At 41.5% G+C, this 57671-nt stretch carries 47 protein-coding genes, 1 tRNA gene and 1 pseudogene (1 of these 49 running past the window's edge); 20 read left to right on the top strand and 29 right to left on the bottom strand.

Features of this window, described 5'->3' with window-relative positions:
• On the top strand, nucleotides 1–651 hold the 3' portion of the coding sequence (polA, locus tag G3R48_RS11615; RefSeq protein ID WP_153665966.1) for a DNA polymerase I. 2100 nt of this gene lie to the left of the window's left edge; the window shows 651 of its 2751 coding nt (coding positions 2101–2751); the start codon falls outside the window, past its left edge; its stop codon occupies nucleotides 649–651.
• Between the two features lie 886 nt (nucleotides 652–1537).
• On the opposite strand, the gene yihA is transcribed toward polA, so the two are convergent.
• Nucleotides 1538–2185: a ribosome biogenesis GTP-binding protein YihA/YsxC gene (gene yihA, locus G3R48_RS11610; protein ID WP_212593327.1), complete on the bottom strand. Its 648-nt coding sequence runs from the start codon at nucleotides 2183–2185 to the stop codon at nucleotides 1538–1540.
• Between the two features lie 258 nt (nucleotides 2186–2443).
• Between yihA and G3R48_RS11605 the strand changes: the two genes are divergently transcribed.
• The 5 genes from G3R48_RS11605 to G3R48_RS11585 all read left to right on the top strand — a co-directional run bounded on the left by G3R48_RS11605 (nucleotide 2444) and on the right by G3R48_RS11585 (nucleotide 6704).
• Entirely contained in the window at nucleotides 2444–3067 is a 624-nt protein-coding gene (locus G3R48_RS11605; protein ID WP_153665970.1) for a c-type cytochrome, read from the top strand.
• 851 nt (nucleotides 3068–3918) lie between these two features.
• Nucleotides 3919–4584 (top strand): class I SAM-dependent methyltransferase, encoded by a 666-nt coding sequence (locus G3R48_RS11600; RefSeq protein ID WP_153665972.1) that lies wholly within the window; start codon nucleotides 3919–3921, stop codon nucleotides 4582–4584.
• 56 nt (nucleotides 4585–4640) lie between these two features.
• Complete coding sequence (gene yihI / locus G3R48_RS11595; protein WP_153666039.1) at nucleotides 4641–5189, top strand: Der GTPase-activating protein YihI; 549 nt, start codon at nucleotides 4641–4643, stop codon at nucleotides 5187–5189.
• Nucleotides 5190–5299: 110 nt separating this feature from the next.
• On the top strand, nucleotides 5300–5767 hold the full coding sequence (locus G3R48_RS11590) for a DUF2489 domain-containing protein (RefSeq protein ID WP_212593326.1): 468 nt from the start codon (nucleotides 5300–5302) through the stop codon (nucleotides 5765–5767).
• A 367-nt stretch (nucleotides 5768–6134) separates the two neighbouring features.
• Nucleotides 6135–6704: a lysophospholipid acyltransferase family protein gene (locus G3R48_RS11585; RefSeq protein WP_153665974.1), complete on the top strand. Its 570-nt coding sequence runs from the start codon at nucleotides 6135–6137 to the stop codon at nucleotides 6702–6704.
• 59 nt (nucleotides 6705–6763) lie between these two features.
• Here the strand turns inward: G3R48_RS11585 and G3R48_RS11580 are convergent, their stop codons facing one another.
• Nucleotides 6764–8029 (bottom strand): mechanosensitive ion channel family protein, encoded by a 1266-nt coding sequence (locus G3R48_RS11580; protein ID WP_212593325.1) that lies wholly within the window; start codon nucleotides 8027–8029, stop codon nucleotides 6764–6766.
• A 192-nt stretch (nucleotides 8030–8221) separates the two neighbouring features.
• Between G3R48_RS11580 and G3R48_RS11575 the strand changes: the two genes are divergently transcribed.
• The gene (locus tag G3R48_RS11575; protein WP_153665977.1) at nucleotides 8222–8758 is read left to right on the top strand and encodes a TonB-dependent receptor; all 537 of its coding nucleotides are present in this window, start codon (nucleotides 8222–8224) and stop codon (nucleotides 8756–8758) included.
• 178 nt (nucleotides 8759–8936) lie between these two features.
• Here the strand turns inward: G3R48_RS11575 and hutH are convergent, their stop codons facing one another.
• From hutH to hutC, 3 genes are all read right to left on the bottom strand, one after another.
• On the bottom strand, nucleotides 8937–10478 hold the full coding sequence (gene hutH, locus G3R48_RS11570) for a histidine ammonia-lyase (RefSeq protein WP_380714309.1): 1542 nt from the start codon (nucleotides 10476–10478) through the stop codon (nucleotides 8937–8939).
• Nucleotides 10478–12148 (bottom strand): urocanate hydratase, encoded by a 1671-nt coding sequence (hutU, locus tag G3R48_RS11565; protein WP_153665979.1) that lies wholly within the window; start codon nucleotides 12146–12148, stop codon nucleotides 10478–10480. The genes hutH and hutU overlap by 1 nt, the downstream gene beginning before the upstream one ends.
• A gap of 91 nt (nucleotides 12149–12239) precedes the next feature.
• On the bottom strand, nucleotides 12240–12944 hold the full coding sequence (hutC, locus tag G3R48_RS11560; RefSeq protein ID WP_212593324.1) for a histidine utilization transcriptional repressor HutC: 705 nt from the start codon (nucleotides 12942–12944) through the stop codon (nucleotides 12240–12242).
• 214 nt (nucleotides 12945–13158) lie between these two features.
• Between hutC and hutI the strand changes: the two genes are divergently transcribed.
• Nucleotides 13159–14385 carry an imidazolonepropionase gene (gene hutI, locus G3R48_RS11555; RefSeq protein WP_153665981.1) on the top strand — a complete coding sequence of 409 codons (1227 nt, stop codon included), beginning with the start codon at nucleotides 13159–13161 and terminating at the stop codon, nucleotides 14383–14385.
• Nucleotides 14386–14526: 141 nt separating this feature from the next.
• On the opposite strand, the gene G3R48_RS11550 is transcribed toward hutI, so the two are convergent.
• Nucleotides 14527–14970: a dCMP deaminase family protein gene (locus G3R48_RS11550; protein WP_153665983.1), complete on the bottom strand. Its 444-nt coding sequence runs from the start codon at nucleotides 14968–14970 to the stop codon at nucleotides 14527–14529.
• A gap of 412 nt (nucleotides 14971–15382) precedes the next feature.
• Between G3R48_RS11550 and mtnC the strand changes: the two genes are divergently transcribed.
• Both mtnC and G3R48_RS11540 read left to right on the top strand, forming a co-directional pair.
• A complete protein-coding gene (gene mtnC, locus G3R48_RS11545; protein WP_153665986.1) occupies nucleotides 15383–16063 on the top strand; it encodes an acireductone synthase in 681 nt (226 codons plus the stop codon).
• 268 nt (nucleotides 16064–16331) lie between these two features.
• Complete coding sequence (locus tag G3R48_RS11540) at nucleotides 16332–16763, top strand: acyl-CoA thioesterase (protein ID WP_153665988.1); 432 nt, start codon at nucleotides 16332–16334, stop codon at nucleotides 16761–16763.
• Between the two features lie 71 nt (nucleotides 16764–16834).
• On the opposite strand, the gene G3R48_RS11535 is transcribed toward G3R48_RS11540, so the two are convergent.
• From G3R48_RS11535 to G3R48_RS11525, 3 genes are all read right to left on the bottom strand, one after another.
• Nucleotides 16835–17236 carry an acyl-CoA thioesterase gene (locus G3R48_RS11535; protein WP_212593323.1) on the bottom strand — a complete coding sequence of 134 codons (402 nt, stop codon included), beginning with the start codon at nucleotides 17234–17236 and terminating at the stop codon, nucleotides 16835–16837.
• A gap of 26 nt (nucleotides 17237–17262) precedes the next feature.
• Nucleotides 17263–17457 (bottom strand): hypothetical protein, encoded by a 195-nt coding sequence (locus tag G3R48_RS11530; protein WP_212593322.1) that lies wholly within the window; start codon nucleotides 17455–17457, stop codon nucleotides 17263–17265.
• A 163-nt stretch (nucleotides 17458–17620) separates the two neighbouring features.
• Nucleotides 17621–19420: an AMP-dependent synthetase/ligase gene (locus G3R48_RS11525; RefSeq protein ID WP_153665990.1), complete on the bottom strand. Its 1800-nt coding sequence runs from the start codon at nucleotides 19418–19420 to the stop codon at nucleotides 17621–17623.
• Between the two features lie 702 nt (nucleotides 19421–20122).
• Between G3R48_RS11525 and G3R48_RS11520 the strand changes: the two genes are divergently transcribed.
• The 3 genes from G3R48_RS11520 to G3R48_RS11510 are packed head-to-tail and all read left to right on the top strand — an operon-like array spanning nucleotide 20123 to nucleotide 23585.
• Complete coding sequence (locus tag G3R48_RS11520; RefSeq protein ID WP_228497500.1) at nucleotides 20123–21715, top strand: alpha/beta hydrolase; 1593 nt, start codon at nucleotides 20123–20125, stop codon at nucleotides 21713–21715.
• A gap of 2 nt (nucleotides 21716–21717) precedes the next feature.
• Nucleotides 21718–22452: an ABC transporter ATP-binding protein gene (locus G3R48_RS11515; RefSeq protein WP_153665992.1), complete on the top strand. Its 735-nt coding sequence runs from the start codon at nucleotides 21718–21720 to the stop codon at nucleotides 22450–22452.
• Nucleotides 22452–23585, top strand: coding sequence for an ABC transporter permease (locus tag G3R48_RS11510; protein ID WP_153665994.1), 1134 nt, complete (start codon nucleotides 22452–22454; stop codon nucleotides 23583–23585). The genes G3R48_RS11515 and G3R48_RS11510 overlap by 1 nt, the downstream gene beginning before the upstream one ends.
• A 204-nt stretch (nucleotides 23586–23789) precedes the next feature.
• Here the strand turns inward: G3R48_RS11510 and mog are convergent, their stop codons facing one another.
• The 5 genes from mog to G3R48_RS11485 all read right to left on the bottom strand — a co-directional run bounded on the left by mog (nucleotide 23790) and on the right by G3R48_RS11485 (nucleotide 29146).
• Nucleotides 23790–24323 carry a molybdopterin adenylyltransferase gene (mog, locus tag G3R48_RS11505; RefSeq protein ID WP_153665996.1) on the bottom strand — a complete coding sequence of 178 codons (534 nt, stop codon included), beginning with the start codon at nucleotides 24321–24323 and terminating at the stop codon, nucleotides 23790–23792.
• 253 nt (nucleotides 24324–24576) lie between these two features.
• Nucleotides 24577–25161 carry a TetR/AcrR family transcriptional regulator gene (locus G3R48_RS11500; RefSeq protein ID WP_153665998.1) on the bottom strand — a complete coding sequence of 195 codons (585 nt, stop codon included), beginning with the start codon at nucleotides 25159–25161 and terminating at the stop codon, nucleotides 24577–24579.
• A 286-nt stretch (nucleotides 25162–25447) separates the two neighbouring features.
• The gene (locus G3R48_RS11495; RefSeq protein WP_153666000.1) at nucleotides 25448–25849 is read right to left on the bottom strand and encodes a cytochrome c3 family protein; all 402 of its coding nucleotides are present in this window, start codon (nucleotides 25847–25849) and stop codon (nucleotides 25448–25450) included.
• A gap of 72 nt (nucleotides 25850–25921) precedes the next feature.
• Nucleotides 25922–27568 carry an HAL/PAL/TAL family ammonia-lyase gene (locus tag G3R48_RS11490; RefSeq protein WP_153666002.1) on the bottom strand — a complete coding sequence of 549 codons (1647 nt, stop codon included), beginning with the start codon at nucleotides 27566–27568 and terminating at the stop codon, nucleotides 25922–25924.
• Nucleotides 27569–27583: 15 nt separating this feature from the next.
• The gene (locus G3R48_RS11485) at nucleotides 27584–29146 is read right to left on the bottom strand and encodes a flavocytochrome c (RefSeq protein WP_153666004.1); all 1563 of its coding nucleotides are present in this window, start codon (nucleotides 29144–29146) and stop codon (nucleotides 27584–27586) included.
• A 159-nt stretch (nucleotides 29147–29305) separates the two neighbouring features.
• Between G3R48_RS11485 and G3R48_RS11480 the strand changes: the two genes are divergently transcribed.
• Nucleotides 29306–30829 (top strand): sigma-54-dependent transcriptional regulator, encoded by a 1524-nt coding sequence (locus G3R48_RS11480; RefSeq protein WP_153666006.1) that lies wholly within the window; start codon nucleotides 29306–29308, stop codon nucleotides 30827–30829.
• Between the two features lie 105 nt (nucleotides 30830–30934).
• On the opposite strand, the gene G3R48_RS11475 is transcribed toward G3R48_RS11480, so the two are convergent.
• The 6 genes from G3R48_RS11475 to G3R48_RS11450 form a co-directional block, all read right to left on the bottom strand.
• Nucleotides 30935–32098, bottom strand: coding sequence for a porin (locus G3R48_RS11475; RefSeq protein ID WP_153666008.1), 1164 nt, complete (start codon nucleotides 32096–32098; stop codon nucleotides 30935–30937).
• A gap of 1194 nt (nucleotides 32099–33292) precedes the next feature.
• Complete coding sequence (locus G3R48_RS11470; protein ID WP_153666010.1) at nucleotides 33293–33508, bottom strand: hypothetical protein; 216 nt, start codon at nucleotides 33506–33508, stop codon at nucleotides 33293–33295.
• Nucleotides 33509–33701: 193 nt separating this feature from the next.
• Nucleotides 33702–34328, bottom strand: a complete 627-nt coding sequence (locus tag G3R48_RS17430; RefSeq protein WP_153666012.1) for a TniQ family protein — start codon at nucleotides 34326–34328, stop codon at nucleotides 33702–33704.
• 23 nt (nucleotides 34329–34351) lie between these two features.
• Nucleotides 34352–37564 carry a type I restriction endonuclease subunit R gene (locus G3R48_RS11460; RefSeq protein ID WP_153666014.1) on the bottom strand — a complete coding sequence of 1071 codons (3213 nt, stop codon included), beginning with the start codon at nucleotides 37562–37564 and terminating at the stop codon, nucleotides 34352–34354.
• The gene (locus tag G3R48_RS11455) at nucleotides 37561–38982 is read right to left on the bottom strand and encodes a hypothetical protein (RefSeq protein ID WP_153666016.1); all 1422 of its coding nucleotides are present in this window, start codon (nucleotides 38980–38982) and stop codon (nucleotides 37561–37563) included. The genes G3R48_RS11460 and G3R48_RS11455 overlap by 4 nt, the downstream gene beginning before the upstream one ends.
• Nucleotides 38982–43940 carry an AAA domain-containing protein gene (locus G3R48_RS11450; RefSeq protein ID WP_153666018.1) on the bottom strand — a complete coding sequence of 1653 codons (4959 nt, stop codon included), beginning with the start codon at nucleotides 43938–43940 and terminating at the stop codon, nucleotides 38982–38984. Before G3R48_RS11450 ends, G3R48_RS11455 begins: the two co-directional genes overlap by 1 nt.
• 163 nt (nucleotides 43941–44103) lie before the next feature.
• Here G3R48_RS11450 and G3R48_RS11445 point away from each other — a divergent pair.
• Nucleotides 44104–45281, top strand: a protein-coding gene (locus G3R48_RS11445) for an IS3 family transposase (protein ID WP_153666020.1) whose coding sequence is annotated in 2 segments (ribosomal slippage) — nucleotides 44104–44371 and nucleotides 44371–45281 — 1179 coding nt in all. Because the reading frame shifts where the segments join, the coding sequence is not laid out codon by codon here.
• Here the strand turns inward: G3R48_RS11445 and G3R48_RS11440 are convergent.
• From G3R48_RS11440 to G3R48_RS11415, 6 genes are all read right to left on the bottom strand, one after another.
• Complete coding sequence (locus tag G3R48_RS11440; protein ID WP_153666022.1) at nucleotides 45254–46264, bottom strand: hypothetical protein; 1011 nt, start codon at nucleotides 46262–46264, stop codon at nucleotides 45254–45256. The genes G3R48_RS11445 and G3R48_RS11440 overlap by 28 nt on opposite strands.
• Nucleotides 46251–47078: a TnsA endonuclease N-terminal domain-containing protein gene (locus tag G3R48_RS11435; protein ID WP_153666024.1), complete on the bottom strand. Its 828-nt coding sequence runs from the start codon at nucleotides 47076–47078 to the stop codon at nucleotides 46251–46253. Before G3R48_RS11435 ends, G3R48_RS11440 begins: the two co-directional genes overlap by 14 nt.
• Nucleotides 47079–47179: 101 nt before the next feature.
• Nucleotides 47180–48364 (bottom strand): BaiN/RdsA family NAD(P)/FAD-dependent oxidoreductase, encoded by a 1185-nt coding sequence (locus G3R48_RS11430; protein WP_212593321.1) that lies wholly within the window; start codon nucleotides 48362–48364, stop codon nucleotides 47180–47182.
• Between the two features lie 174 nt (nucleotides 48365–48538).
• Nucleotides 48539–49555, bottom strand: a complete 1017-nt coding sequence (gene gpsA, locus G3R48_RS11425) for an NAD(P)H-dependent glycerol-3-phosphate dehydrogenase (RefSeq protein WP_153666026.1) — start codon at nucleotides 49553–49555, stop codon at nucleotides 48539–48541.
• 3 nt (nucleotides 49556–49558) lie between these two features.
• Nucleotides 49559–50035: a protein-export chaperone SecB gene (gene secB / locus G3R48_RS11420; RefSeq protein ID WP_153666028.1), complete on the bottom strand. Its 477-nt coding sequence runs from the start codon at nucleotides 50033–50035 to the stop codon at nucleotides 49559–49561.
• A gap of 206 nt (nucleotides 50036–50241) precedes the next feature.
• Nucleotides 50242–50676, bottom strand: a complete 435-nt coding sequence (locus tag G3R48_RS11415; protein WP_153666029.1) for a rhodanese-like domain-containing protein — start codon at nucleotides 50674–50676, stop codon at nucleotides 50242–50244.
• Between the two features lie 265 nt (nucleotides 50677–50941).
• Here G3R48_RS11415 and gpmM point away from each other — a divergent pair, with 265 nt between their 5' ends.
• From gpmM to G3R48_RS11395, 4 genes are all read left to right on the top strand, one after another.
• Nucleotides 50942–52486, top strand: a complete 1545-nt coding sequence (gene gpmM, locus G3R48_RS11410; RefSeq protein WP_153666030.1) for a 2,3-bisphosphoglycerate-independent phosphoglycerate mutase — start codon at nucleotides 50942–50944, stop codon at nucleotides 52484–52486.
• 10 nt (nucleotides 52487–52496) lie between these two features.
• Nucleotides 52497–53630, top strand: a complete 1134-nt coding sequence (locus G3R48_RS11405) for a murein hydrolase activator EnvC family protein (RefSeq protein WP_212593320.1) — start codon at nucleotides 52497–52499, stop codon at nucleotides 53628–53630.
• 77 nt (nucleotides 53631–53707) lie between these two features.
• Nucleotides 53708–54928 carry a S41 family peptidase gene (locus G3R48_RS11400; protein ID WP_153666031.1) on the top strand — a complete coding sequence of 407 codons (1221 nt, stop codon included), beginning with the start codon at nucleotides 53708–53710 and terminating at the stop codon, nucleotides 54926–54928.
• A gap of 19 nt (nucleotides 54929–54947) precedes the next feature.
• Nucleotides 54948–55712 (top strand): divergent polysaccharide deacetylase family protein, encoded by a 765-nt coding sequence (locus G3R48_RS11395; protein ID WP_380714326.1) that lies wholly within the window; start codon nucleotides 54948–54950, stop codon nucleotides 55710–55712.
• On the opposite strand, the gene G3R48_RS11390 is transcribed toward G3R48_RS11395, so the two are convergent.
• Together G3R48_RS11390 and G3R48_RS11385 are read right to left on the bottom strand one after the other, a co-directional pair.
• Entirely contained in the window at nucleotides 55687–56142 is a 456-nt protein-coding gene (locus G3R48_RS11390) for an Rrf2 family transcriptional regulator (protein WP_153666033.1), read from the bottom strand. The two genes, G3R48_RS11395 and G3R48_RS11390, sit on opposite strands and share 26 nt — an antisense overlap.
• 20 nt (nucleotides 56143–56162) lie before the next feature.
• Entirely contained in the window at nucleotides 56163–56414 is a 252-nt protein-coding gene (locus tag G3R48_RS11385; RefSeq protein ID WP_153666034.1) for a YkgJ family cysteine cluster protein, read from the bottom strand.
• Nucleotides 56415–56629: 215 nt separating this feature from the next.
• Here G3R48_RS11385 and G3R48_RS11380 point away from each other — a divergent pair.
• Nucleotides 56630–57304 (top strand): annotated as a pseudogene (locus tag G3R48_RS11380) (IS3 family transposase); the annotation flags it as partial.
• A gap of 124 nt (nucleotides 57305–57428) precedes the next feature.
• Here the strand turns inward: G3R48_RS11380 and G3R48_RS11375 are convergent.
• Nucleotides 57429–57505, bottom strand: a tRNA-Asp gene (locus tag G3R48_RS11375).
• Nucleotides 57506–57671 lie beyond the last annotated feature (166 nt).

Raw genomic sequence — 57671 nt, 5'->3', positions numbered from 1 at the left:
ATGGCGCACCTGTCTCAAGATAAAGGCTTACTTACCGCCTTTGCTCAAGGTAAAGATATTCACCGCGCCACTGCCGCAGAAGTATTTGGGGTTCATTTTGAAGAAGTGACCACCGAGCAACGCCGCCGAGCTAAAGCGGTCAACTTTGGCTTAATTTATGGCATGTCGGCATTTGGCTTAGCCAAGCAGTTAGATATACCACGTGCAGAAGCACAAAAGTACATAGATACTTACTTTGCTCGCTACCCTGGCGTATTAAAATACATGGAAGACACCCGCGCAGAAGCTGCTGAACTCGGTTACGTGTCAACCCTATTTGGTCGTCGATTGTATTTACCAGAAATACGAGACCGCAACGCGATGCGTCGTCAAGCAGCTGAACGCGCCGCCATTAATGCCCCAATGCAAGGCACTGCTGCAGATATCATCAAAAAAGCCATGATCAACGTTGCCTCATGGATTGCTAATGACACCCAAGGTGAAATTATCATGCTCATGCAAGTGCACGATGAATTAGTATTTGAAGTAGATGAAGCTAAAGCTGAGCAATTGCAACAAAAGGTGTGTCAATTAATGGCTGATGCCGCCAACTTAGATGTCACCCTACTTGCCGAAGGTGGTACTGGTGATAACTGGGAACAAGCCCACTAAGTCAACGAGACGGCATGAGAGCATGAATATTTTCACGCTCCGCTCTCATGCCAATGCGTTACGCCTTCGATTAAGACCCTATCGCAGATTCTGTGTCGCGCCTTCGTTTATAGGTGGTCTGCTATTCAATCTTCAAACTCAATCATAAAACCACTTAGTTTTATTCACTCTGTGCTGCTTTGCATGTTAACTTTATTAGCCCGCTATCAAGCCATATTCAACAAAAGGCGCGTTCACCCACAACCGACTCCCGTTTTTATCACTCGACCTTTCATCACCCAACGTTCCAACACTAAAGAATACCTATCGACATCGTGACATCGTGACATCGTGACATCGTGACATCGTGACATCGTGACATCGTGACATCGTGACATCGTGACATCGTGACATCGTGACATCGTGACATCGTCTGCAGACATTTTTTCAAGAAACTGTTAATAAGTTTAAAAAACGCTCAAAATCGGGCGCAAAATCACATTATTAACCACAATATCGAAATACTGTTTTCTATTTAGCGATAAATAGACTATGATTTGTGGCGTAGGGTACAGAGGTTAAGATGTTCAATCTATTAAACCTTTTATTTCACTATTTATAGTGCGCCAAATTAGGCACCTCAGCGATGTAGATTGCTGGGGTTTTTTTATGCCCAAAACTAATTTAGAGCAAATACTTTAAACCTTATCATGAATGAAGTATGATAAACCGGTTGAGGGTCATCAGTAGATGGCACTTGAGTCTTGTTGAATTTTAGCTTCTCCCCAAAAGAGCTACTATTTTTACCGATAGCCACTAGCTGTCGGTTTTTTTTGCCTAAAACTTGCAAAAAAAATGGCCAACTTATTGTTAGCCATTACTCTATATTGGCGGCTTTAGGTCATCATTATTCAGGCTTATCAGCCTCAGTTAACCATTGGGGATGACACCAACCATTTAGAATATTAAGTACTTTTGGCTTACCCGTACCTTTGGTTGAAGAAAACGGTTCAACGCTCACCCAGTCACCAAATTCAGCCAAGTCTTTACGCACTTTATTTACCGTCTTCATTTTTGCACTTTGGGCTAATTTATCTGCTTTAGTTAAAAGTGCTAAAACGGGAATTTCACTTGCGACAGCCCATTCAATCATTTGTAAGTCTAAGTCTTTGAGTGGATGACGAATATCCATTAATACCACCACACCACTTAAACAGGCCCGTTTTTGTAAATATTCACCCAGTGCTGCTTGCCACTTAATTTTCATCGCAAGCGGAACTTTCGCAAATCCATAACCAGGTAAATCCACTAAGCGACGGTCAGCATCTAACGAAAAAACGTTAATTAGCTGAGTACGCCCAGGGGTTTTACTGGTCCTAGCTAAGCCTTTTTGTTCTGTTAACGCATTCAATGCACTCGATTTACCGGCATTTGAACGACCAGCAAAGGCTATTTCAACTCCAACATCGCCCGGTAGATACTCATCTAAATGAGCAATATCCGGTGCACTAATTAAAAATTTTGCTTGGCGAAAGTCGATACGAGATTCTGACACTGTTTGCTCCAGTTAATTACAAAAAACAACATAAACGTATAAATGTTTAACAAATGCTGTCTTTTCCACATTTTCGTGTAAAATATTAGCCCGATCACATTATATACCCAAGCCACAATAATGTGTGCGACGCTGTAAGGCTCATCTGCCATAAAAAAGCAGACTTTTAAGGTTAAAAGCTTGGGACAACTATTTTATCACGCTTACAGGTTAACCATGTAAGCTCAGGACAATAAATTAACAAGAAGTTGGAACGCCATGAAAAAGTTAGCTCTTGCACTCTCTATAGTCGCAACCATGTCAACACCAGCTATGGCAGCAGGTAATGCCGAAGCGGGTCAAGCTAAATCAGCAATGTGCGCAGCCTGTCACGGTGTTGACGGCAACAGCATGATTGACATGTATCCTAAGCTTGCAGGTCAACACAGCAATTATTTAGAAAAACAATTAACTGATTTTCGTGCTGCCGCTAAGACTGGTGGCAAAGAAGGCCGTATGGATCCAATTATGGGCGGTATGAGCATGGCCTTAAGCGATCAAGACATTGCAGATTTGGCGGCGTTTTATGCCAGCCAAAAGAAAACCGATATTAATGTTGCTGATGTTCCAGAGCTAGGTAAGCAATTATATCTATCAGGGGACAACGCTCGTGGGATCACCGCTTGTATTGCCTGTCATGGCCCAAAGGGTAACGGTATTGAAACCGCAGGCTTTCCAGAAGTCAGTGGACAGCATGCCAATTACATTAAAATTCAGTTAACCAAGTTCCGCGATACAAATCGTAACAACGACTTAAACGGTATGATGCAAGATGTTAGCAAGGCGTTGTCTAATGAAGACATCGAAGCATTATCTAAATATATTTCAAGCATTAAGCAGTAACATTCACTAACAATATTCAACACAAAAGGGCCTGAATGGCCCTTTATTTTTGCTATCAACTTTACGTTTACGTCAACTTCAAAAGATTCTTTCTTGACATCAATCACGCTTTTGGGGTTAAATACCTGCGTACCGAGATGAACCCAACTGTTTAAGCAATAAAAATAAGCTCTTTTAAACAGATTTCGGATACTTTACATTTAAGATATAAGAATAAAATCAATTAATAACAATAATATACTTAAGACCACTCGCTAATAATAACAAGAGTAGTGATTTCCCTTTGAAATCCCGGTCAATAGAATTTGTAAGACACAGACTAAACTTGGTCGCTTTGCTATTTAGCATTTTCTTACGCAACAGAGGTAAAAGCCAACAGCAATACAATTTGAAGGATTCAAATTGTCGCAACGGAAGCTAAACGCTGAGGATGCACTTGCTCGAAGCTTGTTATCACTGGAAGATACTTAAGACATGGATGGTTAACTTACGTCATTGAAGACGATTGGATATTGATGCGTCATTGAGACCATCTACGGAAACTGTGGTCAGGAAGGCAACAGATTGAATAAAGCGTCAAAGAAGACCAATAACAAATAAAAAGCATGGAAAGCGTTAAAAAAAAGAAGGATCCGACCGGGATAGTCGCATAGCAAGTATGGAAACTTGGAATCAGAATTAAGGTGCGTTTTGCACTGATAGTAAGGTGACTGTTTACAGTCACCTTTTTTTTATATTTTTTTCGGGCAATAGCACATTTATTACCCCCAAACACAACCATTGATATAAATGACGACATTTTATTTATATACTCAATTCATTCACTGCTTTAACGGAAATTGCTGTATTTAATGACCCTTTGCCCTCTGTGCACTCACCAAGCGAACTTCTTTATACAAGATAAAAAACGCGCTTACTATTTGTGCCCTCATTGCGGTTTAGTTTTCGCAGCGCCTAATTCACATGTGTTGCCCAATATTGAACGACAACGCTATGCTCGCGCACAAGAAATATCAAAACAAAAGTCGTTATCACAGTTCATCTTCCCGTTACTTGAACACATTGCCCAGCAGCAACCCAACCAAACATTATCAGGACTTAATTTTGGCCGAGTGCTGGACTCTAATAGCCTGGAACAAATCACCCAAGCCGGTCACATCCTCAATCAATACGACCCGTTCTTTGCCGCCAATCAAGAAGTACTCAACCAACAATATGATTTTGTATGCTGCTATAGAGTCTTTGAGCATTTTCGTTCACCACAAAAAGAATGGCGACTATTGAGCCAACTCGTGCGTCCCAATGGATGGTTAGCAATTAGCACCCCATTATTAAACAACCTGCAGCAATTTGAGAAATGGCATTACAAAACCAACCCCACACATGTGAGCTTTTATCAACAACTGACATTTGAATATATGGCCACCAACGCAAGTTTTACGCTATTATTTGCCTCGAAAGACTTCATTTTGATGCAAAAAACATCAGGATCTGATATAAAGCGCAACCTTATTTAGCGTCTTGATGCCATAAAGGCGTCAAGAACATGATTGACCAACTTAACGAGAACACCATGGCTCGCAGCAAAAAAACGCGTAAAGGCGGAGAAAACGGCCCTAAACATGCTCCTAGAGTAAAAAAAGCCGACCGTAACCAAGTTGATAGTAAGAAAAAAGACACAGGTCATAAGTCTGGCAGTCGTCACAATGAAACATTATTAAATTCACAAAGCCCACAAGCTAAAGGTGCGAAACGCAAAGATCCGCGTCATGGCAGCAAAAAGCCGGTGTCATTAGTTGCACCAAAAGCCATTACTGAGCCATTAAAGGCTAAAGTAAAACAACCTAAGCTCACTGATGAGCAAAAACTGTTAAAACTGGAAGATGATCCACGTCTAAACAAATTGCTCGACATGTTAGAAGAAGGTCATGAATTAAATGCCAATGACCAAAAATGGCTTGATGAGCAGTTAGACACCATTGAGCGCTTAATGAAAAACCTAGGTTTGGAAGATGGCGAAATGCCAGCCGAAGCGCCAGCTAAAGCCGCATCAGACGATGAGCTTTTAAACCGTTTTGAAAGTGGTGCTGATTTGCTTAATATGTACCAAAACAAAGACTAAAAATGATAAAGTGGCACTAATTAGTGCCACTTTTTTATTACCAAAACTCGCAACACAGTAATCATCCTCACCCTGTTGCAGGCGTTTAATGACCACTAAAAGGAAATTTCGTGTCGACTCACTTTGTTATTCCCGCCATTATCATCGTGCTCACCTTGGGCTGTTACGCCGCTTATTTACTATTAAAACTCAAAAAGCAAACCGCAGCTTATCGCCAAGCTAACCAAGACCGAATCACTCTAGCCAATGAGCGCCGCGAGTCGGTGATAACTGACATCCGCTATATTGCTGTGGCGATGTTAGAAGAACGCTGTGAATTATCTGAAGGCGTTATGCGCATTGGTAAATTGTTCGATGCGTTATCGTTAACTGAGCAAGTCACTAGTGACTACCCTAGCCTGTTTACGCATTACCAACTTATTCAGTCTCATCCGATAAAAGAAGAGCGTAAAGCCCTGCCTAAACAGCAACGAATGAAATTAGATTTCGCAAGAATGAAGTCAGAAGCGGAACTTGAAACCACCATCTTGCAAGAAGTGAAGCAAATCACCACTTTTGAAGTACCAGTAAAACATTAATGGCTCACCTGGCTTTTTAAGGGTCATTAAATAAACCGCAAGGCATAAACATTATATTGGCTTATATGACGTTGATGCCATCGCTCATCAGCATCAAATGCCGATTAAGTGCTAGCTAGCGCACTGAATAAAGTTCACACGCCACCAGCAGTCAAATTAATTTCCCTATTGCCTATTGCCTATTGCCTATTGCCTATTGCCTATTGCCTATTGCCTATTCAGGGTGCACCATAGTAATCACTTCATATTCAGTTAAATGTTGTGGATTGTGCGGTTTCATGGTTGGATAAACACTCAAAACCAATAAAAATATCATTCACACTAAAAAAGACCGTTATTTTTTAGTGGTAAAAAATGGAATCCACACATGATGACATCATTATTTCGCAGGTTGCTGCGCTTGATAGGTTGGCAACTAGAAGGGCAAGTTGATCCCAATAGTGCTTTTATTATGGCGGTTGGCCCGCACACCAGTAATTGGGACTTTATTATTGGCATCATCGGCCGCGGGGCTTTAGGCACACAAATAAATTTCTTAGGAAAACACCAACTATTTATTCCGCCTTGGGGCTGGTTATTTAAAGCGATGGGAGGTAGCCCTGTTGATCGCCGCAAACATAACAACTTAGTCGACGCAGCAGTGCAGCTATATCAACAGCAACCTTACTATAAACTTGCGCTCGCACCAGAAGGAACTCGCAGCCCAGTCACACGCTGGAAAACGGGCTTTTATCATATTGCAGTTAAAGCCAATATCGATATTGTCCCCGTGGGATTAGATTTTAAACGTAAAACCATTGTCATATCCGCTCCCTTTAAGCCGACCAACGACATTGAAAAAGACATGAATGCTTTATTAGATTTCTTTCGGACAATTCAAGGCCGTCACCCTAAAGTAATCCCAAGCTACAGTGCAACCCCAACTAAAACAAAATAATACAATGGTTTACGTGCGCACGAATAGTTAAGCCGCATCAATAATGCGGCTCACTTTTATTATGCTTTAGGTATTGTGAGTAAGGCTCCAAGCTCTTGCCCTGTAGGTTGCTGATAAGCATGCAAACCAAACTCTGGTAGTACCGCGAAAATATGGTCAAATATATCGCCTTGTATACCTTCATAATTGAACCACACCGTATCATTAGAAAAAATATACACTTCTATAGGCACGCCTTGGGTAGTGGGTGCTAACTGGCGCACCATTAAGGTCATGTCTTTACGCACCTTAGGGTGCTGATCTAAAAATGCCTGCAGATACGCTCTAAACGTGCCGATATTGGTTAAGTGGCGACCATTAATAAGCATGTCTGGATCAGCAACATCTGCATTGCCACTGCTTATCTCAGCAATAATTTTGGGTAAGTAGCTTTTTAAGCAATTCACTTTCTGTAAGCGTTCAATGTCTGCTTCACTTAAAAAGCCAATGCTATTTATGTCGATATTCACTGCTCGTTTGATTCGACGTCCACCCGACTCTGACATCCCTTGCCAGTTTTTAAATGCATCAGACACTAATGAATAAGCTGGGATCATGGTAATCGTTTTGTCCCAGTTTTGAACTTTAACCGTCGTCAAAGTGACATCAATCACTTCACCGTCAGCGCCGTATTTGTCCATTTGAATCCAATCGCCTTTGCTTACCATTCTATTAGCCGCTAACTGAATCCCAGCAACAAAACCTAAGATGGTGTCCCTAAAGACCAACATCACTAAACCTGTTGCGACCCCTAAACCACTAAAGAAATAAATGGGTGACTTATCTGACACTATCGCCACGACCACAATGAACCCAATAATGAACAAGAACAGTTTGATTAATTGCACAAAACTTTTAACTGGAATGCGGCGATTCATGCGGTTATTGTCAGAAATATCATCAACAGCATTTAACGCAGCGTAAATGGCGCGGATAGTGATAATGACCAGCAGTGCCGACAAGCTTCGGTCAAAGAACTCACTCATTAATTCATGCTCAGTCAAAACAATGGGCACGATGAGGTCGAGCAATAAAACGGGTACAAATAATGCTAAGCGCTCAAATACGCCGCGACTAACAAAAATATCATCCCAAGTGATTGATGAACGTTTGATCACCAAGTTGATAACCCGCACCACAAATTTTTGCGTGAAGTAATAACTTAAGCCAGCACAGAGCAAACACACCACAATAATGATGCTGGTCGTTAACCAGTCTGAAGGTTGCGCGTTAATGCCGATACTGGTTAACCATCGGGTTAGTTCGACTCGAAGATCTATGTTCACAATCATGTCCTTTACTAAAAATAAATTGCTGCACCATGTGTTAACACAATCACAATGCCGCACTAACAAACCGCCTCTCGCCACCAACAAGTGTTTCAGCAAACCCTTGTTTTAGCATGATCTTAAATCATCAAAATTGACCTAACACATTAAAATAACAACAATATGGATAACAGATAACAGGAGTCAATAATGAAGTATTACCCGTTGCTAATTGTCAGCATGTGCTGCGGCCTAACACTCACGGATAACGCCGCAGCTAACGAACAACCACAACAGTTTGCCCCTGCAGTGGCATTATTATTTGACTATGTTAACACTGAAAGTGACATGTATGGCATCACGCTTGCCCCACGTCATTATGACCCTAATTATGCCGCCTGGGGATATTACATTGGTTATGTAAAAGGCAATAAAACTAACCTACATTTACCCGAACCTAACGAAGGCTACCTTAAAGAATATATGTGGCGATTTGGCTTGAGCTATAGCTTAACCGAGAACATCAGCCTCTATGGCGGCGCGACTCACTATACCTATGAAACCAACACCACTAATAATATTGTGCCGTTAATAGAAGGCGCGGAGCCAGAATGGAAGCAAAATAATGAGCGCCACTGGGGAGCGGAAGTAGGCATGCGTTACCGTATTGCCCAAAAGTACATGCTAGGGGTGGGTTATGACAGTTACACTCAAGCGGCAATTATTAGTGTTGGGTTCACGTTATAATCGCCTCATAACAGCTTAAATGAAAACCTAATCACCATAAATCAACACATTTTCAGTGCAGATAACGGCAACGACTTAGTTGACGCTAACCGCACATTAAATGCCGTTAGCACACAGCGGTTAAGTTTAACCATAAAGTCACAACCCACTGACGTCAGTGGTGATTGGCTAAAAACACCTATAAGCTTGGTAGTACACCCGCTGGTAAATAGTCATTTAAACTAGCGGTACTCAATAGCTTATTCGCTTGCTCAATATCAGGAGCAAAATAGCGGTCTTTATCATAAAAACTCACCTTGCTTCTCAGTTCTGCTTTCGCCTTTGATACCGCCTGGCTTGGGGTTAACGGCATTCTAAAATCTAGCCCTTGCGCCGCAGCTAGCATTTCTATGGCTAACACCCCACGAGTATTCTCGCTCATGTAGCGCAGCCTGCGCGCGGCAAAGGTTGCCATCGACACATGATCTTCTTGGTTAGCCGAAGTAGGTAAACTGTCCACCGACCCAGGGTGGGCATAGGTTTTATTTTCAGACGCTAACGCTGCAGCCGTCACTTGCGCGATCATAAAGCCAGAATTAACCCCACCATTATCGACCAAAAATGGCGGTAGCTTTGACAAGCTTGAATCGATTAACAACGCCATTCTGCGCTCTGCAATGGAACCTAACTCCGCAATGGCAATCGCAAGGTTATCCGCTGCCATCGCCACAGGTTCAGCATGGAAGTTGCCTCCAGAAATGATGTCACCTGTATCTTGAAACACCAACGGGTTATCGGTCACACCGTTAGCTTCAACCGCTAACACTTCTGCTGCTTGACGTATTTGAGTTAAACATGCACCCAACACTTGTGGTTGGCACCGAAGTGAATACGGGTCTTGCACCTTTTCGCAATCCACATGACTCAAGCTAATTTGTGAGTCAGTCGCCAATAGATGACGAAAAATCATCGCTGAATCAATTTGTCCTTGCTGCCCACGAGCGGCATGAATACGGGCATCAAACGGACTGCGGCTTCCCATCGCGGCCTCAACACTCATCGCGCCAACAACGGAGCTGGCAGCAAATAAATCTTCACTATGAAATAACCCCTCAAGTGCCAATGCCGTAGACGCTTGCGTGCCATTTAATAACGCTAAGCCCTCTTTTGCCGCTAGCTCTAAGGGTTTGAGCCCTGCAATTGCTAACCCTTGCTCAGCACTGATGATTTCCCCTTGGTAGCTGACCTCACCTTCACCTAACAGCGGCAAACACATGTGCGATAACGGCGCCAAATCGCCCGATGCTCCTACCGATCCTTTTTCAGGCACGCAAGGATAAACTTCCGCATTCACCAGTGCGATCAAAAACTCAATCACCTCAAGGCGAATACCCGAAAACCCTCGGCTTAATGAGTTAATTTTAAGCACCATCATCAACCTTACCGTGGCATCGTGCATATTCTGCCCAATACCTGCGGCGTGTGATAACACAATTGAACGCTGTAATAGTTGTAAATCGTCTGGCGCAATTTTAGTGTTGGCCAACAGCCCAAAACCGGTATTGATGCCGTATACAGTACGACCTTCATTCAATACCTGCTGCACAATGCCCGCGCTGTGGTTAATTTCAGCTTTGGCCGTTTCAGCTAAGCTCAATTGCACGCCTTGACGACTAATTTGACGAAGCTGTGCCAGCGTTAACTCACCTGGCTTAAGTGTTAGGGTTAATGCTGTCATCATTATGCTCCTACCATGGGTAAATCGAGTTTTTGCTCTTTGGCACAGGTTTTTGCTATCTCGTAGCCGGCATCAGCATGTCGCATCACCCCTGTGGCAGGGTCATTCCACAATACCCGTTGTACTCGTTTAGCCGCGGCGTCGCTACCGTCACATACAATCACCACACCAGAATGCTGACTAAAGCCCATTCCCACACCGCCGCCATGGTGTAATGACACCCACGTGGCACCACTTGCAGTATTAAGTAATGCATTTAATAGTGGCCAGTCAGACACGGCATCTGAACCATCCATCATCGCTTCTGTTTCGCGGTTAGGGCTCGCAACTGAACCAGAGTCTAGGTGGTCACGGCCAATCACAACCGGCGCAGAAAGCTCACCATTTTTAACCATTTCATTAAACGCCGTTGCTAAACGCGCGCGGTCTTTTAATCCAACCCAACAAATACGTGCAGGCAAGCCTTGAAAGGCAATGCGCTCACGCGCCATATCTAGCCAATTGTGTAGGTGTTTATCATCTGGGATCAGTTCTTTGACTTTGGCATCGGTTTTATAAATATCTTCAGGGTCGCCCGATAACGCAACCCAACGGAATGGCCCAATCCCTTCACAAAACAATGGCCGAATATACGCCGGTACAAAACCTGGGAAATCAAACGCGTTTTCTACTCCAACCTCAAAGGCCATTTGTCGAATATTATTTCCGTAATCCAACGTGGCCGCACCGCGTGCTTGCAGCGCCAGCATGGCATTAACCTGCACAGCCATTGATGCTTTAGCAGCATCCACAACACCCGCTTCATCGGTTTGTCGCATCTTGGCCACTTGCGCTAAACTCCACCCTTGAGGTAAGTAACCATTTAGAGGATCATGGGCCGAGGTTTGGTCAGTCACGACATCAGGCGTAATTGCACGTGCAACTAACTCAGCAAACACATCCGCGGCATTTGCTAATAAACCGACAGAGACAGGCTGGCCAGTTGCGTTTGCCTCATCTATCATCGCCAACGCTTCATCAAGTGATGTGGCTTTTTTATCGACATAACGCGTGCGAAGACGAAAATCGATACGGGTTTCATCCACTTCACATACCAATACAGAAAACCCAGCCATAGTGCCAGCTAATGACTGAGCACCACCCATGCCCCCTAAACCACCGGTTAAAATCCATTTACCTTGTACTGAACCGTCAAAGTGTTGCTTAGCAACCGCTACAAAGGTTTCATATGTACCTTGCACAATGCCTTGAGTACCAATATAAATCCATGAACCTGCCGTCATTTGGCCATACATTGCCAAGCCTTGTTTATCTAACTCATTAAAATGCTGCCAATTAGCCCAGTGAGGCACAAGGTTTGAGTTAGCAATGAGCACTCTTGGTGCATCACTGTGAGTACGAAAAACCCCAACCGGTTTACCCGACTGCACTAACAAGGTTTCGTCATCGTCAAGGCGCTGTAAAACGGCAATAATCTTATCGTAACTTTGCCAATCACGGGCAGCACGACCAATACCACCGTAAACCACTAAATCTTCAGGTCGCTCAGCGACATCTGGGTGTAAGTTATTCATTAACATCCGCATTGGTGCTTCTGTAAACCAGCTTTTGCAGCTCAATGTTGTCCCATGCGGGGCAATAATCTTACGGTTTGGGTCGTGTCGTGTACTCATATTGATGTCACCTTTTCGGTTGTTGTTATGTATGGTTTAACGAGTTGAATGAGTTAGCGTTATGACGGCGCAATTGGCTGCTGTTAAGCATTTAAGTAAACGTTAAGTGGCCGCCTAATCTAAATTTACTGCCGGGGTGAACCAGCCGCGCAAAACTAACCGCACCTTGGCTTGACCACGTGCGACGCGACACCAATAAGCAAGGCTCAGTTGCGGCAATCGCTAAATATTGTTGCTCGCACGCACTAGGAATAATGGCTTCAACGGTATGACGCGCTTCAGTTAATGGCGCAACTTTTGACAAGTATTCATGGGGCGTTTGTTGGGTAAAATCTTGTTGTAGATAGTCAGGAATAAAAACGGGGTTAACAAAACGCTCTTCGAGTTGCAGCGGTACATTTTGCTCAAAATGCACTAATAAGGAGTGATAAACACCGCGACCCACCGGCACACCTAATGCAATGGCAATTGACGCTTGGGCATTTATTTCAGCCAGCTCAATACACTGTGCATGATAACCGTGACCGCGCTGTTTAATTTCGTCCGCTATGTTACGAATAGTCAGTAACGATGATTGCGACTTAAACTCGGCAACAAACGTGCCCATGCCTTGCGCGCGGGTCAATACGCCTGCGTCAACTAATTCAGTTAATGCTCTTCTAGATGTCATTCGACTGCAAGTAAACATATCGCTGAGTTGGTTTTCTGAAGGCACTTGAGCGTGTTCTTTCCATGCTCCAAGCTGAATTTGACTCACAATAAAGTCTTTTATTTCAGCGTATTTGGCTAATGTCACCTAACCTCCACAACCTTATAAATGCACGGCCTTGTCATTTACAATAGCTAAGCACTTAATAAGATAACGGTTAAAAAGTGACAACAGCTTAACTTGTATATACAAGTGTGTACACATATTTTATGGAGAAATAACACACGATAAAAGGATGATTGAATATCGCTATCATCAACGGTAAAGTGACGCCATTATTTAATAATTATTAGGGAAAATAATGCGCTGGGATCATGTTTGGATTGATATCAACATTGCCACCATGGACAGTGAAATATCATCAGCTTATGGTGCAATACATCAAGGAGCCATCGCCGTTAAAGACAATAAAATTGTCTGGTTAGGTGCACAAAATGATCTCCCACAATTTGATGCCTTATCGACGCCGGTATATCGAGGTAAAGGCAAATGGGTGACGCCAGGGTTAATTGATGCTCACACTCACTTAGTGTTTGCAGGTAACCGTGCCAACGAGTTTGAAATGCGTTTACAAGGTGCAAGTTATGAAGACATTGCACGGGCTGGCGGCGGTATAATCTCAACGGTTAACGCTTGCCGAGAAGCAGATGAAGCAAGCCTATTTGATTCCGCTAGAAAACGTTTAAACGCCTTAGCAAAAGAAGGTGTCACCACGGTTGAAATCAAATCTGGCTACGGCCTTGAAACAGCGAGTGAACTAAAACTGCTACGAGTGGCGCGTGAATTAGGCAAGCATCATCATGTTGATGTACAAACCACGTTTCTAGGTGCTCATGCCATCCCTGCGCAATACCAAAACCAAGCAGATGCTTATATTGATCACGTCATTAATGACATGCTTCCACAAGTTGTTGCTGAAAACTTAGCCGATGCCGTTGATGTGTTTTGCGAGGGCATCGCATTTAACCTAGAGCAATCCGAGCGAGTGTTAGTCGCAGCCAAACAAGCGGGATTAAAGATTAAGCTTCATAGCGAACAGTTGTCGAATATTGGCGGCACTGTCATGGCCGCCAACTTAGGGGCAAAATCGGTAGATCATATCGAATATTTAGACGAAGCAGGCGTTCAAGCAATGAGCCTCAATGGCACATGTGCGGTGTTACTGCCTGGCGCATTTTATTTTTTACGCGAAACCCAACTACCTCCTATTGCATTATTACGTCAATATAATGTGCCCATGGTTGTCGCCAGTGATTTTAATCCCGGTTCATCGCCAATTTGCTCCACCCAATTAATGTTAAATATGGCCTGCACCTTATTTAAACTCACCCCTGAAGAAGCACTGCAAGGAGTAACGGTTAACGCAGCGAAAGCCCTGGGGATTGAGGATAGTGTGGGGGTATTAAAAGTCGGGATGGCCGCAGACTTTTGTTTATGGGATATCAACACCCCTGCTGAGTTAGCCTATAGCTATGGTGTCAATCCATGCCAGCAAGTGGTCAAAGCGGGCAAATTAATTCAACAATAAATTGTCACACCGAGTTAAGCTAGATTACATCTTGTAACACAAGCCACTACTTTTTCAGCGCGTTAAAAGAGTACAAAGCCAAGTCACAAGACTTGGCTTTGTTTTAGCTTAATACCCACCACCATTTACCAACACTAAGCATTAATCTAGCTCAGTGATTGGTAACCAATTGACCTTAACACCCGCTTGTAAAAACATATCTTGGCTGATGGTAATTTTGTCACCCCAACGAGATAAGAAATCTTCACTTTGCTCGGGGCAATTAACTGAAGTAATCCCTGTTTGAATAATTTTTGCTGCGCAATTTGGGCAAGGAAAATGCGTCACCCAAATATCACACTCACCTAAGTCACGTTTAGCAAACAAAATGGCATTTTCTTCTGCGTGTAAAGTCTTTAATAATTTCATCTCGCGGTCATCGGTTTCTGCACTATCAGAAATACCGTGTGGATAACCATTAAAGCCAACCGACACGATGCGGTTATGCTTAGTGATCACGGCACCAACTTGGGTTGAAGGGTCTTTGCTCCACGAACCGACCAACTCAGCCATTTGAAAAAATCGTTTTGCCCATTTTGAAATCATAATAACCTTCTTTAAAGTGACTTGTGGTTGGTAGCGTACAACCCCAAAATATCATCAACAAAATACCGTAAACTAAAATACCAGCTTACAAATTACATCATACCTGATTAAGCCACTCAATATATTGCGTTATGGTGGCGGTAAAGTCGATAACGAACCGACAACATTACCCTGTACCCATTACATGTTCACTTTACGTTAGCAAAAGCCAGCAATACTCATTGAATCAACCCATTACAGCTGCACGCGGCTTGCCTAATTAAGACATTAAAGGTGATTATTTCACCACTTTGCACAAACATTGAATATTTGTAAAATTCTCAAGCCGTTGCATGCGATTTATCTAGCCTTCGCGCCCAATAAAGCATAGGATCAGAGCTATAAAAATTGTTATTTGGAGCCACAAAGCATTATGAGTATTCGCGCAATCCTTGTTGATACTGCAGGTACAACCACCGATTTAAACTTTATTCAGGATGTACTGTTTCCATACTCTAAAAGCGCCATGGCCGCCTTTATTGACCAGCACCAAGATAATGTACTGGTTGATTACTGCATTAGTGATATCAAAGATATTGCATTAGAGCCAGAAGCAAGCCTTGAGCGTGTTGTTGAAATTCTTGAGCAGTGGATTGACGAAGACCGCAAAATCACCCCATTAAAAACCTTACAAGGTATGATTTGGAAGCAAGGTTATGACAATGGCGAGTTTACTGGCCACATCTATCCAGATTTCATTGATTTTTTACCGTCAATTGAAGGTAACATCAAACGCCTTTATAGCTTTTCATCAGGTTCGGCTGACGCGCAGAAGTTACTCTTCTCTTATAGTGACAATGGCGACTTAACTCACCATTTCAATGGCCATTTTGACACCCGCACCGGTAACAAATTAGACAAACAAGCCTATAGCAATATCTGCAATACCATCAGCTTAACACCAAGACAAATCCTGTTTGTTTCTGACGTAGTTGAAGAGCTAAAAGCAGCAGAGTCTGCAGGCTTAATGACATGCCTAATGGTACGTGATGGGCAACCACATCACCCTGATTTTCAAACCATTACTAGCTTTGATGAGCTCAAAGTCGGCTAATGGGTTTATCGCTAAAGCGCGTTAGTTTTTAACGAAATAAACTGCAACTAACAGCAAGTAAAAACGGCCATAATGGCTGTTTTTTTATGGCTAAAATTAACTCAAGCCAAAGTACTTCAGCCATTAGCCTTATATTAAAACGACCGTTTGAATTTAAATCATATTATGCTGTAATTGCAGATTTATCCTTGTTGTTCAACACCTAGCTTGGTAGATTAACCTCATAAACGACCGTTTAAATACTGTTCAAAAACAAGGACTGTTACTCATGGAAAAATTTATTGCTACATACCCGATTCACACTCATGTCCCTGTCGCATGGGGAGACATGGACGCCTTACAACACGTTAATAATGCCAATTACTTTCGCTACTTCGAAACGGCACGTCTTGATTTTTTCACCCAAATTGATTTTTTAGCCGAGTTACATAAAACCGGCATTGGCCCAGTTGTTAGCGAAACCAACGCCCGTTATAAACGCCCTGTCACTTACCCTGACAACTTAATTGTTGGCGTAAGCATTAGCGATATTCAGCCAGACCGCTTTAAAATGCATTACCACGTTTATAGCCAAACGCAGCAAGCCATCTCAACCATTGGCTGGGCAAATATTGTGATGTTTAACTTTAAGACTGCCGCCAAAGCCAATATGACACCCGAGTTATTAACTGCATTAACGCAGCACCAACAGACTAGTTAGCCACAAAAAAGGCGCTTTTAGCGCCTTTTTGCATCACGCAGTGCCAATGCCTTCAATCACACTATTGCTACTTACCCGGACACCTGTGCCAATTGGGCTTTCACAGTATCACTCAACGCCACACTCGTTTGCGTTTGATAGTTGTAATGCACCATGGTGGTTTGCGCCTCAGCGGTTTTATTACCTTGTTGCCAGCAACTTTGAGTGATGTCAAAACTGCTATTACCAATACGGCTAATATGCGTCTTCACCGTGACGGCTTTGCCGTAGTAAGTCGGGGCATTAAAGGTAATGGTAAAACCTGCAATGATCATATTCCATTTAGCGACATCTTGACCGGGATTCACAATCTCAAAAATGGGTTCTCGTGCAGCTTCAAACCACACCGGTATCACCGTATTATTAATGTGCCCTAAGGCATCGGTTTCACAAAAGCGCGGCATTAACTCCATTGAAAATTGACTGTCTGACACCTTAGTTCCCTTTTTAAGTTATTGTTCTAAAAAGTATTATAAATTAAGGCTTCGTGATCATCAAAGAAGTCTTTGTCGCAGATAGATTCATTCATGTCATAATAACTAAACAGTGACAATGACTCGCTAATAGCATTCAAACTGCGCCGCCACAACCGATAATGAGTGTTACTGCCCATCTTCACACCATATCTTCTGACATATTGTAATTTAGCGTTCATTTGAAGATGCATGTCCTAAAATTATCAACTAGCTAAATCGATTCAAATGCTGATGTGATTGAGTCACTCAGTTAATAATTTACAACTTCAGCAGTTCTGCAGACAAAAAACAAAAAAAGACGTGCAAGCACGTCTTTTTATTTTTATTTAGCAAGCTATTTGATTAATAGGTCTTACCGTACATGGCATTAATTTCTTCCACATATCTGGCGTAAATATTTTTACGGCGCAATTTCATTGTTGGAGTAATTAGTCCTGACTCGGTAGAGAATGCTTCAGGTAATAAAGTGAACTTTTTAATTTTCTCAAACCCTGCTAGTTCATGCTGTATTACTTTTAAGCGTTGCTCAAAATGCTCAACCACTTGGCTGTGACGCAGTAAGTCGATGCTATTTTCAACCTTAATACCTTTCTCATGTGCCCAAGCCTCAAGTGACTCAAAGGCAGGTACAATCAGTGCAGAAACATAATTACGCGCGTCGGCTACCACAGCCACTTGTTCGATAAACGGACAACAACTTACTTTACCTTCAACACGTTGCGGTGCAATGTATTTACCGTTTGAAGTTTTCATTAACTCTTTAATACGGTCAGTAATATAAAGGTTACCTTCCGCATCAATCATGCCGGCGTCGCCAGTTTTTAACCAACCATCTTCAAACGCTTCTACGGTATCTTGTGGACGGTTGTAATATCCACGCATAACGGTTTCACCGCGAACTAAAATCTCATTATCTTTACCGACTTTAATTTCCATGGCGTGCAGTGGCTTACCATTTGAACCTGGTACGCGATTATCTAAGGTGTTACAGGTAATAGTGGCACATGTTTCTGTCATGCCGTAACCACATAAGACTGGCACACCAATGCTATGGAAAAAGCCGCCAACGTTAACGTCAAGCGCAGCGCCGCCAACCGGCATAAACTTCAAACGTCCACCCAATATATTTTGCAGTTTGCTAAAGACTAGCTTATCGGCTAATGCCCATTGCATTGACAATAACTTACTGGCTCTCTTACGACCTTGATTCACTTTAAATTGTCGCGCGCCAACACCAATTGCCCAGTTAAATAGTTTTTGACGTACAGTCGGTGCATTATTCACTTTGTCATGTACAGCGCTATAGACTTTTTCTAGGAAACGCGGCACAACACATAAGGTATGCGGACGGACTTGTGCAATGGCTTCTTTAATTTTATTGGTATCATTTAGGTAAACATTACGACCACCACGACATAATACGTAAAAGCTCCAGCCACGCTCAAACACATGGCTTAATGGCAAAAATGCCAATGAAACATCACCAGTATCAATGGCAATTTCAGCATCATGCTGCTCAATCATTGAGGCGATATTACGATAATCAATCATCACGCCTTTTGGATCGCCTGTTGTACCGGAGGTATAAATAAGTGTGAGCAAGTCATCGAGGGTCGTTTCACCTAAACGCGTTGTTAGCGACAAACTAACTGGCGCGGCAAAAGTGCGGCTTAACATGTCGTCCAAATGAGTATGATCAGCACTTATCAATGCCACATCAGCGTTAAATACTACAATCTGTTTAACGGTTGGACACTGCGCCTGTACTTCACAAGCCATTTGGTATTGCTTTTCATCAGCAACAAAAATGACCTTGGCTTGGGCATCGTTGACAATAAATGCAGCTTGCTCAAGCGTGCTAGTTGGGTAAACCGGTACCACAACACCGCGAGCCTTAAGAATACCAATATCGGCACACGTCCACTGTGGACAGTTAGGTGATAAGATCACTGCTTTGTCTTGTGTTTCAAAACCAGACTCAATTAACGCTAAAGCGATATTATGAGAGATCTCATTAAATCGACGCCAGCTAACCTGCGCCCATGGTGCTGCCATGTCAAACCCTTCAAGGGCAATTTGCTCGCCTAGGTTTTGGCTTTGTTTTTGTAGCAGTCTAACCACATGGTAGTTTTCTAAAGACATCGGTTTTTACCCTTTTAGCTTACATGTGTACCGTTTTTTTGCATTTTACATGATGGATAAATAAACGCTAAGTAAATTTGCCAAAATCGCGTGAGCCAGATCACCTTAAGCGGTTAATTGTTATTAATTAGGTGACGTTAGCGGTTTTTTTGATAGATATTTTTACCTATTAACAACATTGAATAATTTTACACAACCAAAAATCACGCCAGATCGAGTGATAATTAGCCACTTTTGAGGCAGTCATCATGTCTCCATTTGGGTTTACCTTTTCGCTACAACTCACCGAGCCAACAGTAAAACCTGACCAACACCACTCCGACCAGTGCAAGTCCAGCCAGCTTAACAACCACAAAAACAATTACTTGTCACTCATATGACGATATTGGGCTTACCCTCTAACAAATCATGCTTCTCACCGTTGGCATCAAAATGAAGCCAAGCAATGATATTGCTCAACGGTAAATACCGTTGATGCGCTACAGCCAAATCTATTTTCAGCTAACACTAACAACCTATTTGACACGCCCCAATGCACACGTTCTATGCACGAAGACATGCGTACTCATGACAGCTTATTGTCCGCTACGCTAGACAGTGAGTAGAGAACATGTTTCGATACGAGATTATTGGTCACGACTGACAATGAATGTTTTATTGCGTTAACATGTTGAACTTGAATTATAAATAAGGAAATGGACTATGCTCCACAGGATGTTTTTTCCCGCCAAAAAACATGGCCACCAGCATACGGCAACTCGCACTCTTACGAGCTTATTTGTCATATGGATGTTATTGATAGCGCCAGTTTCTTCCGCATGGGCTCAAACGCCCCTCAGTGAAAATGCACAACAGCCGCCGTTAACCAAACAGCAGTTAACCCAGCCTTGTTATTTGAAAGGTATATCTGAACAGCTGGAATGCGGCAAAGTCAGTGTGGCTGAAAACCCACAACAGCCAGAGAGCAAACAGATTGATATTCATTTTGCTATTTTGCCAGCTATTAAAAACCGTTACCCCAACGAAGCATTGCTCGCCATTGCGGGCGGGCCAGGACAATCAGCAATAGAAAATGCCGCCGGTTTTAACCGCATGCTCAATAAAGTCAGGCAGCAGCGTGATATTTTACTCATTGATCAACGCGGAACAGGTTTGTCCCATAAGTTAGCCTGTGAAGATGACAACATGTCGCTGCTCAACTTTAACGATGAAGCCGTCAACATTGGTGAAACCACGCAACAATGTTTAGACGAGATACAAAAAAAACAACCAACGGATATCCATCAATATACCAGCACAACGGCTTTAGGTGATTTTGAAGCCGTACGCCAATATCTCGGTTATCAACAGCTACATTTATACGGCATTTCTTACGGTACCCGCATGGCGCAGCTATATATGCGTAAATACCCACAATCGCTAAAAACGGTCACCTTAGATGGCATTGTCCCGATGCAACAAAGTGTCATTGCCATTGGCGGTGCTATTGAGCGCGCGATGACCTTATTGTTTAGTGATTGCGCCAACGCCAGCGCTTGCCAACAAACCTTCCCCAACCTTAAACAAGATTTTGACAGTGTCGATGCCAAACTAGCTAAAGCACCAATAAAACAACAAGTGCGCGACCCACTCACCAATGCACCAAAAACCTTATTACTTACTCGCAGTAAGTTTAATGGTGCTATCCGCATGGCGCTTTACACACCCAACATTCGTGCATTATTGCCCCATGCCATTCACCAAGCGGCGCAAGGCGACTACCAAGCGATTTTAGGTATTTATACCTTAACGGCTGATAGCGCAGGTATTGCGATTGGCATGCATGCCTCGGTCGTGTGCAGCGAAGACATTGGCCGTGTCACTGAGCAAATGCGTAAAGATGCCAAAATCTCATATATGAGCGGCAATATGCTCGATGGCTTAGAAAAAACCTGTGCGGTATGGCAAATGCCACAAGTCGATACTGACTTTAGCTTGCCAATTAGCAGTGACATTCCAACTTTATTACTCTCGGGTGAAATCGACCCAGCAACACCACCGAATTGGGGCGCAATGGCAATGGAGAAACTCACCAATGCCAAACACTTTATCGCCCCTTACGCCACACATGGCGTAGCTTATCAAAGCTGTGGTAATGACTTAATTGCCCAATTGGTTAATGGCGTTAACGTAATGGATATTGATGGTGAATGTTTAAATAAAGACGTAAGACGCAGCTTTTATCTTAATGCTAGTAGCGTTGAAGTGGCGCCGCACACAGTCACAAACCCAAGCACCTCACAAGATAAGGATTAATCATGATTACGGTTGCAAATTTATCAAAGAAAATCGGTGAAGTGCAGGCACTTAATGACTTAAGTTTCAGCGCTGAAAATGGCCAAATAACCGGATTATTAGGCCCAAACGGTGCTGGCAAGACCACGTGTTTGCGCACCGTATTTGGGTTGCTAAAACCCGATTCTGGTACATCTTGTGTCGATGACATTGATGTAGCGATTGACCCCATTGGCGCCAAAAAACAATTGGGATTATTTCCCGATCCATTTGGCTTATATGAACGGCTCACACCACGTGAGTATATTCGTTATTTTGCCGAGCTCAGTGGTATGGCACGAAAGCCTGCTAAAGCGGCAACCGACAAGGTCATTGAACAGCTTAATTTAACCGATATTGCCGACCGTCGTTGCAAAGGTTTCTCTCAAGGTCAACGGATGAAAACCGCATTAGCTCAAGCGATTGTCCACCAGCCAAGTAATATCATTCTTGACGAACCGACACGCGGGCTTGATGTAATGAGTACCCGTTTATTACGCGACATATTAATCGCGTTAAAACAACAAGGACATTGCGTATTGTTTTCAAGCCACGTTATGCAAGAAGTCGCCGCGCTATGTGATCGCGTCATCGTGATGGCGCAAGGCAAAGTGGTTGCCATTGGCAGCCCACAACAGTTATGTGAACAAACAGGTAAAGACTCACTTGAAGATGCCTTTATTGCCCTAATTGGAACTGACGAAGGGATCGCAGCCTAATGAAAATGATTTTAGCCATGGTGCGCAAAGAACTCATCGACGCCGCCCGCGACAAACGCTCAGTAATGGCCGGCTTGTATTACGCCATCGGCACACCGTTATTAATGTGCGGTATGTTTATGGTGCTTATTGGCCAACTTTCTAGCCCAGAAGACTTGCACATTACCATTAACAAAGCCGACAACGCCCCTGACTTAATTCGCTACCTCGACAACAATGGCATTAGCCACGGTGAAGGTAAAAGTGTTAAAGCAATTACCTTAACCATTAGCGATGATTATGCTGCTGACATGGCAAAGGCTAAGCCAGCAGAAGTTATTGTGACCGCAGACAAATCCAATGAAAAACTGCAAAAATCGATTTCACGCCTTGAGCGTAATTTGCAGGCTTATAGCAGTGAAATGGGCAGTTTGCGTTTAATTGCCCGTGGGGTTAACCCGCAAGTCATGGCGCCATTAAAAATAACGGTGCATGATCAATCTACCGCCGATTCAAAAGGCGGCTTAATATTAGGCATTGCCATTTTCACCATGATTTACTCCGTATTTATTTCAGCAATGAACCTTGCTATTGATACCAGTGCCGGAGAACGTGAACGTAACTCGCTGGCATTATTATTAAGCCACCCGATGACCACCAGGCAATTGGTGCTTGGCAAAGTTATTGCTGTTACCTGTTTTGCCATGTTGGGGTTAGTGCTAATCATGCTGGTGTCCAAAGTCGCCTACATGTTTGTACCTTGGCAGGAGCTTGGATTTAGCGTCAATATAAGCCCTGATTTTATGGGGCTGATGTTTGCTATCGGCGCACCAGTGGCATTATTAGCCTCAACATTGCAGCTATATGTGTCATTTATGGCAAAGACATTTAAAGAAGCTCAGTCTTATCTGACGATGGTGTTATTTGTACCAGTGGCTTTGTCCATGGCTGCAACTTATAACATTGCCCCGCATGTACTTGAATGGTTACCCGTATCTGGACAACAACAAGTGTTAATGGCCTTTATTAAAGGCCGTGAGATTCCGATGCTGCAGTTAGCCATTTCAAGTGCGGCGACGGTTATTATTGCTATTGCGTTAATGTTGGGAATGGAAAGGTCACTTAAAAGTGAGAAAGTGGTCTTTGGCTTATAACCGATATTGATAAGCTGACGGGTTTAGCTGTTTAGCTGTTTAGTTGTTTAGCTGTTTAGCTGTTTAGCTGTTTAGTTGTTTAGCTGTTTAGCTGTTTAGCAAAAATGACATTCAAACATAAAAAAGCCACGATAATTGGTGTCCAACTATTGGGGGTCAGTTCAAATCGTGGCTTTTTTTATTTATCCGTTAAGACACCCAGTGCTATTTTGCTTTTGGGCGGAACGGTTTAATCACCGCCTCATCACACTCTAAAAACGGCCCTTCCATTAAGTCGATGCAATAAGGAATCGCAGGGAATACCGCATCTAAACATTCGCGGATTGATTTAGGCTTACCCGGTAAGTTTACAATTAATGAATCACCACGAAGACCGGCTGTTTGACGCGACAAAATTGCCGTTGGGACAAACTTTAATGACTCAGCACGCATTAACTCACCAAAACCTGGCATCATTCTGTCACATACGGCTTCAGTGGCTTCTGGAGTCACATCGCGTTTTGCCGGGCCCGTGCCACCAGTTGTCACTACCAAACAACAGTCTTGATTGTCAGCCATGTCAATTAAGGTGGCTTCAATCACATCAACTTCATCTGGGATCACTTTATAAACGGGTTCCCATTCAGATGTTAGGTAGTCATTTAGCACATCAATAATGGCTTTACCTGAGATATCTTCGTAAACGCCTGCACTGGCTCGGTCACTGACGGTAACAATACCGATTTTAGCTTTGCTCATGTTGTTTTCCTATTGAGTGGCGGTTGTCCTGACATACACATTAGGACTCTTCGCATTAATGGCGCTTAAAGTAGCATAATCACCATTAAGATAAAGGGATAAATTATCAGCTTAGGCATTATTAACTATCAAACGTGACTCACCGCAATGGCAACTGTGAGCAAGTATGAACCTCTCGAGATGATGCTATTAGCACGTAATTGATATAATTAATGAAGTCATCTAGCAGCGATAACATCCGCTGAATACTGGATTAACGTGTCATTAATTGCACCGTTTGCACTAGGGTTCGTTTGGCAACTTGTGTGTCTTTATCGAGCTTTAACCTAAGCACCACACCTTGCCATTGATTCCAAAACATATGTGCTAACAAACTGGTGTCACGCTCTTTGGCAATAAAGCCTTGTTGCTGGCCTTGGTAAAATAGCTGCGTTAATGCGCTAATCCATTGTCCATATAATTCATTGAGTGCGGCGGTCAACTGCGGGTAAGAATCTGTCGCTTCTATCATTAAATTTGCTAGCAAACAGCCTTTAACAGGGTTTGCTTGGCCCAAATGATCAATCATTGCGTGATAAGCGGTGAGCATGACAGATAAGTTTTGTTTAAAATCCGCGTCATCAGCAAATGCAATAGTGGCAATGTGTTGTTCAAAATACTGCTGCGCTACGCTTACGGCAAATGCCTCTTTGCTTTTAAAGTAGTGATAAAACGATCCTTTTGGAATACCAACTTCATCAAGAATAACCTTGATACCTACCGCGCTTAATCCATATTGAGAAAATAACCGCTCACCGGCAACACAAATAGTTTGACGACTGGTAGATGACTTGTTCATGACATATCTCGTTGTGTATGGCTGCTAATATCAGTATATAAAGCCCAGCCATGGTTTACTTTTTATCAATAATAAACCAAAAGTAGACCGATCGCTTACTAAAGCTTATCAATTTGCTAGGTACAATATTAATTAACACTTTCGTACAACATTAACTGCGCAATAAAGCTACTATCGATAACAAATGGCTGTCGTTGTAATAAACAAATTTTACTAAAAAAAATGCCGACTCACGTCGGCATTTTGCGCTGTATCAAAGCGAAGAGTAATAGAAGGTTGAAAGCTTTTACTTAACGCTTAGGGGTTTTCTGCCTTTAAGTTTGGGGAACTTAAATTCATGACACTGATTACAATAAACCACGCTATCTTTATGCTCATGGTGACATGAAGTACAAGGTAAATCTGTACCATAATGCATACTGTTGTGTGGATTAGGCTCTGCTGTTGGTGAAGCATCTGCTGGTAGTTTGGTTAACTCAGCCATTTCTTCTGCACTGCCATGACAAGCTTCACAAGCAGATGATTTTGGAATGGTTTTATGTTTACTTTGACCATGGCAATTACTGCATTCAACTTGACCATTATCATTGGTCATAATGTCTTTATGGTAGTCCTGCAACTTCATCGCATTTGCCGCAGGGACTAACAGCGCCATACTAATAACGATGGCCGATAAATATTTAAGCATTGTATTTCCTAATTTAAATCATAAGGGAGTCTGGACTCCCTTGAATTTGCCTTATGCGTTCAGCCGTCAGTATTAAAACTGTTTGATGAACTGAGTTGCTGCTGCGATATCAGGAGTAAATGGACGGTCTAACTTCACATATGGCACTACTTTACGGAATGACTTGTACATTTTTTCGGTTGCTTTACCCATTTTCAAATGGCTGTCTTTCAATTTACGTAAATCGATGGCTTGTGCTGAGTGCATCAATTCTAAGCCATATATCACTTCTGTGTTATCAACGATTTGAGCAAGATTTTCAGATGCAAACTGTAAGTTTGTAAACGTATCTTCAATGTTGCCGGCAATAGCAATGCCATCAAATGAAACAGGGTTAGCCAACGCTTTGTTACGTACTTGCATATCAACAAAGGTTTTTTGAATTGCACCAAACGCATGACCATGATTTTCAGGTGCCGCTAAGAAGCGTGACAAGTGAGTAAAGTGAGAATCAGAAAGGTGAATCGTACGCATAACACTGTTATGAGAAACATGCGTCAACGCCACACTTAATCCTTCAACAGCAAGCGCAATAGGTAATGGTTCAAAGTTAGTTGTTGGGATCACACCACCTTTGTTACCCACCATATATTTAGCAACTTGTGAAGTTTGTGCATATTCAGAAGAGGCATTCACAATAACACCAGGGTTATCGTCAGAATGGTTAATTTGAATAGTCAGCACGTCGTCTAAGTCATGTAATGCTTTTTCTGCACTTGCAAAAGTATAGGCTGTGGTGCGGTAACTTAATGGGTCTTGTAATGGGCGTTCGCTGTTTACATCCCACAAGTAGCTGCCTGATAAGCTGTTTAGAATATTAGTCGTTGCGCCTTTTAAGTAAGGGAAAGGACGAATATCGTTAGTTTGTGGTAAAAATGGCGCAACGTTACCATTTAAACCTTCAAGGCTTAACCCAAATACTGCTGGCGAAATGTTCAATAAGTGCTGAGCGTTACGGTAGCCTTGCATTGCATAAGAAACAGCCACAGAGTTATTTGATAAAATCGATAATGCATCTTTACCGATTGGGTCAAGTAATTTAATCCCTTCAGCTTTCATCGCTTTTTTACTGCTAACACGTTTACCTTTGTACATCACATCCCATTCGCCAATCATGGCTAACCCAACATGCGATGACATTAAGATATCCGCTTCCCCAACAGAGCCTTTTGAAGGGATGATAGGAGTAATGCCTTTGTTTAAGTATTCTTTATAAAGTTCAGCAACATAAGGTTGAACACCCGTGTGACCTGACAAAATAGTATTTAAACGCACAGCCAAAGCAACACGAGTTAAACGTACGGGTACTGGCGCGCCAATAGCAGAACTATGAGCACGTAATGTACTGTAGTTAAATGATTTTGATGCTTCTAAAACAGCAGGAGTTAATTTGCCATCAGCAGTAAATAATTTATGATCTTTATTTAAGCCAACACCCACAGTTAAACCGTAAATAGGTTTACCCGTACTAGCTGCTTGCATTAATAAGTTGTGAGCGATTGTTAAGTCAGCTTTCGCCTTCGCGTCAATTTTTACTGTTGCGCCATCGGCAATTGCCCATGCTTGATCTTGGGTGAGATGTTGGCCATCTAATGTTACTGAGTTCATCGCTAACGCACTACCAGAAGTCAGTGCAAGTGCTAAAGCTGTTGCTGCTAATGCAGGTTTATTATTTATCATTTTTTTCTTCCTAATTTAGGCTAATTTTAATTTAATTGATGTTCTTGAAGCACATTGAGAACCGGCATTTCGTCCAGTTACTACACCTTCAGCTACTGCACAAGCTCCTAAACGACTGGCTCCGTGGATACCACCTGTCGCTTCACCCGCGGCAAATAAGCCAATAATTGGTTTGTCAGTAATTAAATCCAATACTTGAGACTGGGTATTCACTCGAACGCCACCCATGCAGTAATGCACTTTTGGCCACATTCTTACGGCATACCAAGGCCCTTGCTCAATGACTAATGCTTTTTGCATTGGGCGACCAAACTCAGCATCATGACCTGCTCTTACAGCTTTATTCCAATCAGTAACTTGCTGTTTTAACGCATCGGCTGGAATGCCATATAATTTTGCTAATTCATCAAGCGTTTCCGCTTTTTGAATCACGTTGTATTTCATGCCCCAAGCTAATGTTTGAGCTTTTTTGGCGCCTTCTGCGTTAGTAAATCCAACAGGATAAACTGGCTTACCATCATCATCACGGCGGGTCATAATTGCATCAGCACGTTCTTTACGATCTGCCAACTCATTAAAGAAGCGCTTACCCGTGCGCACATCAACCACAATGCCACTTGGATAAGTCGCAATGGTGTTAAATTGAGATGCCGTACCAAAGCCCTTCTCATCTGGTGATGCCCAAGGTCCAAGTTGAATTTGGTCTAAATGCACAGGGTTGGCACCAATTAGCATCATTTGTTTCAATGCATCTGCGGTTGCACCTGCGTGGTTAGTTGAATCAAGTTCAGCCGTTAATTTAGGTTGTTGAATTTGACGATATGGAATATCACGGCTAAAACCACCGGTTGCCATGATCACCCCTTTGCGTGCACCAATCAGGCGTTTATGCCCCGAGTTTGCACGTGGGAAATGAAATTCTTCTTTGGCTTCAATACCAATCACATGACCTTGTTCATTTTTAACAAAACCAACTAGGTTAACTTGATTACGTAATGCCACGTTTTTTGCTTTAGCCGCTTTTAATAACGGACGAACAATACCTGCACCAGAGCTTTCAATCGTTTGCAAAACCCGTGGCACTGAATGGCCACCAAAGTGTTGTAAGAACGGTTTCCAGCGTACACCGTGCGACTCTAGCCATTGTTGAGATTCTGAAGTGCCGTTACAAACAAGTTTGAGCATTTGTGGATCATTCATACCACGACCTGCTTTAAACATGTCTGACACCATTAACGTGACAGAGTCTTTGACCCCTTTAGCGTGTTGTAACTTAGAATCAGCCACCGCCATAGCGCCGCCATTAATTGCCGAGTTCCCCCCAAAGACAGGCATTTTGTCGATTACCATGACTGATGCGCCTTTCTCTGCGGCTTGCAGTGCTGCAGATAAACCAGCAAAACCACTACCCACCACAATAATGTCAACAATTTCGTCAAACTTAATCTCTGTTGTCTTGGCACTAATGCTTTGCGCTTGGGTCGATAAACTTAACCCTGCTAAACCACTAATACCTAATGTCGCCCCTCCTTTTAAAAAGCGGCGGCGACTAACTTGGTCACGTAATTGTTTCGTCATGTTCATTCCATCATCTATTAAAATCTTATTTGGTAATTGCACTGAACATGCCAGATGACATTTTATTACCTACAAAGAAGTATTTTGTGGCAGCAGACACAAAACCACGATATTTAATGATATAGACTCACGAAACTTAGTGATTGGGATGAAATATCAATGCAAAAACAATTCTTTTTTGAATCAATACAAACCTTATGTAGCTCATTACAAATTGATGTCGCATTGAATCGATATTTAAAACATATAAAAAAAACACTACCTATAGATGGTATGTTTATTAATATCCATCATGCACAATACCAACATATTCAATTTTTAGTTCATTGCAATGACACCCAAAGTGGCACATTAGATTTACGAGTACCTTTATCAGAAGAACAAAACGAAATACTTATTAATAAAGAATGGGCTGATATCACAATATTAAATAAAATCAGCCATGAACCCGTTACTGAATATATTACTTCACAAGTTGTACCTGAAGCAAAATCGTTATTAATGCTAAAAATATATTCTCAAGATACACCTTTAGGTATGGTGGTATTTTATTCCAAACAACACTCAGCATTTAAAGCGCATCATGGTGACTTTATTGAACCGCATTTACATACCATCGCTTTACTTACTGCTTTTGAATTGAAGGGCCGCAACTTACTTAAAATCAATCAAGATATTACCAAGCAAAATAGCTCCTTAAAACGTGCCTTATTTAATTCACATGGTGTAATAGGCGCTGAGTCGGGTTTACGACCGGTAATGGAAAAAGTAAAAGCCATCGCCAAGTTAAGTACGACAGTGTTACTTCATGGAGAAACTGGTTGTGGTAAAGAAGTCGTTGCCAATGCGATTCATGAAATGTCCGACTTAAGCGACAAGCCATTTATTAAGGTTAACTGCGGTGCCATTCCTGAAAGCTTGATTGACTCAGAGCTATTTGGCTATGAAAAAGGCGCATTTACTGGCGCTAATGCCACTAAGAAAGGCTTATTTGAACAAGCTAATGGTGGCACAATATTTCTTGATGAAATAGGTGAATTACCATTGGCGGTACAGGTTAGGTTGTTACGGGTATTGCAAAACAGCACGATTGTTCGTGTCGGGGGCAGTGAGTCAATTCAACTTAACATTCGCATTATTGCCGCCACCCACAGAAATTTAAAAGCCATGGTACACAAAGGCGAATTTCGTGAAGACTTATGGTATCGCTTGGCAATATTTCCCATTGAAATACCAGCACTTCGCCAGCGTACATCTGATATACCATTGCTATTACAACACTTTATTGAACTATTATCAGCCAAATTTAATTTAACCCAACTGCCTTCAACCACAGAGAAGGAATTAGCAAAGTTAACGCATTATTCATGGCCGGGTAACGTGCGAGAGTTATTTAATATCATTGAGCGAGCGATGATCCAATACCCTAAAGGGCCTTTAGCGTTTGATTTATACGATGAAGAACTTGAAGCCGAGCCTGATCATCATGGTAACGTAATTGTTATCGACCCAAGTTATGCTGGTAATATGTTAGTGCCTTTAGATACTATGATTGCCAAATACATTAGCCATGCATTAAAAATTACTGGTGGTAAATTATATGGTGCGGGCGGCGCGGCAGAGTTGCTTGATATCAACCCCAATACGTTACGCAGTAAAATGAAAAAACTAAACCTTTGTTAGTGATAACTCATCTTTGAACATGACTTAAGATCAAATGCTTATGTTCATAATCTAAAAAGCCACCTTACGGTGGCTTTTTCATTTATGATCAATTACGTCATCGATTTAGAAGAAGAAACGAATACCGACTGAGTAACTGTTGTCTTGCATATCTTCCATGGCTTTATTATCCATGCTGCTAAAGTCAATCTTAGCTTCTGCAAACATCACGGTAGCGGCACTATAACGGTAATGTAATCCTAATACCGCAAATTGACGAGTCCAATCACCTTGTATCGCTGTCGTTGCATCGGTATCAAGATCTTGATAAGTCAACATCGCCATAGGCACAAAACCATTATCCATTTGATAAGCTACTAAAAACTCAGCACCCGTTGAATCATACAAATTACCAGCAACTAACTCATTTTGCTTGCTTTTATGAGCATTAAATCCGACATATAAGCCATCAGCTTGATGACCTGGCGCATATTGATAGAAGGTACCATATTGCGCACCAACACCGACAATTTGGTTATCACCGCTTACACCAGAACCTGCTAGTTCACCTTTAAATTTCGCTTTGTTAAAACCGGCAATCACTTTGAACTGGTCAGTAAATTGATACGTCGCACTCACACCGTAGTTATCGTTAAAGCTAATGGTTGAGTCGTTATAAGTGTTACCTTTTACATCAGTAGGGTTAGCAACATTTATATCACCATGTTGTTTTGCACTGTATTGCAATGCGTAAGACAGCTTGCCAATTGCATTGCGATAAACAACGGCAGAATTAGCACGCGCAGTCCCGGTTAATCCACCATCACCAAAGGTATATACGCCAACGGCATAACCAGTATAAACGTCCAGTACATCTGTTGTGTATGCGACATCGTAGTATGCACCCCACTGCTTACCAAATGTAATTGTCCCCCACTTATCATTTGCTAAGCCGACATAACCTAAACGGTTAAATAAAAAGTCGGTATTCTTTTGAGCGCCTAGTTGGCCACCCTCAGAACTCAATATGTCATCGTCGGTGACCATATTAATGCCCCACTCTGTGTGAGCAAAACTGCGCCAGCCATTTTTTTCTTGGCGGTCAAATCGAAAACCAATGCGAGAAAAGTTATCTTGTATAACGGTATCATGAGAATCGTTGGTCGCAGCAAAGCCTAACCAACCCATCATATTTACGCTATTTTGGTCATCTTTATAAAGTTCTGTTGCATGTGCACTGCCAACAACTAATAGCGTTGGAATAAGTACGGCGAGTAATTTCTTCTTCATCAGTTAAACACCTTAAATTTATTTTTAATCATATAAAACCCATCTTCGGTGAATACAGAGCAGAAAACATGCCAGCTAATTATTTATTAATCTTTGAATTATAAAATATGAATAGGCGCAACAAAGCGTTAAATACAAACAATCTTAATCACGATATATCATGAAGCATTTAAATACCGTGAATAGATACTAATTCATCAACGACAAGTATTAATGCATTTACACTTATCATCTCAACCCATAAAAATGGATAACACCCCATATTCAAATGAGATATGTCTATTTAAAATAAAAACAAAGAACATATATAAATAAAAGACAATCATTATCACAAACGCACTCACAAAGGTGACCGATACCGCCTTTATATACTAAATGTGACGCGTAATAGCATTGAATAAAATAAACACATAAATGTATTACCATTCGTGAAATTTAAAACCAGTGCTTAATTATCAACTTATAAAATAAAAATATAATTTTGCATTACAACCATCAAGAGGCTTAATTTATGTCATAACAATAGTGTTGGCCCACTAACCTACTTTGTAACAACTTTTTTTGATTTCACATTACTGAGTGACTGTAATGAAACAAGACACGTTGATAATTGAATATAATCCCATTATTGAGGTATTAAATAACAAAAGAACAAACAAAAATCACACGACTGAATTTTAATAAGAAGCACTCGGATAAGTCACCGAGCAAGGTGGACATGCTCCTAAAGCAGCATCTTTAGGTATACCACTGATAAATGGCGATATCACTGAAAACCAAATTTAAAGCAGAGTAATTCGGCGCGATTTTAAGCGCTGATGAACGTGGTGGGTTTTCAACGTTAGCCAAGGAAGTTAAAGATGAAAAAGAAATATTAAAAAAGCCAACGCCCTCCTGTTAAAGGCAGCACAGTAACGTTTCAAATGATTACGCCGCAAGCTCCCGCTTTTCCCACAGTGAAGCGTCGTGAAATAATGAAAGCCAGTCACTCAACCTATTATGGTTAGCGACGATAATTTGTGCTGCGACAATAGAGTTTGCCCGTAAGAAAGAAATGAGACAATAAAGTTTGCCCGTAAGCCCCCCCCTTTCATCACCTTGCTTGAAATATTTGGTATGAACTAACTCAAAAACTGCTCTTCATACTTACAAACGATATCTACGAGCTTATTTAGCTCTTCTCCCAAAAAAGTATCAGGCTTGCCCCCCCCCCCACAATTGTTCTATCCGCTTAAGAGCAAACTGATGTTCGGCTGAATTAGATATTTTACCTTCAGCTAGAATGTCTCTAACAGCGATTAACAAATCAGAGTCACCTTTGAGGAAAGCCGCTTTTTCCTCATCTATAGCGTCAAAAATATTATCGTAAGTAAGGTATTCCCCTTTACGAGTATGCTGAGCCCTATTCATTGATGTTGTGCCATGTTCCTTCGAAGACTCATTTTTTGACAAAGCTCTTTTCTTCATATGAAAGTACCAAATTAAAAAGACACTGGTTTTAGTATACTCAGTTTGAAGGTAGTAAGTGAGAAGCGCCCTAAGCTAGCTACAAAAAATGGCAAAAGTAGAGCGATATATGAGCGCTCCGAGTTATATGGCAAATTCACAAGAGAGCTGGCCTGTAGATTTGTTTAATCAATAGGTAGTTTTGACGATAATCAGGGTTTATATAAAGTGACTTCTCATGTTTCCAAAAATCCCCGCCACACTTTCTACATCGGCCGCTAGTGGCCGATAATACACTATCCAAAATATTCATACTTGCAGAGCAGCAAGACGTCGAATGTGAGAAAACATGTGATAGCACCTCCTGATGCAATACACACCTAATTGAAAATAACCAATCGAGCCGAAACCAAGACACCCCATGTTCGAAAGTTTGTTCAGCGAAGCATTTACGGCAATATCTAAGCTGAGTTCTTCCATTGGGAATGAGCTCTTCTCTTAATGGCCTTTTGCCAAACAGTACATAGTCTTTAGCTTCAATCAGCTCTGAACTGTGCATTGAATTTAATGGTGTATGCTCACAAAGTAACTTCTCGATAAAAGTGCTGCTGTAAGAGGAAAGTAGCTTTCCATGCTCAGAGTCTAATTTTGGAGCAGCATTAACGACACCAGAGAGACTAACAAGACCATATAGATCGGATGGCCTTAATAATTTCCCCTGACATGACAGAACTCTAATCAAATAACTATGGATTGATTCATCTTGAAATATACTAATTTGCATACGCTAGTTTTGGTATAGTCCAATTAACTGTAAACACTCTGCCCCTGACCTGGGTACTTCTCATATATATGCATATAAATATCTGAGCATGCCTTTGGCCAAAGTTCATCATCAAAGCTATCTGGAAGCTCATCAAGCTTCTCCTCGATAAAGTTACGCACTCTAGCTTTAGTGCGTTGCTTTTTACGCCAATCGATAACTAAAATATCTTTCATATTGTCGACAAGTTCTTTAGCAATGCGCTTTATGTTGTTCCTCTCCTTCTCATTGAGAGGTACCACTTTAGTCATCAAGTCAAATACAGCCAACTCTTCTTCGCTAAGCCCCTCACGAACAGTTCTCTTTTCTTCATGCTTCAGATCTTGAATGTAGTCTTTAAGCTGATTAAAGAACTCTTCTGCGGTATATGCACCAAGATTGTACTGTTCAATGAGTTCCTCAAACTTATCTTGTAGATCCTGCCGTGCTTTGTTTTTCAGCAGCATTGGTTTGAGCTTACGCTCAATAATATTTTTTAAACGTTCAGCATCCGAAGTTTTTGGTTTGTCTACCTTAGACACCATTTCAGCTAACGCATCAAAATCGATACCTGCTATATTAATTGGCTCAGGCAAATTACTCTTAATTTCAATGGTCGTGATTGATTCATCAAGTAACTCATTCACTTGATGCCTTACTACATCAAGCACATCTTCATCATCAATTGAGACACCTGACTTCTGGCGCATCTGGGCATATATAACATTGATGGCAATACGGTGTGGCACATAGCCATTAGCATCATCATCTGGCAATACGGCTTTGAAGATACGATTAATTTGGCGAACAAACGCTGTGAATTCATCTTTTAAATCAGGAGACAGCAATATCTCACTTGCATCATCTAACATCTGTAGCTTAGTAAAGCCTTCAGCTGGGGCAGAAATAATCGCCTCTAAATCTATACTTTGTTTCTTTAAAAACTCGCTCAACTCAACAATGGCTGTCGCTAGGGCGGAAATTAGCTCTCGTTTATCTCGTGCAGGGCTATCAACACCGTACCCTGCAGCTGGCTCTGCAATTTGGCCTCCACCATACAAGCCTAATGCTTGCTGTAATGCACTAAATATATTGATGTAATCGACAACCTGACCCGCACTCTTACCAGGATAAACACGGTTAGCCCGTGCAATGGTTTGCATTAAAGTATGATTCTTTAGTGGCTTATCTAAATAAAGCGTTGAAACAGAAGGCGCATCAAAACCCGTTAACCACATTGCACAAACAAATACGATGCGTAGGTTGTCATCAGGATCTTTAAACTTCTCATCAATCTCTTCTTTAACAAAACGTTCACGATGTGTTTTGTAATCTAACCCTTTCTTGGCTAAACGCTCTTCATCATTTTGGCCACCTGATACAACCACCGCCATATCAGTAGATTCCATATGCTCAATTTGAAATTGTAATTTTGCTAAACGACTTCCTTTAGCGAATTTTACTTTCGACTTAAGGCTTTTAAGCTTCAGCTTCCAAGCGTCACTGACTTTGTCATACATCTTAATGGCGGTCGCTTTGTCGATAGAAACCACCATCGCTTTGCCTAGCTTTGCATCACTAAATGGTGCACGATTGATATAATGTTCAACTAAATCGGTAGCTATGGTCTCTAAACGGTCATCACGAGTAATGATGTGGTAGGCTTTTGCAAACTCTTGCTCTAATCGATGCTCTTGCTCATCGGTTAAGTCTGACTCTTCAATAATATCGGCAATCTCTTTACCCACATCATCGCTAGATAAACTGACTTCAGGCACGCGGTTTTCATAGTAAAGCGGTAATGTCGCACCATCATCTACCGCATCAGCAAAGTTATATACACTGACATAATCACCAAAGATCTCACGTGTTTTACCGCTATCACTACTGTCAGAGTTTTTTGCTGTTTCAGATAGCAAGGGTGTACCCGTAAAGGCCATAAACGATGCATTAGGCATCGAGCGACGCATATTCATCGCTAATGAATCATATTGACTACGATGGGCCTCATCGGTAATAACAATGATATCATTGCGTTCAGACAACAGCGGGTAGTCCCCCTTTTCATCGCCTTTAAACTTTTGAATAAGGGTAAATACAAAGCGGTGATCTTCAGCCAATAGCAGCTTTAACTCACTGCCCGATTCAGCCTGACAGTTTTCAGTTAAGATCCCTGTAGAATGGAATGTCTTATAGATTTGATCATCAAGATCTGTTCGGTCAGTAATTAAAACAAAGGTCCAATTACCAGTATATTTACGAAACGCTTTTTTACAGAAAAACACCATAGAGAAGCTCTTACCGCTACCCTGTGTATGCCAGAAAACACCTAGTTGACCAGCGTTCTCTTTAATATTAGTTAAACCACCTAATGCCTGATTAACACCAAGATATTGATGATATTTAGCCACAATTTTAATAGTGTTTTTTTGTTTAACAAATAACATGTAGTTTTCGATAATATCGAGTAAGCGTTCTCGCTCACAGACACCCCGAATCACAACTTCAAGGCTTACTCTACGTGCTTCTTGCTCACTCTCAACCTTCTTCCACTCAGCAAAATGCTCCCACTGGCTAGAGATAGTACCAACACGAGATTGCACACCATTAGAGAGAATAATAACTTGGTTAAAATGAAATAGCTGAGGGATGGTGTTGCGATAATCTCGTAGGTTATCTTTATAAGCATTAAACAGGTTTTTATGACTCGCTTTCAACTCAATAAAGACTAGCGGTAATCCATTCACAAAACCTAACAGGTCAGGTCGACGAGTTTCAATTTCACCAGTAATACTCATTTGGCTACAAAGCAGAAAGTCATTGTTACTGGCGTTTGACCAATCGATATACTGTACTACGCAGTCTTCTTCATCTTCAGCGTTCGTTGTGTATACGTAGCCATTAGTTAACAGCTCGTAGACCTCTTCATTAGCTGAGATAGCCGTCATTGCACTTCTATCGCGAACGATTTGGTCAATGGCCTCTTGAATAACAAGCGAACTAACATCAGGGTTAAGCTTTAGCAGTGCAGCTTTTAACCTTGCAAGTAAAACCACATCGTTGCGAGTTTCTCTGCCAAAGAACAATGGGTTATCAGCAAGATGGTCATCATAAAGAGAGCCAAAAACCTCGTCCCAACACGTTGCCGTATCCCAGTCCAGTTCAGAGAAAAGGTTAATCGCTGGTTGTTCTACTAAAGCGTCTTCCGTATATGTCATAGTTTATCTAACAACCCTAAATCATGCTTCTTATTGAACGAAGATGAACCACCAATATAATCTTGCGCAATATTAGAAATAGTTTTTACCAGTTTTAAATCCGTTGTTATGAAACCTACAGGAATACTAACTGGATGCGTTTCTGGCTTTGAAATGTGGTAGCATACAACGGCGAAAGTACCCTCTAATATAATGACCTCTACACTTCCCCCAAGAAAACCCTCAAGTAAACCATAGAGATTATTTGATCCTTTCCTAAACTCATTTTTCCAAGCCCCAATCGCTCGTCTATCCGATATATCTGACAACGGCAGATAAATGGAAGGGGTGTACATACGTTGAGGATTCTTTTCTTGTGTAAGCTGCGCTTGTTCTATTTCATTGAAACAAAACTCAAGCTTTTTAGTTTTTCCCCAAAAAGCATCAGAAGGTGCAATCCACGTTAGTTGCTTTACAGATTTTTCCTTTGATTTCATGAAAGAAGCTGGAAGATCTTTCAAAATTTTTCGAATATGCTCCCAGTTATTTCCGGTATAAATAGGACCTACAAATGGAATTTCTTTTTTATCATTAAGCAAAGCCTCTGCATAACGATGACCTAATGCTGCAATATCTATCGAGTTGCTATTGAATATATCTTTTGTCCAAGTATCACCAAAAGATTTCATAGCTAAACCAATCTCTTGGATGTTCTGGCCCTTTTGGGATTGATTTAACGCAATAGTTATTGCTTCATGCACTTCAGAGGAATCATCTAAATTATCAAAGTCTTCTCGTTCAATGGCTTTACCTTCTTGATCAATTGCAAAGCAAGTCGTTAAGCGCACAGGATCTTGTGTTAATTTACTAACAGAATCAATTGTATAAATGCTAGGCCGTTCACTTCCTTCTGTACGAACACCTTTTAAATAGTCGTTATCCAATAATTGATAGAAATCCCTTTGAAACTTTGACTTTGCTAACCCTTCTGTCTCGGATAGTTTTTTATTATCAACAGATAACTTGATGCCAGCATGCCACCCACCAGAACTGCGCTTATTCCCAATGCAGTTAAAGCCGCAAAGTTCAAATGAAAGCGCTGCACCGGTTTCTTGGATTGAGTTGGTTTTAGGCGGCTTACCAATACCTTCGAAGTAACCCACTGATTGTTGGGTAAGTTGAACTAGGCCTTGTTCATTAAAAACAAGGTCCCCTTTATCCATCAAGTCACCAATAGCTTCATTAACTTCAAGCTTATTTAAGCCCAAATATGTTGCAATCTGAGATGGTTTCATAGGTGCTAGTTGCACCAACCTCAGCACAAACTCTCTTATGAACGAAAGTCCCTGCTTGGTCACATATGAAAAACGGAAGTTAAATCGCTGAGCAGGTACTATGAAATCAACTTCATGATAATTTAATCTAATTTCTTCAGTCATTACTTAACTCCATTAAGGTCGCTATTGATATTGTGGATACGATAGTCAGATGAATCTTTAGCTTGTCCTGATATGTAACTAAGTACTTTGCCTAACGGCAGTGTACTGTTATTTCCCTGCCACATATGGGTTGAGCCAACAATCATCAACCGATCCATTGCCCTAGAAATAGCAACATTAATTCGATTCGGAGTTCTCAAAAACCTTGGTTTCTTATCTCGGCTTGATCGAGTCACAGAGAGGATAATGACTCTATTTTCTTTACCTTGATAACTATCAACAGTATCAATCTTAATAAGATCCTTGAAGTCATCGCTCCACTCTATTTCTTTGAACTTTTGGCGAATTAGCCTTTTTTGTTCGCCATACATACAAATAACACCAATGGCTGCTTCACCTTTTTTCACCACCCCCTTTAGTTCAGCGACAAACTCAAGTTTATTAGCGATGTCTTTTAATAAGTTGATAATGATATCTGCTTCTGTTCGGTTATATATACTGACACCGCGATCCTCTCGATGGTAAGCCTTGTCACCCAAATGCGATGTATCAATCCAAGAAACCACACTTTGAAGCATTTCTGGCGCAGTACCATAGATGTCAGGAACTTTACGCTCACCATTTTGTAGTTCACCTTTATAGAAAGTATCCGAAACGATGTTTCCAATAGGTGGTGCCATACGGTACTGAGTCAACAAGGATGCGCCTGCTTGCTTACCGTAGGGTGATTCGAACGCTCTTGCGAAATCACTTTGCAAGACAGCATCGAGGTCAATCTCTTTGTCGGCCAAGCCAAGTTTAAGAGCCAATGCTTTTTTATGCGCATCAGAATACAAAGGCGGTAATTGTTGATGGTCACCGACGAGTAAAATTCTTTTGCCCGATTGCATCGCTATAGCTAGCTCACTCGCTATTGAACGAGCTGCTTCATCGATAATAACCCAGTCGTATTGATTATCAGCGATACCTAAATGACGTTGTCCTATACCGACACAAGTACCAGTCACTAATTGTCTAGAACGAGCAAAAAACTCATCATAATTGACACGCTCAGTTTCAAGTACGTCTAACATATCGCCTGAGATATTGGCTAATGCGATAGCTTTTTCTGCTTCGTCAGGCCTAACTGAATATCTCGAACATAAGTACTGAATCACCTTGGTTTTTGCATTCCGAACATCTAAATTTTCATCGTAACTAATGCCATATTTGCTACTTAATGCTTCGCGGATAGTCGCATCTAAATCAACTACATTTTTCTTAATGATGTGCTGCTCATCTTTTTCAAGCCCCCCATCCTTCATCGACTCCAATGATTTATGCAAAGTATCAATCTGCTTAAACAAAGTGAGCTCAGCTTCCACCAAATCAGTCAAAAACTCAGCCTGTAAGCCAAGAGCTTGAGACAATGATGCAACTCGATACTTTGCTTCAGCTCTAAATAACTCTCTTTTTTCTGCAACTATCGCATTTGAGTAAACATCTTTAAGACCTGTTGAAACTGCACCTTCTCGGTTACTAAATCGAACAACATCCAACTCCGTATCAAGACGAGAACAGTGCTTGCGAATCCTTTCTGCTGCGGTATTAACGGCTTCATGCGATTGACTAACTAGAAGAATATTTTTTACATTCTGCTTTTCTATCAAGTGGTGTACAAAGGCCGCAATAAACTCCGTCTTACCTGTCCCTGGTGGGCCTTGTAACATTGAAAGAGGACCGTTACTTAGAAGTTGTTGGAATGCTTTCCTCTGCTGCTGATTCAGGCTAATTTTATTGTTATGCTCATCGGTACGATCGTAACGAGCAAAGTCGTCAGATGTTACCGGCTTATCATATTGTACCGTCGGAGAGCTGCAATCAGGATCAAAATACTGAGCTAGGTTACTAACAACACTTTCATGTTCCAAAATGCGCTCTAAAGCTGCCTTCCGTTTAACGTAAGAAGCTTTATCTTGTTTTGTACGGAAGAAAACTTGGTCTCCATCCTCTAGATTCCTTGCTTTGAAACCGACGCGATGTAATCTAATCTCATTGAGTGCACTTTGTTTAAGCTTAACTTCGCCAAGACGAGTTTCCTCATCTCCGACTATTTTTAAAGCTTCAATAACATCATTTTTATTAAATTGCCCTAGTACATCAACGTCAGAAGCGTATGGAAGAATAAGTTCGTCATCAGAATCTTTTACTTCGTTTGCCCCCCCAATTACCTCAATATATGGATAGGCTTGGGTTTCAGTCTCCAGAACTGCTTTCCATAATTTATCAGTTGATATTACAAGGTGATCTGGAGACGTACTTTTAGCTTCAATGTTTTTAAATACTTGAGCTAGTTGGTTAGTAAGCCCATCAACTTTCTCCTCATCTTCAACTGGTTTAAGTACCGCTTCTACCGTTCTATTAAATGACTCATTGCCCATCAACTTTTTAGTTAATTGGCTTAACTCCATAATAGAACCAGACTTAATCGTGATGGAAAAGTCTAAAACCAGTTGGCACCTTTCAATATCTTTCGGATGAATAGAGTCTCTTGCACGAGGTGGGAAAGAAACAATAAAGCCTTTATCATTCGTTGTGTAAATGACACGAGCACTTCCGCCAAGCCCATAAAATGTAACCATTACATCAGTGCCGTTTTGGTTACTTTTCTCAACATGGACATACAATTTTCCGTTATCGGGATAAATTGTAATCGTTTCAAAATCTTTGTTACTGCTAATAGTAACAGGGGCAATGTTTACAGCTTTTTTAGGTTTTAAAGCTGCTTTAAATCGAACAAGATCTTTGAATCCTGCACTAGGGTCGCTCACCTCAACCTTTAGGGCATCACTGAGCTCTGGGAATTCACTTAAATCGGCTCCCCACTCACCACCTAATAGCTCGAACGACAATCTCATGACTGCGAAATTATCTCGCTCAAAAGGTGTACAGTTATCTATGTTTTCGGGGCTATAAAGATGATTTTTCGGTTCACCCCCATCAGTAGAGAAATCAGGTACATCGATAAACGTTATGTCAAAACCGTCAACTGTCTTAGTTAGAATAATGTTCTCTGGGTGTAAGTCGCCATGATATAGGCCTAGTCCGTGTAAATGCTCTACAGATTCAACTAACTTATCAATCACCGCCAAGCGTTGCTTGCTGCCAATTGATGCCCTATTCCAAGTTAACCCTTCAACCTTATCTGTTACCATAAATAGGCTTGAAGACTTAGTGGCAATCCCAAACTCTCTAACACATGGTAGGTATGGTGGGTTTATCGATCTAATTTTCTCAAGGCGTTGTAAAAAGTGCAGTACTTTATAGCTTAGTGCTGGGTCATCAACTGATGGATTAACATTAAGCCATGCTTTTACCATTAACCCATCTGATACATAAACTTCCTTCTCGTCAGTTTCCACGATAAGATCATTATCTTCACGATATTGACGGGAGTGGCTAATGTTTCTTCTGTATGGCTCAAGTTCACTATCATCAAATTCAAATGTGCATGCATCGCTCGGCTCAGCTTCTTTTAACGCATCAAACAGTTCTTCAGCATCACGATAACGCCCTCCAGCAATTGCGTATTCTAGGACCAAGCCGTACCACTCTGAACAAGAGGCTAGCTTCCCAGCTAGTTTTTCTAAACTAACTGGCGAAATTCGTTCATCATTCAAAATATGCCAACACAAAATGCCAAGTGTTTTTACATCACTTTGAAATGGAGACAGCTCATCATCCGCATTTTTACCTGATATAGATAACTGCGAGCGATAATCACCAACCGTGCCAATGGGTTGGTGGTAGGCGGAGATGAAGTTAGATAATGCAATCTCTTTACCAGGTGAAATCCAAATACTATGGTCTCCTAAATCACGATGAGCAACTTTCATCCTATGCAAGTCAGCAAACTTGGCTACTAGCAACTTAACTAAGTTTGCGCGGTCAACATCAGAGAAGTTTTTACCAAACTTACCAATGAACTCGTTAAATCGACTATGGTTTGGTGGTAATTCGAATACCTCGTTAAATTCGGTCGTTACATCATCAGGCTGTACATTAGTTAAAGAACGTAAACAGTGTTTATATAAGTCTAAGTTCTGATGCTTGATATGGCTGAGCACCTTACGCTCCCGAGAAACGATGCTATATCGACCTTCAGGTGTCCCGCCTTTCACCCCATCAAAATTTTTAAAATTCCAGACACGCAGTAACGCCTCATCCTGTTTAGATGATTCTGATTTAGCTAAAAACTCCTTGTACAACTTGGTTGGGTGTTCATCAAATATCAGTGATTCAGCTTTGTAGCCATTTACACTTATCTGTTTAGGTGCGGTTGAGTTGCCTAAGAACAGTTCATCGAAAATAGCGAAATCTTGGTTCAGCACTTGCGCATTTGGGTGAGGACGGAATTTATCATTGAATGTTTTTTGATCGGCGTAAGTTAAGAACTCATCAAGGCTTATCGTGTGATGTAATTCTGTATCTGGGAGTTTGCTAAAATCAGCATTGCCTGACATCACAACGAAAAAATGAACAAACGGTGTGAAACCTTTATTGCTAAATCGGTGTTTCTCACGTTTAAGCTTGTTGTCCAACAAGAACTTTTTGTTTCGCGTAACACTCACAGGAGAGCGTCCCATCAGCTGATTATTCTTGTACCATTTATCCTGATTACAAGTAATCTCACCATGATTCCAATCTTTCAACTCAATAATGAAAACATTACAGTGAGTCACGATGACAAGGTCAAACTCACCTTCGTAACCACGATCTGAATCCACAAACCTAAATCCGGCATACCCTTTCCACGGGAACATAGTAGAACCACCAATACTACGAAGCTGATCTTGCATCGAACCGCCACGTTGAGGCTTTTTACCTGTTGGCTTCTGCTTACAAAAAGCTGCTTTGATTCTTTCAATAGCTCTAATCTCTTGAGCTTGTAGCCCACCGTCCCACAGTTTAATTTCCAAAGGGTTCTCCTAATCGAGATATTGATTTAATTTTAAAACTATCAGATACCACTTAGTTGATTCTTAATTGAAATCAATTTTTAGTAGCGAATGTAGTGGCATAGTGAATTTGGCCACCTGACTAGAGGTGTTAAAATGCACCTCGTACACAACAGGTGGAACTATGACAAAACGTACGAGAAGAACTTTCAGCCCTGAATTCAAACTAGAAGCAGCCCAACTGGTTGTTGACCAAGATTACACTGTCGTTGAAGTGGCAAAAGCCATGGGTGTGAGCAAGTCGGCCATGGATAAGTGGGTAAGACAGCTCAAGCAAGAAAGGCAAGGCATAACCCCGAAAGCTACGCCACTAACACCAGAGCAAATTGAAATCCGAGAGCTAAAGAAGCGGATCGCTGAGCTAGAAGAGCACAACGAAATCATAAAAAAGGCTACAGCTCTGTTGATGTCGGACTCACTGAAAAATTCTCGATAATCGAGAAACTTAAACAGAGCTATAGCATAGTGAAATTATGTAGCGTGTTCGGTATCCATAGAAGTAGTTATAAATACTGGAAACGCCGACCTAAGACCATTTCTTCGCGAGAGACTCAAATACGAGCGCTTGTTCAAGAAGCTCATAATGTGAGTAACGGCTCTGCTGGAGCTCGTACGATTGCGAGTATCGTTACTAATTCTGGCATTAGCCTAAGTCGATATCGAGCAACTAAGGTCATGAAAATAATGGGGTTAGCTAGTCGACAGTTACCAAAGCATAAGTACAAAAAGCAGCCTCTAGAGCATATTGAGATCCCAAACCATTTGGATAGACAGTTTGCAGTTACCGCACCAAATCAGGTTTGGGTCGGAGACGTTACATACGTTTGGACAGAAAATCGTTGGGCATATCTAGCGATTGTCCTCGATTTATTTTCCCGTAAACCCATTGGTTGGTCTATGTCGTTTTCACCCGATAGTCGGCTAACTACTAAAGCGTTAAAGATGGCGTATGAGTCGAGAGGAAAGCCTACTGGCGTAATGTTCCACAGCGATCAAGGCTCACATTATACAAGCAGAAAGTATCGACAAACGCTTTGGCACCATCAAATTAAACAGAGCTTATCTCGAAGAGGCAATTGCTGGGATAATAGCCCGATGGAGCGCTTCTTCAGAAGTTTAAAAACAGAATGGGTGCCAGCTTGTGGCTATCGAACTTTAACAGAAGCTTGGAATAGCATCGTTGGGTATATCATTAGATACTACAGCCAAGTCAGGCCGCACCAATACAATGGTGGTCTCACACCGAATGAATCGGAGAGACTTTACTGGGAAACTTATAAAACCGTGGCCAATTTCACTTGACCACTACAATCGATCACAATGTAAATCGTTGGCCTACCCAATAAATGCTGAGAACCTAGTTCAGAAACGATGTGAACATCGGCTACTGTTGCATCTATCTCAAAATGTGTTCCGGGCAAGTAACTATCTTGAATAACACTTCCTAATAAACCTCTTTTATTCCTGAGATGATCATTTTCGGTCGTTCTCCCCTTAACCATCTCTTCTTTATTAAATAGTTTTTTTACCCAATAGCTAAATTGCTTAAGTGTTGGGACTAAAGGAGGTCTCCCACATGAATGAGCAATGCGAACCTCATCGGCATAGCTATCAACGAGCATATTTTTGTACGTTTTTGATAACGTCAGGCAGGTCTTTTTTAAATAATACTTTTTCAGTGCTTTCTTAAACTTACTTTTATCTATATCTGAAATAACGTATTTTGCAGCCCTTTCTACCGCTACCGTTCTTGGTTGCTTAGGAGAGCCTAATGGATTGCCTGTCGCTTTCCTCTCCTTTCCCAAACCACCACTTAGGGAAAATGCAGGAAGAAGCGCGCTTTTATCCTGACCATAACGCCAATATTGAGTGAGTAATCTAGCCAAGACTTTTCGGTCGATTTCCATCGCCCTCGCATACTCTGCAAGATGTGGTACACGTTTTTTCGTTGCATAATCAAAAACAAAAGCTCTATCAAAAACAATACCTTCAATTAACGCATAGTTTTTATCTCTTCGAGCAATATGCTCTTCTGGGATATTTTCCTCTGCGACCAAAAGAAAACTAGGTAGGTTAAACTCGGACTTCTTGGCTTTCTGGCTTTTTACATGCTCTGTAAATGCTTCTATCGATAAAGCAAGAGGACGAACACTTCTTGATGTCTGATTTAAAGGGAAAAGAACTACCGACTCAACATCGTGCATTAGATCCAAAATTCGATAAAAACCGTCTTCGGCTAAATCGGAGTCGTGTAACTCCCAAACACTGTTTCTAGGAAGCTCCATTCATAACACCTCTCGTAGCCATAGCTATAGATGTGATATCTAATATCCCCACTTCTGTAATCTTTGATGATAAATCCACATCAATAAACTTATCCGCTATTAGGTAACGAATAAGCAATAGAGCATCGTCATGTGAGGCAATATTCATTGATATGAGTTGATTACACAGGTCTTCAAGGAAGCATTGACCAACCTCAATTACAGCTAGCGCACTATCAACCTGTTCATCAGCAAAAAGTATGGTGTTTTCACGGAAAGGACTTGTTGCCCAGCTAAGATTACTACTCTGGATTTTAGTCAGCTCATTACCTGTAAAATAGCTAAACTTAACCCCCAACAGTTGCCAACAAACTCGTTCAATATCAATTTTTTCGAGTACACGCTGCTTATCTGATTCACTTTCAGGCTTAACTGAAATTGCGTGATATGACGTACCTTGGGGAGAGTCAGTTGTAAGCAACTGATCGGTTGTCATTATGATAGGTTCTTTCGTTTTGGGGTGTATTGGATGTTTCACACCCAATATGCTTGCCACTTTTTGCGTATAGTTAAGAGGCAAAATAGGAAACTGTTCTCTTATATCGGTCACACTGTCGGAGAACTCAGCTAAATAAAATAACTCGCTCTCTATTGAAGACATCATGTGATGTTCTCGCTGAGATTTTCTCCCAAAAATTAACGATCTAGTTCCGTGAGATTTTACGTCTTGAATTCTAAGCCACGGCTTATAATCAGAGCCTTCTCCTATTCCATACTTATTTTTTAAGGCTCGCTGATAGTCTTGTAAAGACTCAAGTTTTCGTCCGCGCGACATAACTTATTCCGATGTATTTATCTAGAAAAAGCATAGTAGCAAACACCACTACGGGCCAACTTTATTGCTTATGGGCCAACTTTATTGTCTCTACACAATAATTAAACGCTCATACCAACTGCAACACCAGAAGCCCAGGCCCATTGAAAATTAAACCCACCGAGCCAACCACTCACATCCATAACCTCACCCGCAAAGTACAATCCTGGCACTTTTTTCGCTTGCAAGTCTTTAGAAGACAGTTCATTGGTATCTACGCCGCCTAATGTTACCTCTGCCGTGCGGTAGCCTTCGGTGCCGTTCATCACTAATGACCATTGGTTGATATTATTTGCTAATAACTCTCGCTCACCATGACCAAGTTGATTTAAGGCCTTATCCAGTTGTGTGGCATCAAATAACGCCTCAACAAGACGTTTAGGCAGCCACTGGCTTAATGTATTACGCACACTTTGCTTAGGATGAGTTTCAAGTGTACTTAGCAGCTTGTCTAATGCATTTTCATTGGGTAATAGGTTAATGCTAATTGCTTGCCCTGGTTGCCAATAATTAGAAACCTGCAAAACTGCTGGGCCCGATAAACCTCTGTGAGTAAATAACAGTGCTTCACTAAATTGCGTGCCATCGGCTGCGGTGATCGTGGTCGGTACAGCAATACCTGACAAACTCTCAAAACGAGATTTCTGCTCACTATGCCACGTAAAAGGCACTAACCCTGCGGTTGTTGGCAATACATTTAATCCAAACTGCTTAGCAATTTGGTAACCAAAAGGGGTCGCCCCCAGCTTTGGCATTGATAAGCCACCCGTGGCTATCACTAATGCGTCACAGCTGTAATCGCCTTTGGCCGTGGTAAGTTCAAATGTTCCATCACCGGTCTTACTAATATCACTGATGTCTGTACGCAGTTGCAGCTTCGCCCCTGACCATTCACATTCTGTCAGCAGCATAGTCACAATGTCTTTAGCTGAATCATTACAAAATAACTGCCCATGCTCGCGCTCGTGATACTCAATACCATGACGTTCAACCAATTCGATAAAGTCGCTCGAACGGTAACGCGCTAAAGCAGACTTAACAAAGTGAGGATTAGCGCAAATAAACTGATGTGGTTCTACTTTTTGATTAGTAAAATTACAACGCCCGCCGCCACTAATGAGAATTTTACGTCCTGCTTGCTTGGCATTGTCGAGCACCAACACATTTTTGCCACGATAACCTGCCGTCGCCGCACACATTAATCCTGCTGCGCCTGCGCCAATAATGATCACGTCATAATGCTTCACGGTTTATCTCTCTTACTCAATTGAGGCTGGTTTAACTCATACAAAATAGTCACCGCGAGATGCAGTGCTCAACAATACATTGCATAAAAGGCTACGTATTAAAGGTATCGCATTTTCCACAGGCATAAAAAAGGGCGCTATATTAGCACCCTTTAATGGCCATTACACTGACGATTAACCTTGTGTTGACTCAGACTTTTTATCCCGTCCAAGTAGCTCTTTAGCCGCTTCTTTAGGATGTTTGTCTTGATATAGCACTTGATAAATTTGTTCTGTAATTGGCATTTCAACACCAAGGCGTTTAGCTAAGGTATAGACTTCTTTAGTATTTCGGTAACCTTCTACCACTTGTCCAATTTCATCTTGAGCCGTGTTGACATCACAACCCTTACCTAGTGCTAGGCCAAATCGGCGGTTACGAGATTGGTTATCAGTACAAGTGAGCACTAAGTCGCCTAATCCTGCCATCCCCATAAAGGTATTATTGTCAGCGCCTAACGCCACCCCTAAACGAGTAAGCTCAACTAGGCCACGGGTGATTAATGCCGTGCGAGCGTTAGCGCCAAAGCCGATACCATCGGACATACCAGCGCCAATGGCAATCACATTTTTAACCGCGCCGCCCAATTGCATACCAATAAAGTCTTTGTTGGCATAAACCCGCAAACGTTTGGGGCTGTGCAGTAGCTCAACTAAATCATTGGTAAAGTCTGGGCAAGTGCCCGCCACTGAAATTGCTGTCGGCATACCTGCAGCAAGTTCTTTAGCAAATGTCGGCCCTGATAACACGGCAAGCGGAAATTGCTCGCCTAGGTGTTCAATAGCGACATCTTGTAATAATCGACCGGTTTCTGGCTCTAATCCTTTGGTTGCCCAAACAATACGAGAGTCAGAACGCAGTAATGGTTTTGCCAACGTTAATACATCACCAAATACATGGCTGGGCACAACAATCAGCACATTTTTACTTGCTGCTAACGCCTTGCTTAAGTCAGCTTCAATTTCTAAATTTTCAGGAAACGCAATTCCCGGTAGAAATGCAGCATTACAACGCGCTTGCGCTAATTTTTGCATGTGGTCGGCTTCATGCCCCCACAATAAGGTACGGTGGCCATTGCTCGCTAAAGATATAGCAAGGGCGGTGCCATAAGACCCCGCCCCTAGTACCGTAATATCGGCAAGATTATTCATCGATTATGCGTTAGCTTCTGCTGGCGCAGCTTCAGCTTGACGTTGCTGAACATATTGAGCAAACAATGCGTCAAAATTAACCGGTGCAAGGTTCAGTTGTGGGAAAGTACCACGAGAAACTAACGAGCTAACCGCTTCACGCGCATATGGGAATAATACGTTAGGGCAATAAGCACCTAAAGAATGAGCAAGTTGTGGCTCAGTTAAACCGTTGATAGAGAAAATACCCGCTTGCTGTACTTCACATAGGAAAGCCGTTTCGTCACCGTTTTTGGCTGTCACAGTGAGTGACAAAATAACTTCGTAAGCATCTTCAGCAAGTTTATTGCTACGAGTATCTAGATCTAATTTAACTTCAGGGTTCCATTCTTTTTGAAACACAGCTGGGCTGTTTGGCGTTTCAAATGAAATATCTTTGGTGTAGATACGTTGAATGTTGAATTGTGGATTTTCTTCGTTGTTTGCTACTTCTTCAGCCATGATATTCTACCTAAAATAAATATAATATGATTATTGTTCTTGTCTATAAGCGAAATGGCACTGAAAAAACCATTTGCGTTAATTCAATACCTAATGCGCCACCTTACGCCTCCAGTGGATAAGTTAACACGCGGCCAATGAGGTTAAGGTATAATTTAAACCATTGTCATTTGATGACAAACTACAATGGCCTTTAGCAGGGCAGCTTATCGCTTGCTCTTAATCACAGGTAAGTTAGCTGTTTTCCAACCACTCATGCCACCTGTCAAATTACTTACATTTTCAAACCCTTGTTTTATAAGGAGTTGAGCAGCTTGCGATGAAGTCATTCCCGCGTCACATACTACTATAATGGGACTGCTTTTATGCTTTTCAAGGTTTGCGACTTGATTATTTTTTATTTCTGATAACGGCACATTGAGGGCATCCACAATGTGACCTTTTTTATAATCTTCTCGTCCTCGAACATCAACAACAACGGCACTTTGTTTATTTACCATTTGTGTTAATTCTTGATGATTTACATTAGTTACTTTCGAAACAGCAGCTTTTACTGAAGTGACAATAACAGCAACAAATAAGCCAACCCAGGCTAAACTTAACACAGGGTTTGCTTGAAAAAATTGAATATACTCTTGCATGTTTACAGCCTATTTCCGGACAGTTGCATCAATAATTAGCCCACGAGTATATAGTTTTGCCACTAAAGTTTCACCTGCCAATCTTTTTAAAAAACGCTTTTCGTGAGGTTGTACATCTAAGCCGCAATTTTTGTAATAGATGACGAAATTTAATAACACAAACTACATCTAAATAGTCCGATCTCTTTTTACCCTGCCTAATAAGTAGTAATATTCATACAATTCAATTTTCACTTTAAAACTTTGCCGATAAAGAGGTAGTAAAATGACAACAGCAAAACGCCCACTGGCTTTATTGATTTTAGATGGCTGGGGTTCACGTACTAACCCAAAAGACAACGCCATCTTCCACGCGAATACACCGGTTTTAGATAACCTTAATGCCAATTACCCACACAACCTTATTTCTGGATCAGGTATTGATGTTGGACTGCCTGATGGACAAATGGGCAATTCAGAAGTGGGCCATATCAATATCGGCTCAGGGCGTATTGTCTATCAAGAACTTACCCGTATTAGCAAAGCCATTGAAGATAATGAATTTGAACAAAATGCCAGTTTAATTGCCGCTATCGATAAAGCCGTAGCCAAAGAGGGTGCGGTGCACATCATGGGGTTACTATCTGCAGGTGGCGTACATAGTCATGAAGAACATATCGAAGCAATGTGTAAAATGGCCGTTCAACGCGGTGCTAAAAAAGTGTACCTACACGCTTTTTTAGACGGCCGTGACACGCCGCCGCGTAGCGCTAAAAATAGTCTAACGCACTTCGATGAGTTATTCGCTAAGTTAGGCTGTGGTCAAATAGCATCATTAATTGGCCGCTACTACGCGATGGATAGAGACAATCGTTGGGATCGAGTGAGCCAAGCATATGACTTAATCACCCAAGGTAAAGCCGAGCACACTTATACCAATGCAGTTGACGCGCTAGAGAAGGCGTATCTTCGTGATGAAAACGATGAGTTTGTCGCGGCCACCACAATTACCGATACAAATGGCAACATTGCCACCTTAAATGACAATGACACATTAGTGTTTATGAATTTTAGAGCAGATCGTGCACGTCAAATTACGCGCAGCTTTGTTGATACCGATTTCAATGGCTTTAGCCGTCAAAAAATACCTGCAATTAACTTTGTCATGCTAACGGAATATGCCGCCGACATTAATGCCGCCATTGCATATCCATCAACAGATTTAGTCAATACGTTGGGTGAAACACTGCAGCAAGCAGGTAAAAAACAATTACGTATTTCAGAAACAGAAAAATATGCTCATGTAACATTCTTTTTTAATGGTGGCAAAGAACAGCCATTTGACGGTGAGGAACGCATCTTAATTGAATCACCAAAAGTCGCAACATACGATCTACAACCAGAAATGAGCTCACAAGAGTTAACCGACAAATTAGTAGATGCCATTGAATCAACTGAATTTGATGTGATTATTTGTAATTACCCAAATGGTGACATGGTCGGCCATACTGGTAACTTTGATGCCGCTGTAAAAGCTTGTGAAGCTGTTGATACTTGCATTGGCCGGGTAATAAGTGCCCTTGAAAAAGTGGGTGGTGAATGCTTAATTACTGCTGACCACGGTAACGCAGAACAAATGACCGATGAAACAACAGGTCAAGCACACACCGCGCATACCAGTGAGCTAGTGCCATTTATTTATGTCGGCCGCAACGCTGAAATAAAAGATAATGGGCGATTAAGCGATATTGCACCAACTATGTTATCGTTGATCGGCCAAAGCGTGCCAACTGAGATGACTGGCCGCTGCATTATTGATATTAAAGAGTAAAAGTAACCCCGTGATAACTCGATACCTTGTTAAAGCCAGCATCATTGCTGGCTTTATGTTCCTGATTTTTCCTGCTCAGGCAGCTGATCTGTCTCAGCGTCAGTCAGAGCTGAAATCAATTCAAGCGCAAATTTCAAAACAGCAAAATGTACTTAAAGACACCACAAAGCAACGTGAAAAACTCATGTCTTTACTAAAAAGTGACGAAAAAGCCATTGCAAATGCCGCGCAGAAGGTCAATCGTACTAAAAAAGAATTAACGAAATTAAACAGTGAGTTAATTACGCTCAATCAACAACAACAACAATTAGACACCCTTAGACAAGAACAACAACAAACTCTTTCAAAACAATTATCTAGCGCCTATTTGGCTGGCAACCATGACTACAGCAAAATGCTGCTCAATCAACAAAACCCCGCTACGATTGAACGCATGCTGACTTATTACCAATATTTAAATGATGCCCGAATGAAGGCCATCAGTGAATTAAAAGCCACCAAAGACAAGCTGGAAACCCTTAAAAATCAACAACGACAGCAACAACAGAAACTCAACGCCACAATGCTGTCGCAGCAAAAACAGGCTAAATCATTAAGTAGTGAACAAGCTCAGCGACAACGCACGTTAACCCAAATTCAACGCACGTTATCAAGTAAAGGCGCCCAACTTGAACAACTACAAATTGAAGAAGCCAGCTTAAAGCAAATTGTAACCAATGCGATGCAAGTAGCCAAAAGCAGCCCAAGCATGTCAGGACTAACCACACGCAGAGGCAGTTTAAAATGGCCAACAAAGGGTAGAGTTACGAAAAAATTTGGTAGCCTGCGTTCAGGACAAATCCACTGGAAAGGCACCATATTGTCAGCACCTGAAGGACAAAACATCAACGCTATTGCGCCTGGTAAGGTGATTTACTCTGACTGGTTACGCGGTTTTGGGATGGTCATGGTCATTGATCATGGCAAAGGCTACATGAGTCTTTATGGCCATGCCCAAGCATTATTACGAGAAGTGGGTGACGCTGTTTCAAAAGGTGAATCAATCGGGTTAGTTGGTCGTTCAGGTGGACAGACCGAACCTGGCCTATACTTTGAAATACGACACAAAGGACAAGCCGTTAATCCAGCACGTTACTGCCGCTAAATTAACTTCAGCCTCACTCATACATCTGCTTTTGGTATGAATTAAGTGATGACATCGTCCTTATCTAGGGGGATGTCATGCTTCAATATTTCCGTTACCTATTGTGCTTCATCGCAGGCATCATCGTAGCTATATCTGTCAGCTTATCTAGCTCAGAAACCACGCTTAATCCGCAACATAATGCCGACAACCAACATGATTATGACTTTTCACTGCTACAAGATGTCATTGACACCGTTGAGCTTTATTATGTTAATCAAGTCAGTCGGTCCGAATTAATTAAAATTGCCATCGACGCTATTTTTGAACACCTTGACCCCTACTCAGGTTTTCTTAATAAACAAGACTTTCAATCCCTTAATGACACTAACAAAGGGGAATATTTTGGCTTTGGTTTTGAAGTTGCCACGGCCAATGGCAAAATTACAATTGTCACGCCTTTTGCATCATCTCCAGCGGCAATAGCAGGTATTAAGCCTGGTGATATCATTACTCACTTTAATGAGCTTGAGGTAAGTGAATCCAACTTAAATGATGTATTAGTGTCTATAAAGCAGCATAGCAATCAAAACCAAGCCATTCATATAACTGTGGCTTCAAACAATAATGTTGAAGCTAGAGAACTCACCTTATCGCCATCGGTTATTCACCTTAAATCAATAGAGACCCAGGTCATCAATAATGTGGGCTATATTCATATCGCAAATTTCCAACAAGGGGCAGCTAACGCAATACTCAAACAATCTATTGTTTGGAAAGAATTAACACTGGAGGGCATAGTCGTTGATGTGCGCAACAACCCCGGAGGCTTACTTGATCAAGCAATATCAATAGCAGATCTATTTATTGATAAAGGCCGAATTGTCTCAACGCAAGGACGCTTCTTTGATGCAAATGAAGACTATTATGCATCAAACCACCATATTTTTAGCTCTCTGCCTGTTGTATTGCTGATTAATAAAGGTTCAGCGTCTGCTTCTGAGGTACTTGCTGCAGCCTTACAAGAAAATAATCGCGCTGTAGTAATTGGCGAAAGCAGCTTTGGTAAAGGCACAGTGCAAAGTATCATTCCGATGCTGTCACAAGGTAATGCCATCAAGCTAACCATAGCCAAATACACGACACCAAAAGGTAACGACATTAATGAGATTGGTATTGTTCCAGACATAAAAATAAATTTTAACACTTTATCAACATTAAAAACTGTGCCTATAATTAACCAAAATAAAAATGATATTCAGCAACTAGATCCACAACTTAATTATGCTATTAACTGGATATCGCAAAATAATAATTAAATAACAAATGACGGTACCTGTGCGCTTATTCTTTATTACTCTGGTTTTCTTATGTTCAACCCAAACATCATCTGCGGCCAATATCGCTATCATCATCGATGATATTGGTTATCGCCAAACAGATAAAGCAGTCCTTAACTTAGACACAAACATTACCTTATCAGTATTACCCCACACTCCACTTGGCCGAACCCTCGCCAACCAAGGCTTTCATAATGGTCACGAGATCATGCTACATATCCCAATGCAAGCAATAGACGGCAGTAAGTTGGGGCCCGGTGGTTTAACAAATCAAATGAATGAAAACGAAGTTAAACAGGTCATCAATCGAGCTGTGGAAAATATTCCTTACGCAAAAGGAGCTAACAACCATATGGGAAGTTTGTTTACCCAATTATCAACACCAATGAAATGGGTAATGCAAAGTCTTAAACAAAAAGATCTCTACTTTGTAGACAGTGTAACGACAAAATACAGTAAGGCAGCAGAACAAGCTCAAAGAGAAGGCGTGCCGATTACCTTTAGACATATATTTTTAGATAACGAAACCAATACTGAAGCTTTAGAAAGGCAGTTTTCGCAGGCTATTGAGCAAGCCAAAACAGACGGAAGGGTCGTACTCATCGGCCATCCATATCCGGAAACCGTTGAGTACTTAAAAAACAATGTAAAACGACTACGAGCTAACGGGATTGCGTTAATTAAAACATCAACATTAATAGCATTAAGCCAAAAAATTCCCACGCCAGTAATTGCAGTTAAGCAACCTCTAACACTGGAATAGACAAATCTGACAGTGTAGATATTAACTCTTCCTTATTAGCCACAATATCAGCAAGAGTGTACTGTGCTAAAACGGCCATATAGGCTGCAAGCGCTTTTCCTAATATCCCTTTAAAGGCACAAGCTGAAGTGAATCGACATCGAGGTTCGTTACAATCAATAGGAGCTAATGAATTTTCCAACTGACCAACTAATGTACCTAGGTTTATCTCACTAGCTTCAACAGCTAACTTAAAACCACCGCTTTTACCACGAATAGTTTGAATGTAACCCAGTTTGCCCAAATGATGAATAATCTTAGCAACATGATTCGATGATAGCTCAAACACCTCTGTGACTTCAGAAATACGAAACAGCACCTCTCGTTCAGGCTGCATAGCCACATACATAAGAATACGAATGCCAAAATCGGTATAACGTGTTAATTTCATAAATCCTTCACCAAGAATAGTTAGCTCGTGTGTTGCTCTAATTCAGTTATTAAAATCAGTGCTTGTTGATTTGTATTACCACAAACGTCAATAGAGGCAGAGAAATCACTGCAAACATTTGGACGCTCTGGTAAACCAAATAACTGACAAAGATTATCATCATTAAGTTGCACACATCTTACTCCGGCTGGTTTACCATGCGGCATTCCAGGTATAGCACTTGTGATAGATGGTGCAATACAACATGCGCCACAACCTAAACGACAATCCATATAGTCCAATCGATACACAGAAATCAAAGATGATATTTTACTGGCTTTACGAACATAAGAAAGTACTAAAAGAAATATTTGTTATATATGTTTTGTTTTGAACTAAAAAATCACTTTTATTGGCTTGTGATGCGTTACGTATAGTCGTTGCACATTTTATTATGACTCAAACGTATCGATGATAATGACATCATTGATGCAGTATCTGACACATTGCTGAAAAGCATATGGCTTATGGATTTCGCAAGGTATTTAACCGACTACGACTCCTAGGGTATAAATGGAACCATAAACGTGTGTATCGTATTTATTGTGGTTTGAAGCTTAACTTACTTCGAAAAGGCAAAAAACGCTTACCTTCTCGAAAGCCTGAGCCGCTATCTGTTCCTGCAAAGGTAAATGAATACTGGTCGATGGATTTTATGAGCGACAACTTGTCTTCAGACAAGTCGTTTAGAACGATTAATGTCATTGATGATTATCATCGGGAAGCGTTAGCTATAGAAGTGGACTCAAGCTTACCTGCTCAACGGGTTATTCGTGTACTCGATAGGATTGCCGCCTATCGAGGTTATCCCAAACGCTTAAGACAAGATAATGGGCCAGAGTTTATCTCACATGCACTTGAGGTTTGGGCAGAGCAACATGGCATTAAGTTAGATTTTATTAAGCCAGGGAAACCTACACAAAATGCGTATATTGAACGATTCAACCGCACTTATCGAAATGAAGTATTAGACTGTTACTTGTTCAATAGCTTGACTGAAGTTAGGGAAATCACAGATAGTTGGATTAAAGAATATAATTATGATCGACCGCATGAATCACTGAATGATTTACCGCCCAAATTGTATGAGCGGTTAAACGAGGAAAACTCTCTTAAAATATGATCGATATAAGGGATGGTTACAGAGGGAAACTTTCTTAAAACATGAACGATATGAAATGAGAGTTACAATATAAACCTCAGACACGAAAAAGCCCTAACATTGCTGTTAGGGCTTATCGTAATATTGGCGGAGCGGACGGGACTCGAACCCGCGACCCCCGGCGTGACAGGCCGGTATTCTAACCAACTGAACTACCGCTCCTTTAGCAAAGTGCTTACGCATGATGCTAAATGCTTTTTAAGTCGCTAACATGTCAACGTTAGAAGACTCGCTTTTCTCTTTATAAAAAGGAAAGCTAATTTGGCGCCTGGAAATGACCTACTCTCACATAGGGAGACCCTACACTACCATCGGCGATACTGTGTTT

It is taken from the genome of Shewanella intestini (assembly GCF_018221465.1).
Classification (GTDB): Bacteria; Pseudomonadota; Gammaproteobacteria; order Enterobacterales; family Shewanellaceae; genus Shewanella; species Shewanella intestini.
Note: the sequence above shows the minus strand (reverse complement) of the source record. Positions and strands in the feature narration are given on the sequence as shown.

Coding starts and splice junctions, on each gene's coding strand:
- G3R48_RS11605 (WP_153665970.1), top strand. CDS start 2,444: ATGAAAAAGTTAGCTCTTGCACTCTCTATAGTCGCAACCATGTCAACA.
- G3R48_RS11600 (WP_153665972.1), top strand. CDS start 3,919: ATGACCCTTTGCCCTCTGTGCACTCACCAAGCGAACTTCTTTATACAA.
- yihI (WP_153666039.1), top strand. CDS start 4,641: ATGGCTCGCAGCAAAAAAACGCGTAAAGGCGGAGAAAACGGCCCTAAA.
- G3R48_RS11585 (WP_153665974.1), top strand. CDS start 6,135: ATGATGACATCATTATTTCGCAGGTTGCTGCGCTTGATAGGTTGGCAA.
- G3R48_RS11575 (WP_153665977.1), top strand. CDS start 8,222: ATGAAGTATTACCCGTTGCTAATTGTCAGCATGTGCTGCGGCCTAACA.
- hutH (WP_380714309.1), bottom strand. CDS start 10,478: ATGATGACAGCATTAACCCTAACACTTAAGCCAGGTGAGTTAACGCTG.
- hutU (WP_153665979.1), bottom strand. CDS start 12,148: ATGAGTACACGACACGACCCAAACCGTAAGATTATTGCCCCGCATGGG.
- hutI (WP_153665981.1), top strand. CDS start 13,159: ATGCGCTGGGATCATGTTTGGATTGATATCAACATTGCCACCATGGAC.
- G3R48_RS11550 (WP_153665983.1), bottom strand. CDS start 14,970: ATGATTTCAAAATGGGCAAAACGATTTTTTCAAATGGCTGAGTTGGTC.
- mtnC (WP_153665986.1), top strand. CDS start 15,383: ATGAGTATTCGCGCAATCCTTGTTGATACTGCAGGTACAACCACCGAT.
- G3R48_RS11540 (WP_153665988.1), top strand. CDS start 16,332: ATGGAAAAATTTATTGCTACATACCCGATTCACACTCATGTCCCTGTC.
- G3R48_RS11530 (WP_212593322.1), bottom strand. CDS start 17,457: ATGAACGCTAAATTACAATATGTCAGAAGATATGGTGTGAAGATGGGC.
- G3R48_RS11525 (WP_153665990.1), bottom strand. CDS start 19,420: ATGTCTTTAGAAAACTACCATGTGGTTAGACTGCTACAAAAACAAAGC.
- G3R48_RS11520 (WP_228497500.1), top strand. CDS start 20,123: ATGCTCCACAGGATGTTTTTTCCCGCCAAAAAACATGGCCACCAGCAT.
- G3R48_RS11515 (WP_153665992.1), top strand. CDS start 21,718: ATGATTACGGTTGCAAATTTATCAAAGAAAATCGGTGAAGTGCAGGCA.
- G3R48_RS11510 (WP_153665994.1), top strand. CDS start 22,452: ATGAAAATGATTTTAGCCATGGTGCGCAAAGAACTCATCGACGCCGCC.
- mog (WP_153665996.1), bottom strand. CDS start 24,323: ATGAGCAAAGCTAAAATCGGTATTGTTACCGTCAGTGACCGAGCCAGT.
- G3R48_RS11500 (WP_153665998.1), bottom strand. CDS start 25,161: ATGAACAAGTCATCTACCAGTCGTCAAACTATTTGTGTTGCCGGTGAG.
- G3R48_RS11495 (WP_153666000.1), bottom strand. CDS start 25,849: ATGCTTAAATATTTATCGGCCATCGTTATTAGTATGGCGCTGTTAGTC.
- G3R48_RS11490 (WP_153666002.1), bottom strand. CDS start 27,568: ATGATAAATAATAAACCTGCATTAGCAGCAACAGCTTTAGCACTTGCA.
- G3R48_RS11485 (WP_153666004.1), bottom strand. CDS start 29,146: ATGACGAAACAATTACGTGACCAAGTTAGTCGCCGCCGCTTTTTAAAA.
- G3R48_RS11480 (WP_153666006.1), top strand. CDS start 29,306: ATGCAAAAACAATTCTTTTTTGAATCAATACAAACCTTATGTAGCTCA.
- G3R48_RS11475 (WP_153666008.1), bottom strand. CDS start 32,098: ATGAAGAAGAAATTACTCGCCGTACTTATTCCAACGCTATTAGTTGTT.
- G3R48_RS11470 (WP_153666010.1), bottom strand. CDS start 33,508: ATGAATAGGGCTCAGCATACTCGTAAAGGGGAATACCTTACTTACGAT.
- G3R48_RS17430 (WP_153666012.1), bottom strand. CDS start 34,328: ATGCAAATTAGTATATTTCAAGATGAATCAATCCATAGTTATTTGATT.
- G3R48_RS11460 (WP_153666014.1), bottom strand. CDS start 37,564: ATGACATATACGGAAGACGCTTTAGTAGAACAACCAGCGATTAACCTT.
- G3R48_RS11455 (WP_153666016.1), bottom strand. CDS start 38,982: ATGACTGAAGAAATTAGATTAAATTATCATGAAGTTGATTTCATAGTA.
- G3R48_RS11440 (WP_153666022.1), bottom strand. CDS start 46,264: ATGGAGCTTCCTAGAAACAGTGTTTGGGAGTTACACGACTCCGATTTA.
- G3R48_RS11435 (WP_153666024.1), bottom strand. CDS start 47,078: ATGTCGCGCGGACGAAAACTTGAGTCTTTACAAGACTATCAGCGAGCC.
- gpsA (WP_153666026.1), bottom strand. CDS start 49,555: ATGAATAATCTTGCCGATATTACGGTACTAGGGGCGGGGTCTTATGGC.
- secB (WP_153666028.1), bottom strand. CDS start 50,035: ATGGCTGAAGAAGTAGCAAACAACGAAGAAAATCCACAATTCAACATT.
- G3R48_RS11415 (WP_153666029.1), bottom strand. CDS start 50,676: ATGCAAGAGTATATTCAATTTTTTCAAGCAAACCCTGTGTTAAGTTTA.
- gpmM (WP_153666030.1), top strand. CDS start 50,942: ATGACAACAGCAAAACGCCCACTGGCTTTATTGATTTTAGATGGCTGG.
- G3R48_RS11400 (WP_153666031.1), top strand. CDS start 53,708: ATGCTTCAATATTTCCGTTACCTATTGTGCTTCATCGCAGGCATCATC.
- G3R48_RS11390 (WP_153666033.1), bottom strand. CDS start 56,142: ATGAAATTAACACGTTATACCGATTTTGGCATTCGTATTCTTATGTAT.
- G3R48_RS11385 (WP_153666034.1), bottom strand. CDS start 56,414: ATGGATTGTCGTTTAGGTTGTGGCGCATGTTGTATTGCACCATCTATC.